We start from the raw sequence: 57,671 nt of genomic DNA, 5'->3' as shown, positions 1-57,671 counted from the left end.
GAAAAAGAGTTTACACTGTATGTCATTCTTTCTCCCGTAAGGGAGTTTGTCTTTAGTGAAGTTAGCTGAGTCAGGAGATCTGAATGTTAAAACGTGAAATGAATATTGCTGATTACGATCCAGAATTATGGAACGCAATGGAAGGTGAAGTTGTTCGTCAAGAAGAACATATCGAATTAATTGCTTCCGAAAACTATACTAGCCCCCGTGTTATGCAGGCGCAGGGATCTCAGCTGACAAATAAATATGCAGAAGGCTATCCGGGTAAACGTTACTACGGTGGTTGTGAATATGTTGATGTTGTAGAGCAACTGGCTATAGATCGTGCTAAAGAGTTATTCGGTGCTGATTATGCGAATGTTCAACCACATTCTGGCTCTCAAGCTAATGCGGCTGTTTATATGGCACTGTTACAACCGGGTGATACAGTATTAGGTATGAACTTGGCTCAAGGCGGCCACTTGACTCATGGTTCGCCAGTTAACTTCTCGGGCAAACTGTATAATATCGTACCTTATGGTATTGATGAAGCAGGTAAAATTGACTATGAAGATATCGCTATTCAAGCTAAAAAACATCAGCCAAAAATGATCATTGGTGGTTTCTCTGCTTATTCGGGTCTGGTTGATTGGGCTAAAATGCGTGAAATAGCAGACAGCATTGGCGCTTTCTTGTTTGTCGATATGGCTCACGTTGCAGGTATGATTGCGGCAGGTGTTTATCCTAACCCAGTTCCTCATGCTCACGTTGTGACAACAACAACCCATAAAACTTTAGCGGGTCCTCGTGGTGGTCTTATCCTCGCTAAAGGTGGTAGTGAAGAGTTTTATAAAAAACTTAATTCTGCAGTATTCCCTGGCTCACAAGGTGGCCCTTTAATGCACGTTATCGCAGGTAAAGCGGTAGCATTAAAAGAAGCAATGGAACCAGAATTTAAAGTTTATCAGCAACAAGTTGCTAAAAACGCTAAAGCAATGGTAGAAGTTTTCTTAGATCGCGGTTATAAAGTAGTGTCTGGCGGAACTGAAAACCATTTGTTCTTATTAGACTTGGTTGATAAAGACATTACAGGTAAAGATGCAGATGCAGCTTTAGGTCGTGCAAATATCACTGTTAACAAGAACAGCGTACCAAATGATCCTCGTAGTCCATTTGTTACTTCTGGTGTTCGTATCGGTTCTCCAGCGATTACACGTCGTGGTTTTAAAGAGGCGGAAGCTCGTGAATTAGCTGGTTGGATGTGTGATGTCCTCGATAACATCAATGATGAAGCGAACATTGAAAAAGTTAAGCAAAAAGTCTTGGATATCTGCGCTAAATTCCCTGTTTACGCATAAGTTTGTAACGATATAATTAAAACCCGTTGTACAAACCCGCTTCGAGAACATTTTCTTGGCGGGTTTTTTGCATTTTAAATATGGGGGATTGGATGGTCATTCCATCAACATTGTGGCTTGCCTTAGATTATTTTACGTATTTTTTTTCGTATGGCATTTTTTTACCTTTTTGGTCTATTTGGTTAAAAGGAGAAGGTGTCGATCCAGCAATGATAGGTTTATTGTTAGGGGTAGGTTTAACCGCGCGTTTTGTTGGTAGCCTGATCTTAACCCCTGCGGTAAAGGATCCGTCTAAGCTTATTACGGCACTGCGATTATTTGCATTTCTTTCATTATTATTTACCGTTGCATTTATGTTGGGTACTCATTGGGCATGGCTCTTTTTTGTTATGACAGGATTCAACGTATTCTTTTCACCAATGGTACCATTAGGCGATTCCTTAGCTGGTGCGTGGCAAAAACAGTTTCCATTTGATTATGGCAAAATCCGTGTTTGGGGCTCGGTAGCTTTTATTATTAGTTCATCATTGCTGGGAATATTAATTGATGCTTATGGGCATCCCATTATCCTTTATGGGCTAATTGCGAGTACATTAGCTCTATTTTTAACTTCAATGTTACGCCCTAAAATTATGCCTCAAGGTAAGGTGAAAAAAGCAGAACACAGCAATATCACCTTTATGCAGCTTGTTTCTGATGCTCCAGTTTGGCGTTTTTTATTATGCGTTTCTTTATTACAAGGGGCACATGCCGCTTATTACGGTTTTAGCGCTCTTTATTGGGAACAAGCGGGTTATGATACTGCAACGATAGGCTATTTGTGGTCATTAGGTGTTGTTGCTGAAGTGGTTGTCTTTATGTTGAGCCATCGATTATTTCGTCGTTGGAGTGCGAGAAATTTATTATTACTTTCTGCATGTTGTGGCCTTTTACGTTGGGGATTAATGGGTAGTTTTACCGCATTGCCAGCACTTATTATTGTTCAAATCTTACATAGTGGTACGTTCACCGTTTGTCATTTAGCGGCAATGCGCTTTATTAGTGCACGACAAGAGCATGAAATTATTCGCTTACAAGCGGTTTATTCTGCATTAGCTATGGGCGGAAGTATCGCTGTGATGACTATTATTTCCGGTTGGTTATATGAAAAATTACCGGGACAAGAAGGCGCTATTTTCTGGCTAATGGCAGCATTAACTATTCCAGCTATGTTTATTCGACCTCAAATTAGAGCACAGATACAAAAAAACTAGCATTGGCTCTAAATAATAAAGATCTGTCATATTGAATGATATGGCGGATTTTTTTATATCGTTATAAAAATAAATTTAAATAGTTCATAATTTCAATAGATTGTCTTTCTTTTTATTTTTTTATCAGTCGTTCTAGAATTCGTTCAAAATAAGAACCGCATTTTATGTTCATTCTTATGATTGACGGAGATTAATTTTAAGACTATGGTTAATTCATTCAAATGAATTAATCCTGCGAGAGATAATATAATGAAAGAGAAATTAATGATCCCAGCAAGTTTTTCTTTACAAGAAAGAGACAGACGTTGGCAGCTTGCTAGAGATATAATGAAAGATAATCAATTAGATACATTAATTGTTTATGGAGATAGAGAATCAGCTGCACCAGCACCATTTTGTATTGATCACTATTTTACTAATGACCGATTAGGTTCTGTGGTTATTTTTCACGAAAACCAAAAACCTCTTATTGTGACTTTTGCTCCAATGATGATTGCAGATCATATGCAAGCAAAATTACGAGGTGATTTACAGTGGATTGATGAAGATAATTTGGTTGTAGGAAAAACAGGGCGCAACATTGCTCAATTACTAAAAGAGATGGGTATACAACAAAATGCCCACATAGGTGTGATTGGTTTAGAGCCTTATCCTCCTTTTTATTTTGATGGAGCAATGCCATTTAATACACTTAATGGCATTAAAGAGGTTTTTCCACATGCTAGATTTAGTTGTGTTTATCGTGATTTTTTTAAACGAGCTTCAGTAAAAAGTGAAGAAGAGTTACAGCATGTAAGATATGCTGCAACGATTGGTGAAGCGATGAGCGAAGCTATGAGAGTAACCACTAAACCTGGTGCAACAGAAGCTGATTTAGCTGCGGCAATTACCGCAACATGCTTATCTCGAGGTGGATTTACCGCTGAAATACTATTGGGCTCAGGTTCTGAATATATTGGTTGGGGTCCTCCAGCTTGGCAATACCGTTCTCAAGCACCGCGTGAAATTCAAATGGGTGATATTGTTTTATCAGAGATTTTTGCGTTATATGGTATGTATGAAACACAGCACCAAGCAGCTGTTGCAGTAGGCAAAGTTCACGAAAATTTAGAAAAAGCAGCATTAGTGGCTCGTGAATGTTATGAAATAGGTGTGGATTACTTAAAAGAAGGGATTACTTTTGGTGAAGTGGTTGATTTAATGGAAAAACCGCTTTTAAAATCAGGTGGTTGGCATGTTCATCCTCTGATCCATAGCATTAATCCTTATGGGCCAATTGGTTTTGGTACGGCTCCGGGTATTGAGTCGCTTCCTTTGGCTAGTCGTTACAAACAAATTGAGCGATTACCTAATCCAGGTCGAGAATTAGTACTGCAAGAGGGAATGACATTTGCGTTTGAACCCAATTGTGGCTTTGGCTATCATCTTTGTAATTTAGGCGGCACGGTGGTTGTGGGTAAAAATAGAGGAATTGAATTAAATTCAAACTCAACACAATTAATGCGTGCTGATTTATAATCTGATCATAAGTAATTATAAATAATGGAAAACACCAGTAAAACCTCCGTAAGTGCAGAGCAGACACAACAGCGATTAGTGGAAGAAGGAATAAAACTTTTTGCACTCTATGGTATTAGTGGATTAAGAACAAGACAACTTGCGCAGGATGCTGGTGTTAACCAATCGGCGATACCTTATCATTTTGGCGGAAAGCTTGGTGTTTATACCGCAGTTATTCAGCATATTGCTATGGAATTGGCTGGTGAAATTCATTTTGAACAATTTGATATTCAGCTTCAGCCACTGTTAAAAGAGCAAAATCCGAATAAAGAGCATATTGCACAACTTATTACTTTATTAACGACAGGACTTTGTCGTGCATTATTAGCACCAGAGCGAAAATATTATAGCCAACTTATTTTGCGTGAGCAGTTAGAGCCAACAGATAATTATGAATTAATTTACAGCAATCTTATTGAGCCTTTTCATTGTCGTCTTGCAAAGATTATTACGTTAATAGATAAAAATATGCCGACAGCGACTACAGTAATTCGAGCACATGCAGTAATAGGACAAATTCTAGGATTTGTGATTGCACGAAAAGCATTTTTATTACGAATTGATAAACCTGAAATATCAAATAAATTATTAGCTAATATCGCTCAAGAGATAAGCCTGCTTTCGGTAAGTGCTTTATTAAATGAAGCTTAATCGATAGTTAAGTTTGATATAAATACAATTATTTGAGTGGAAAAAAAAGACCATAATGAAATTAACGTTATGGTCTTTTTAATTGATTCTTTAGTTGTTCGCTATTAACGTTTTAACGCGTCTGTTAACTCACTACGAATTTCTGCTAATAATGCTCTTACAACACGAGGATTACCTGCAACGATGTTACCTGTTTGAAGATAACCGTGGTTGCCAGTAAAGTCAGAAACAATTGCGCCTGCTTCACGAGCAATTAATTCACCAGCTAAGAAATCCCATGGTTTTAAGCCAATTTCAAAATAACCATCAACACGACCTGCTGCAACATAAGCTAAATCTAATGCAGCTGAGCCAGTGCGACGGAAATCGGCACAAGGAACAAATAATTTACTTAGCATATTAATATAAGCGGCTGAGTGCTGTTTACATTTGAAAGGAAAACCAGTTGCTAGTACAGCACCTTCTAAATCACGTGCATTTGAGCCACGCAGACGATAACCATTTAGTTGTGCGCCTTGACCACGGACGGATGAGAAAAGCTCATTACGCATAGGATCGTAGACAACAGCCACTTCAGTACGGCCTTTAATACGTACAGCAATAGAAACTGAGAAGTGTGGAAGACGTTTGATAAAGTTGGTAGTACCATCTAGCGGATCAATAACCCATTGTATGTCGTGATCTTCACCGAGTAACTCGCCACTTTCTTCTGTAACAATGGTGTGTTTTGGATAAGATTTACGAATAATTTCAATGATTGCTTGTTCTGCGTCACGGTCAACGTTAGTGACAAAATCATTGCTACCTTTCTGACTTGTTTCTACAGATTCAGGATTTTCGTAACTTTTGGCGATTAAATTACCAGCCTTACGCGCAGCGCGTATGGCAATATTCAGCATCGGATGCATGGTTATCTTCCACAAGATGTTAAAGAACGGGGATAAAAAACGTGCCAGAGTATAACAGGCATTCGTGTTTCTGGCTACATTTGTGATAAAATAGATGGATCATCAAGCAAATAATTAGATATCAATGTTAGAAAATATTCGCATTATCCTTGTAGAAACCTCTCATACAGGCAATATGGGTTCTACCGCTCGCGCTATGAAAACGATGGGATTGACTAATCTTTATTTTGTTAATCCAAAAGAAAAGCCTGATTCGCACTCTATTGCACTTTCCGCTGGTGCAAGTGATGTTATTGGCAATGCTCATATTGTTGATTCTATCGATGAAGCAATTGAAGGTTGTGGATTAGTGATAGGAACGAGTGCACGTAGCCGAACACTCTCTTGGCCAATGCTGGCACCCCGAGAATGCGGTGAGCGTTGTGTTGTGGAAGCTGCAAATAAGCCTGTTGCAGTTATTTTTGGTCGTGAACGTACGGGTTTAACAAACGAAGAATTACAAAAATGTGATTTCCATCTGTATGTTCCAACAAATCCAGAATATGGTTCTTTAAATTTAGCAATGGCTGTTCAGCTCGTTTGTTATGAAATTCGGATGGCCGCACTTGCTCAAGAAGAAAAACAAGAGGAAAATAGTCCATCAGAGACCGAGTATCCGCCCGCAGAAGATATTGAACGCTTTTATATTCACTTAGAGCAGGTACTGAATGAGTCAGGATTTATCCGACCTAAACATCCAGGACAAATTATGAGCCGTTTGCGCCGTCTATTTACGCGTGCTCGCCCAGAAACACAAGAGCTTCATATCTTACGTGGCATTCTGACTTCTGTAGAGAAATGGGCTAAGAAATAGAGGGCCAAGTTGACTAACAAAGTCGACAATTTTACTGAGCAGAATACTTGACTAAAACACTCAGATAAATAGTTGACTAAAATACTCAGGAATGACACAATTTGGTTATTGTTCACCACGGAGTATTTGTTATGAGACTGACATCAAAAGGGCGTTATGCCGTTACTGCAATGCTTGATGTTGCGTTGCATTCACAGCAAGGCCCTGTTCCCCTCGCTGATATTTCTGAGCGTCAAGGGATTTCCCTTTCTTATCTTGAGCAGCTTTTCTCACGTTTGCGTAAAAACGAGCTAGTCGCAAGTGTTCGTGGCCCTGGTGGCGGATACTTATTAGGTCGTGAAGCAGGGCAAATTTTTATTGCTCAAGTTATTTCTGCGGTTGATGAATCTGTCGATGCTACTCGTTGTCAGGGTAACAAAGAAGGTTGTCAAGGTGGCGACCGTTGCCTAACTCATACTTTGTGGCGTGACTTAAGTGATCGCATTACCAGTTTCCTTAGTAGTATCAGCCTTGAAGAGTTAGTAAATAACGAAGAGGTTATGGATGTTGCCGACCGTCAAGACAATGAAAAACGTCGGACGCTCAATGGCCGTGTACAAGAAACCATTATTAATATGCGTGTGTAACGGCGATTTTTGAGTAGGCAAAAAAACAAAATTATTAAAGAAGATTCGTCGTCTTTGGAGTTAGTGAGCAATGAAATTACCCATTTATTTAGATTATTCAGCAACCACTCCTGTTGATCCACGAGTTGCTGAAAAAATGATGCAATGTCTGACAATGGACGGTATTTTTGGTAACCCAGCCTCGCGTTCACATCGTTTTGGTTGGCAAGCTGAAGAAGCGGTAGATATTGCCCGTAATCAGATAGCTGATTTAATCGGTGCAGATCCTCGTGAAATCGTTTTCACATCAGGCGCAACTGAAGCTGATAACCTTGCCTTAAAAGGTGTTGCTAACTTTTATCAAAAGAAAGGTAAGCACATCATCACTTCTAAAACTGAACATAAAGCTATTTTAGATACTTGCCGTCAGTTAGAACGTGAAGGTTTTGAAGTGACTTATTTAGCACCAAAACGTGATGGTCTTATTGATCTGAAAGAGCTTGAAGAAGCTATGCGTGAAGATACTATTCTAGTTTCTATTATGCATGTAAATAACGAAATTGGTGTGGTTCAAGATATTGCTGCTATTGGTGAATTATGCCGTAGCAAAGGTGTTATTTACCATGTAGATGCGACACAAAGCGTCGGTAAATTACCTATCGATCTTTCTAAATTAAAAGTCGATTTACTCTCTCTTTCTGCACATAAGGTATACGGACCTATGGGTATTGGTGCGCTTTATGTTCGCCGTAAACCACGTATTCGCCTAGAAGCACAAATGCATGGTGGTGGACACGAGCGTGGTATGCGTTCAGGTACATTAGCCGTTCACCAAATTGTGGGTATGGGCGAAGCTTACCGTATTTTGAAAGAAGAAATGGCTGATGAAACTAAACGTTTAAACGAGCTACGTTTACGTTTATGGAATGGCATTAAAGATATTGAAGAAGTTTATATCAATGGTTCTTTGGAACATACAGCGCCAAACATTCTTAATGTAAGCTTCAACTATGTTGAAGGTGAGTCATTAATGATGGCACTGAAAGATCTTGCTGTTTCTTCAGGTTCTGCCTGTACTTCAGCAAGTTTAGAGCCTTCTTATGTACTGCGTGCTTTAGGTCTTACAGATGAATTGGCACACAGTTCTATTCGCTTCTCTTTAGGTCGTTTTACTACAGAAGAAGAAATAGATTATGCAATTGAACAAATTCATAGTGCGATAGGTCGTCTACGTGATCTTTCTCCACTTTGGGATATGCATAAACAAGGTGTTGATATCAACAGTATCGAATGGTCTCACCATTAATCAGACGTTTTCAGGAGTTAAATCATGGCTTATAGCGATAAAGTAATTGATCATTATGAAAATCCTCGTAACGTGGGATCATTCGATAATAACGATCCTACAGTAGGTAGTGGTATGGTTGGCGCACCCGCTTGTGGTGACGTAATGAAGTTACAAATCAAAGTTGATGATAACGGCGTAATTGAAGATGCGCGTTTTAAAACTTATGGTTGTGGTTCAGCAATTGCTTCAAGTTCATTAGTGACTGAATGGATGAAAGGCAAAACATTAGACGAAGCTGAATCTATTAAAAATACCGCTATTGCAGAAGAGCTAGAATTACCACCGGTGAAGATTCACTGTTCAATTCTTGCTGAAGATGCAATAAAAGCAGCGATTGCAGACTATAAAAGCAAACGCCAAGGCAAGTAATTGTCTTTTATAATAAAAAAATAAAATATTGGCGGATGCTGAAGATAATTTTTCAGTATCCGCTTTCGTTCTTTATGAGTGAGGTGTGCCATGTCAATTTCCCTTACAGAATCCGCAGCGGATCGTGTTCGCTCTTTTCTCTCTAATCGTGGAAAAGGTGAAGGTTTGCGTTTAGGTGTTAGAACATCTGGCTGTTCTGGAATGGCTTATGTTCTTGAATTTGCTGATGTTATCAATGACGAAGATACTGTTTTTGAAGACAAAGGTGTGAAGGTTATCGTTGATGGTAAAAGCATTGTTTATTTAGATGGAACAGAGCTTGATTTCGTCAAGGAAGGATTAAACGAAGGCTTTAAGTTTAACAACCCTAATGTTTCAAATGAGTGTGGTTGTGGTGAAAGCTTTACTGTGTAATTTGTGTTAAAACACGGTATTAACGTTAATTAATCCAAGAGTAGATGTATGGACTATTTCACACTGTTAGGCATTCCTAATTGTTTTGATATTGATAAACAGCAACTTGCGTCGCATTATCAGGATATGCAACGTCAATATCATCCTGATCGCTTTGCTGGAAAATCAGAAAAAGAACAGACTCAAGCTATTTCCCTTGCTTCAACAATCAATCAGGCTTATCAAACCTTAAAAAATCCTCTCTCTAGAGCAGAGTATATGCTTTCGTTGCAAGGCATTGATATTGCAAATGAGCAGCAAACGATGCATGACACCGCATTTCTAATGGAGCAACTCACGCTTCGTGAAGAGCTGGATAATATCGAAAACAGCACTGATGCTGAAAGCTTGCTGGCTGATTTTACCTCTCGTCTAGAAAAAATGTACACAGTACGTCATGACGAAATGGTGAAAACGCTGGATAACCAAAATTGGGATGTTGCTGCTGATAATGTTAGAAAACTACGTTTTCTGGCTAAATTGAAAGAGCAAGTTGCGCATTTAGAAGAACGCCTGTTTGATGGTTTTTAAGGGAAATTGTTATGTCATTATTACAAATTAGCGAACCAGGTCAAACACCTGCGCCACATCAGCGTAGACTTGCTGCGGGTATTGATTTAGGAACTACACACTCATTAGTTGCCACTGTACGTAGTGGGCAAGCCGAAGCGCTTTCTGATAACGAAGGTCGCTATTTATTGCCATCTGTTGTGCAGTATCAGGTTGATAATATCAATGTGGGTTGGAAGGCAAAAAAAGAAGCTGAAAAAGACCCTGCGAATACTATTAGCTCGATAAAACGAATGTTAGGTCGCTCATTAAGTGATGTGACGAGTCGTTATCCTAATTTACCTTATCATTTTCATGATAATGAAAATGGGTTACCACTGATTAAAACTTCAGTGGGTATTGTTGATCCTATTCAAGTGTCTTCTGAAATTCTTAAAGCGCTTGCTGAGCGCGCAGTTCAATCATTAGGTGGTGAACTGGATGGCGTTGTCGTTACTGTGCCGGCTTATTTTGATGATGCACAGCGTCAAGGTACTAAAGAGGCAGCGCGCCGCGCAGGATTACATGTTTTGCGTCTACTCAATGAGCCTACTGCTGCGGCAATAGCTTATGGTTTAGATTCCGGAAAAGAAGGTACCATCGTGGTTTATGACTTAGGTGGTGGTACTTTCGATATTTCGGTTTTACGTTTAACTAAAGGTGTTTTTGAAGTTTTAGCCACTGGTGGTGATACGGCTTTAGGTGGTGATGATTTTGATATGATGCTAGCGGATTGGATAAGAGATCGCGCAGGCTTTGGTCATCAAAAAGATGCTATATTACAGCGCCAATTGATTGATATTGCATCAGAAACGAAAATTGCATTGAGTGATAACGATGTCGTTGATATCAGTATTAATGGCTGGAAAGGAGAAATCACTCGCGCTGAATTTGAATCATTAATTCAACCTTTAGTTAAACGTACTCTATTATCTGTTCGTCGTGCATTGAAAGATGCTGATATCGAAATTGACGATGTTTTAGAAGTTGTTATGGTGGGGGGTTCAACTCGAGTCCCATTAGTTCGCCAAATGGTTGGTGACTATTTTAAACGTGAACCGTTAACTTCAATTGATCCCGATAAAGTGGTTGCAATTGGTGCTTCAATCCAAGCTGATATTTTAGTGGGAAATAAACCTGATAGCGACATGTTACTGCTTGATGTCATTCCTCTTTCACTTGGCTTAGAAACTATGGGGGGATTAGTCGAGAAAGTTATTCCTCGTAATACCACTATTCCTGTTGCAAGAGCACAAGAATTTACCACTTTTAAAGATGGTCAAACGGCCATGAGCGTTCATGTGGTTCAGGGTGAGCGCGAAATGGTGAGTGATTGCCGTTCATTGGCTCGCTTCACATTACGAGGGATCCCTCCAATGGCTGCGGGTGGTGCGCATATTCGAGTGACTTTCCAAGTTGATGCTGATGGCTTGTTGAGTGTCAGTGCAATGGAAAAATCGACGGGTGTTGAAGCCTCAGTACAAGTTAAACCGTCTTATGGTCTTAGTGATACAGAAATCGCTAAGATGATCCAATCTTCGATGGAAAATGCCCAAGAAGATTTACAAGCTCGTCGCCTTGCTGAGCAAAAAGTTGAAGCAGCTCGCGTGTTAGAAAGCTTAACCGCAGCATTAGAAGAAGATGCTCATCTCTTAAGTGAAGATGAGAAAACTGCTATCGACAAAATTGTAGATACCTTAATAGAAAGCGTTGAAGGGACAGATCCTGTCGCGATAGAAAACGCAATTAAACAACTGGATAAGCAAACTCAGGATTTTGCGGCGCGCCGTATGGATAGCTCCATTCGTCAAGCGTTGGCAGGTCATTCTGTGGATGAGATATAACTATGCCTAAAATTGTATTTTTACCCCATAGCACACTTTGCCCTGAAGGTGCCGTTGTTGAAGCCACTGAAGGTGAATCTATTCTTGATGTCGCATTACGAAACGGCATTGAGATTGAACATGCTTGTGAAATGTCATGTGCATGTACTACATGCCACTGTGTTGTTCGCGAAGGTTTTGATTCTCTTGAAGAAAGTACAGAACTTGAAGATGACATGTTAGATAAAGCATGGGGATTAGAGGCGGAAAGTCGCCTAAGTTGCCAAGCAAAAGTGACTGATGAAGATTTAGTCGTTGAGATACCTAAATATTCTATTAACCATGCTAGAGAGCACTGATTTTAGGAGATAAACATGAAATGGAGTGATACCAGAGAAATAGGCGAAGCCTTATTTGATCTCTATCCTGATACGGATCCTAAAACAGTTCGTTTTACTGATATGCACCAATGGATTTGTGAACTAGAAGGTTTTGATGATGATCCACAAAAATCAAATGAAAAAGTTCTCGAAGCGATCCTTTTAGTGTGGTTGGACGAATTTGAATAATTGATGCAAATAACACTGCGTTTTAAAGACTGGCTAATGCCAGTCTTTTTGTTTATGAGCATGACGATAAATAGCTATTTTCATAGAATAAATAACTAGAACTAGGGAAATAATTGTATGTCGCAATGCGATATTGTTCGTAGAACATAGTGTAAGTATACGAGACGACCTTATAGATATGGTGACCTCTCTATTTTTGCCGTAAATTAATAACTCTGAAAGGTAAATATCTGTTAGTCTGAATAGGTTAACTGCCACCAGTAATAATAAGTGAGACAATAAATGAATAAACAAATTATGCCTATCATGCTGTCTAATGAACCTGCATCAGCATGTTGGGGTGAAAAAGCACTAATTAGCACTAACGAAACTGGCATGACGATCCATTTAACGGAAGAAAATCGATTGGGCGCAATTCAGCGTGGTGGACGTAAAATCGATAGTCAAGGTATTCGTAATGTTGCTCTTGTTGGTGATGGTTGGGATTTAGAGCGCAGCTGGGCATTTTGGTTAGGATTCAGAGCACCTAAAGGTGCACGCTCTATCGAATGGCCACAATTAAATGACGCGGATAAACACGAATTAGAAGCACGCATCCGCATTGTCGATTGGGTTCGCGATACAATTAATACACCCGCCGAAGAATTGGGGCCTGAACAGCTAGCACAGCGCACCGTTGATCTATTCTGTGGCCTTGATAAAGACGATATCAATTATAAAATCACGAAAGGCGCAGATCTACGAGATCAAAACTATGCGGGTATCTACACGGTAGGCCGCGGTTCTTCTCGTGATCCGGTTTATTTATCACTCGACTTTAATCCAACAGAAGATCCTTCTGCTCCTGTATTTGCTTGCCTTGTCGGTAAAGGTATCACTTTTGATTCAGGTGGTTATAGCATTAAACCTTCATCATCTATGAACTCAATGAAAGCTGATATGGGGGGGGCAGCAACTTTAGCCGGAGCATTAGCATTAGCGATAACTCGTGGCTTAAATAAACGCGTAAAACTGCTTCTTTGTATTGCTGATAATATGGTCAGCGGTAATGCGTTTAAATTGGGCGATATTATTCGTTACCGTAATGGTAAATCTGTTGAAATTATGAATACAGATGCTGAAGGCCGCTTAGTGTTGGCTGACGGACTTATCGATGCAAGCAATATGGCACCAGAATTAATTATTGATGCAGCAACTTTAACGGGTGCCGCGAAGGTTGCTGTAGGTAATGACTATCACTCTGTTTTAAGCTTTGATGACCAGCTTGCAGCTGAATTATTAAACAGTGCTGATCAAGAAAATGAGCTGTTCTGGCGTTTACCATTAGCGGATTTCCATCGTAGTCAACTGCCTTCAAGTTTTGCCGATCTGAATAATATTGCAGCGCCATCTCATACTGCTGGTGCTAGTACTGCGGCAGCATTTTTATCGCACTTTGTAACCGATTATAAAAAAGGTTGGGTGCATATCGATTGCTCAGCGACTTACAGAAAATCCTCTGTAGAACAATGGGCGGCCGGTGCAACAGGCTATGGTGTTCGCTCTATTGCGAACCTGCTATTAGCAAAAGCAAAAGCAAAATAAAAATAAACGTTATTTGATTTGGAGTTTGTTATGGCTGTATCTGAGCAATTTGAGACACAAGAAATTGTTGCTGTTGAAGGTTCTTCTTTAAAATTAAGTGTTCTAGAGCCACAACCTGAAAAACTGACTAATGCATTAAGTGAATTTTTTATTCAGCATAAACCTATTCGTAGAGCTTTTATTGTTAATGCGCAGGAAGTTGGAGACGATGAAACATTTTATCTCATTGGGCTAGAGATCACCGGAGAAGAAGAGGCTATTGCTGAGTTACTCCCACAAGCTGCGGAATCTGTTTTTGAGCACTTAGATGAAGGACAATCTATCGATTTTTGCTTTGTAAACAAAGATGAAAAGGGTGTGAGTCACTTTATGATCCACCATGTATCACCTTTCTATCAACGTAAACTCGGTGGTTTTCTACGTAAAGGTATTCCAATAGTGAATCTATAACGATTAATACAGTAAATTTAGGCGATATCTCATCAGATATCGCTTTTTTTTACCCTATAATAATAAAATGATTAAATTGACGAATTATGTGCATTTTTATGTAACACTTTGTTTTTATAGCGTCTTGGTTAAAAAATGGAGATAACTCCATATTGAATTCTTAGCCTACGTGCATCATTCGATAAAATATAATAGATATTGTCACTTTTTATCTTATTAGAATCGTCATTTTTATATATTATCTCAGCCTGCATAAACATCGCATTATTCAGGGTTTGAATTAAAGGAAAAGGGTATGAATCAAAGTCAATTTAGACAATACACGGAAAAAAGAGGCTATCGTTGGTGCTCTCTTGCCGTTGTATTGGCGTCTGCACTCGCTTTGGCAGGATGTGACGACAAAGAAGCTGAATCATCTACATCAGATAAAGTAGCAAACTCGCAAGCTTCAGAACAAAAAAACACTGAACAGCAGATGGCAAATAGTGCAACTCAAAATGGTGAAGATGCGTCAGTAACAACCAAAACTAAGAATGAAACTGCGCTAACAAGCCAAGAAGTACGTAATGAATTAGCAACACGTTTTGCGGGTAAGGATGTCACGGTATTAGATGCATCTGAACTCCAACGTGATGGTGCAAGTACTATGGTGGTCACTTTCTCAGTACCACTCGACCCTGATCAGAAATTTGATGATGTTGTGCATCTTGTTGATACCAAGAAAGGTAAGCTCGAAGGCGCGTGGGAGTTATCAGATAACTTAATGGAGTTACGTTTCCGTCATTTACCTCCATCAACTGAATTGAATTTAACCATTGATGATAAAATCAAAGGTATAAATGAACGTGCTTTAACTGCCGCATTTAGCCAAAAATTTACTACAGAAGAAATTTTTCCTTCCGTTGGTTTTACAAGTAAAGGCTCATTATTACCGTTAGAGGCAGCTGAAGGTTTGCCTATTATTGCATTAAATGTGGGGCAAGTTGATGTTAACTTTTTCCGTGTTAAGGACGACAAATTAGCACAATTTCTAACACAGTGGGAAAGCCGTTCTAATATTAACTATTGGGAATCAGATGAGTTTCTAGCTCAGGCCGATTTAGTTTATACCGGGCGTTTCGAGTTAAATACAGAAACAAATACGCGTGAAAATGTCTTGTTACCATTGAGATCTATCGATGCATTGAAAAAAGAGGGTGCCTATATTGCTGTGATGCAGCAAGCAGGGAAATACTCTTATACCGTGCCTGCAACAGTATTCACTTTTAGTGATATTGGTCTGTCTATGCACAGTTATCTCAATAGTATCGATATTTTTACTCAATCACTAAAAAATGGCTCAGCATTAAGTAAAGTTGAAATCCGTTTATTAGATGAAAAAGGGAATTTAATCTCTAAAGCCCAAACGGATAGCCAAGGACATGCAACACTAGAAAAAAGTGATGAAGCCCGTTTATTAATGGCTGTTCGTGATGGGCAAACCAGTATGATTGATTTGCGCAAACCCGCGCTTGATCTATCAGAATTTGATATTGGTGGGCCTCAAGGTTATAACAAACAGTTTTTTGCATTTGGCCCCCGTGATTTATATCGCCCTGGTGAAACCTTAATCGTTAATGCATTATTGCGCGATGGTGATGGTAATCCGATTAAAGAACAACCCGTTAAAGTTGATTTACTCAAAACAGATGGTCAAATTTCACGTAGCTTTGTTTGGCAACCTGAAAATGGTTTATATCAATTAAAACTGGTTATTCCTGAAGATGAAAGTACCGGTACACGCACACTTCGTTTTGATGTGGGTGATGGTACACCACGTTTTTATGAGTTTCAGGTCGAAGATTTTATGCCAGAGCGTATGGCATTAGAAATAACCGGTAAAAAAGGTATCTTGTTAAGCGGTAATGATGCTTATTTTGATTTTAAAGGCCGCTATCTTTATGGCGCTCCAGCTGCGGATAATCGACTACAAGGCCAAGTGTTCTTAAAATCATCGCGTGAAGCCGTAAGCAAATTACCAGGCTATGAATTTGGTGCGGTAAAAGATGAAAACTTTAGTCGCCTTTTAGATGAATTTGAGCTTAATCTTGATAGTGACGGTGTAAGCGAATTAAGCGTTGATAGTGAACGTTACGCAGAACTGAAATCACCAATTAACATTATATTACAAGCAAGTTTACTTGAGGCGGGTGGACGACCAGTTACGCGTCGTTATCAACAAGCGGTATGGCCAGCTACACATCTAGCGGGTATTCGACCTGTATTCCCTAAAAAAGAAGTCTACGACTATCGCACAGATAAATATAAAGCTGGCTATAGCGTTGATGAAAACTCGATGGCCGAGTTTGAAATTGTGTATACCGACCAAGACGGTAAAAAATTAGCCGCTAATGACCTTAAGGTAAGATTTATTTATGAGCGCCATGATTATTACTGGCGTTGGTCTAGTTCAAATGGTTGGGAATCAGGTTATAACGAAAAAGATCTGCAAATGGATGAGCAGACCATTAAAATCGCAAAAGATGGCACAGCGAAAGTCTCATTCCCAGTAGAATGGGGTTCTTACCGTATTGAAGTGATCGACCCTAAAACTGAATTAGTCAGTAGCTTGCGTTTTTGGGCAGGTTATTCTTGGATGGATAACACTGGCGGCACCGGTGCGGTAAGACCTGATCAAGTAAAACTGTCTCTCAATAAAGAAAGTTATTTACCCGGTGAAAAAGTTAAATTAAATATTGTTGCGCCTCATTCGGGTAAAGGTTATGTGTTGCTTGAATCAAGTGATGGGCCTTTATGGTGGCAAGAAATTGATGTGCCAGAAAAAGGACTTACTGTTGATGTTCCTATCAATAAAGAGTGGGCACGACACGATCTTTATTTAACTTCTGTTGTCGTTCGTCCTGGTGATACCTCAAAACAAGCGACAGTAAAACGCGCTGTAGGTATTTTGCATTTACCTTTGCAAGATAAGAATCGCCAAATCGATATTTCCCTTGATGCTCCAGAGAAAATTCGCCCAAATCAGGATTTAAAAATCCGTATTAAAGCGAATCCTATTGCAGGGCAGCCGTTACCAGAAAATATCAATGTGTTGGTTTCTGCCGTTGATACTGGTGTGCTAAATATTACTGAATATAAAACACCAAATCCTTATGATGCCTTCTTCGGTCGTAAACGTTATAGCGTTGACCAATATGATGTTTATGGTCAATTAATTGAAGGTGAAGGGCGCTTAGCTAACTTGCGTTTTGGTGGTGATGGTGGTGAGGAATCAACATTATCTCGAGGTGGTAAAAAACCATTAACGGATGTGCAAATCATTGCTCAGCAAAGTGCTCCAGTAAAATTAAATGAAAAAGGCGAAGGGGAAGTCTCTTTACCTATTCCTGAATTTAATGGTGAAGTTCGTTTAATGGCACAGGCTTGGACTGCCGATAAATTTGGTAGCCAAGAAGGCAAAGTGGTTATTGCTGCGCCATTAGTTACACAATTATCGTTACCACGTTTTATGGCTGGCGGTGATAATGCGTTGCTTTCTTTAGATTTAACCAATTTAACCGATGATGCACAGGCAATTACCTTAAATTATACCGCTTCTGGGTTAGTAGGTTTGGCTGGCTCTGAGAGCAAAACCGTTTCGCTGACAAAAGGTGAACGAACTCAAATTCAAATTCCAGTAAAAGCAAAACATGGCTTTGGACAAGGTGAATTTTCACTGTCTATCTATGGCGTTAAAGTGCCTGGTGAAGAGATAAAACCTTATCAAAACACATGGAAAATAGGTGTGCGTCCGGCTTACCCAGCAGAAACGCTACATTATGCCAGTACATTGCAAGATGGTGAGACTTGGAGTTTACCAACAGAGATATTAAATCGTTTTAATACTTCAACATTAGAGGGTGAGCTTTTACTTACTAGTCGTCCACCGTTACAGATTGCACGTTATGTCAGAGAGCTATTTGCTTATCCTTATGGTTGTTTAGAGCAAACGGTGAGTGGTCTTTATCCTTCACTTTACTCAACAGAAAAAGAGTTAAAGCAACTAGGCATAAAAACACAAACCGATGCTGATAGAAAATTAGCCATTGAAACGGGTATAGCGCATTTGTTAACAATGCAAAAAGCCGATGGTGGATTCTCTTTATGGAGCCAAGGTGGTCGTGAAGAGTATTGGTTATCTGCTTATGCTACTGATTTCTTGTTCCGTGCATCTCAGCAAGGTTATTCAGTCCCTACTGACGCACTAAAACGTGCTAACGACCGTTTATTACGCTATTTACAAGATAAGAGCTTAATTAACTACGAATATGCCGTAAACCAAGATGCTGCGCGTTTCTCTGCAAGAGCTTACGCTGCATTAGTGTTAGCAAGTCAGCAAAAAGCCCCATTGGGAGACTTGCGCCGCTTATACCTTGAGCGTAACCAAGCAGGAAGTGGTTTAGCATTAGTTCAATTAGGTATTGCATTAAAACAGATGGGCGACAATAGTCGCGCTGAAAGCCTAATTGCTGAAGGTGTGACAACAGAGCGTAAATATAATTACGGTTTAGGTGATTACGGTAGTGTTATTCGAGATCAAGCGCTGATTATCGCATTATTAAGTGAAAACAATCTTGAAACTCAATCTCGCGATATCAGTGTTGTGACGTTATCCGATAATTTAACAGGGCGTGAGTGGTTCTCAACTCAAGAAAGTAATTCTCTCTATCTTGCTGGCCGTTTCTTTATCAATATGGCTGAGCAACCTTGGGAAGTTGTAGTAAATCGTCAAACTCCATCGATAAGCAGTGATCGTGCAGTGAATGAAACGCTAACAGCAACTCAATTACAAGAAGGGTTAGAGCTAAACAACCGTGGTGGCGCAACGATTTATTCACGAATGAATGTTGTAGGATATCCGAAGGTTGCACCTGCACCTTATTCTAATGTGTTGAATATTTACCGTAGCTACTATGACCTGAAAGGTAATCGAGTTCATCCAAATCGTTTACAAAGTGGTGAGATGCTGGTAGTGAAACTTGAAGTATCAGCAGATAGAGATGTGCCAGATGCGCTGGTGGTTGATATGTTGCCGGCAGGTCTTGAAATTGAAAATCAAAACTTGGCATCAAGTAGTGCAAGCTTAAGTGATAGTGCTGCTGACCTACAGGAATTGATTGATGATATGGGACAAGCAAATATCAAACATCTTGAATATAGAGATGACCGATTTGTTGCTGTAGTTTCTGTTGATAAGTATCGTCCTGTAACCTTGTTGTATTTAGCCAGAGCGGTTACTCCGGGCAGTTATCAAGTTCCACCACCACAAGTAGAATCAATGTATGTGCCTTATTGGCGTGCATTAGGAAAAACTGAAACTAAAATTGATGTTGTTCCTTAATATTCTTAGCCCTTTCTTTGGAAAGGGCTTTTTCTTTGAGTTATTGAATGAAAATAGGATATAAACGGTTTATTGCCGTCGTTATTATTTTTGTATTAGCTACCCCTGTTTTAGTGTGGGTAGCTGATAAAATCTGGCCTCTTCCTGATCCTGAACCACAAATTGCAACCATTGTTACTGCTCAAGATGGAACACCGTTATGGCGATTTGCCGATAAAGACGGTATATGGCGTTATCATGTTAAGCTTGCTGATGTTTCTCCGGAATACTTACAAGCTTTAATTACTTATGAGGATCGTTGGTTTTATCAACATCCCGGTGTTAATCCTATGGCGATATTACGTGCGGCTTGGCAAGATTTGAGCTCAGGACGAATAGTGTCAGGAGGAAGTACATTATCAATGCAAGTTGCTCGCTTAATTGACCCACATTCTCGTACCTTAGGCGGAAAATTAAAGCAATTATGGCGAACAGCACAATTAGAGTGGTATTACTCGAAAGACGAAATCCTTGAAATCTATCTTAACCGGGCTCCTTTTGGTGGCACACTTGAAGGCATTGGTGCTGCAAGTTGGGCATATTTAGGCAAGTCACCGGCTGATTTATCTGCGGGTGAAGCAACACTAATGGCGGTGTTGCCTCAAGCACCGAGCCGTTTACGACCAGATCGCTATCCTGAGCGCGCTCAGATGGCAAGAGATAAAGTATTAGATAGACTGGCTGAATACAAAGTTTGGTCACAAGAAAAAGTTGATGAAATTAAAGAAGAACAGGTGCTTTTGGCACCAAGGCAAACCCCTCAGCTAGCGCCTTTACTTGCTCGTAGAATGTATAACGAAAAGAAAGCGCCAGTTATCACAACAACGATTGATATTAATATTCAAAGGCAACTTGAAGATATTACTAATCAATGGAAATACCAGCTGGCAGATAAGACATCCTTAGCAATACTCGTGGTTGATCATACAGATATGAGTGTGAAAGGGTATGTTGGTTCTGCGGATTTTAATGATAATAAACGCTTTGGTCATGTGGATATGATTAGCGCATGGCGTTCGCCAGGTTCAACATTAAAACCTTTTATCTATGGCTTAGCATTAGATGAAGGATTAATTCATGCTGAATCACTATTGCAGGATGTTCCACGGCGATTTGATAATTATCGACCTGGTAATTTTGATTCTGGATTTAATGGTGCAGTAAGTGCGAGTGAGGCGTTAAGTCGTTCTTTAAATTTACCCGCAGTACAATTAATTGAAGTCTATGGTGCAAAAAAGTTTGCAGCTAAATTACGACATAATCATTTAGAAATGCGTTTTCCTTATGGTTCAGAGCCTAATTTAGCGCTTATTTTAGGCGGGACTGCAACACGAATGGATGAGCTGGTTGCTGCATTTAGTGCATTGGCGCGACAAGGAAAAACTGCTGGTTTGCGTTTTAAGCCGGAACAAATTATCGAAGATAGAGTGTTAATGTCGCCGGGTTCTGCGTGGATAATACGTCGTATTCTTGCTGGAGAAGCACGGCCTCGTCCTGATAGTGCTATTTCAGCTATTGCTCCATTAGCATGGAAAACAGGAACAAGTTATGGCTATCGTGACGCATGGTCAATTGGGGTAAATGCGCGCTATACCATCGGCGTATGGGTTGGTAGACCGGATGGCACCCCTGTTGTTGGGCAATTTGGTTTTGCAACAGCGGTACCCATAATGAATCAAGTAAATAATCTATTAACTGGATATATTTATCAAAACAAACAGCGTCCACCAACTGACTTAAAACCTAAAAGTGTCACCGCAGCAACAATTTGTTGGCCAACGGGTAAAATATTAGCGAAAGAAGATAGCAATTGCCGAGTTAGTCGCCGTAGCTGGATCCTTGATAACACTATTCCACCTACATTACTTAATGAAAACCAAGAAGGTATTTTGGGGATCAACGAAAAAATATGGGTAGACCAAGAAGGTAAACGTACAGGGCCAAATTGTCCAAATGCAGAGCTAAAAGATATTGCATTATGGCCGATAGCCTTAGAAGCATGGCTACCTGAAAAAGAGCGAAGGGCAAGGCGCTTGCCTCCTATTTCTGATACTTGCCCGCCAATTAAAGAAGACAATACTCCACTATTTATTTCAGGAATTCGTGCAGGAGATCTATTACGTCCATTACCGGGTGAAACGAATTTAGAGCTCACTGTATCCACACAAGGTGGAAATGGAACTCAGTGGTGGTTTTTAAATGGCGAACAGATAGGTAGTACTGAAAATGGTGAGGTATTCTCTTATCTACTAGAAAAGCGTGGTAAGTATCAGCTTTCTGTTCTTGACCTAAGTGGACAAACGGATATGGTTAATTTTACTTTCCGTTAAACTAATGGTGCTTATAAAAGTAGAGCATCGTAATTTTTATCATTGAATATAATTTGTTATTTATAGAATTAATGAGCTCTATTTTATTTGGGCTCCTGATTAAAAGGGCTCAAATAAAGGTAAAAATGTGATTGGAACGATAATTTATAACTTTTTTGCCACATTTTTTTAAAAAAAGAGGGGGATTAATATGGGAAATTTGTTTTTATCCTCCTATAATCGTGCCCTTATTTTTGCAGGGAATGCGGTATTTTATTCGCTCTTCCATGATCTGCGATAAAAAGAGACAACAAAAGTTGTAATTAATAAAATAATCAGAGGTAAGACATGGCTATTCAGCGTACATTTTCTATCATTAAACCTAATGCAGTAAAGAAAAACGTAATTGGTGCTATCTATCACCGTTTTGAAAGCGCGGGCTTCAGCATTGTTGCAGCTAAAATGTTACATTTAACTCGCGAACAAGCAGAAGGTTTTTATGAAGAGCACAAAGGCCGTCCTTTCTTTGACGGACTCGTTGAGTTTATGACTTCAGGTCCAATTATGGTTCAAGTATTAGAAGGCGAAAATGCCGTTCAACGCCACCGTGATCTGATGGGCGCAACTAACCCAGATAACGCATTAGCTGGCACATTACGTGCAGATTATGCAGATAGCTTTACTGAGAACGCTGTACACGGTTCTGACTCAGAAGCATCAGCTGCGCGTGAAATTGCTTATTTCTTCGCTGAAGACGAAGTTTGCGCTCGCTAATTTATTAGCATCTATATACGAAAAACTGTACAATGCGGCGCCCTGTTAGCAAATTAACGGGGCGTCTTTTTTTATAAAGTATCCAGTTAACCAATTGGTTAACACAGGCCGCATAGTGTAACAACGAGGCAATGTCATGTCCCAATCTATAACTCCAGCGCCAAGCGCTTCTGTCGCTGTTTCTAAAGAAAATACTGTGAATCAAAAAGCAAAAATTAATCTGTTAGATTTAAATCGTAAACAGATGCGAGAGTTTTTTGCCTCTATGGGGGAAAAACCTTTTCGTGCTGATCAAATTATGAAGTGGATGTACCACTATTGTTATGATGATTTTGATCAGATGACAGATATTAACAAAGTGCTGCGAGCTAAATTAAAAGAAGTTGCAGAAATTAAAGCACCGGAAGTATCTGAAGAACAACGATCAACCGATGGCACCATAAAATGGGCAATTACTGTTGGTGATCAACAAGTAGAGACGGTATATATCCCAGAAGATGATCGTGCAACGTTATGTGTCTCTTCGCAAGTGGGTTGTGCGCTAGAATGTAAATTTTGCTCAACGGCACAACAAGGTTTTAACCGTAATCTAAAAGTCTCTGAAATTATTGGTCAGGTTTGGCGAGCGGCTAAAATTATTGGTTCTTTAAAAGAGACCGGTCGTCGTCCTATTACGAACGTTGTTATGATGGGAATGGGCGAGCCGTTGCTTAATCTGAATAACGTTATTCCTGCACTTGAAATAATGATGGATGATTTTGGTTTTGGTCTATCTAAACGCCGAGTCACTGTATCAACATCAGGTGTTGTGCCTGCATTAGATAAATTAGGTGATGCTGTTGATGTCGCATTAGCGATTTCATTACACGCACCAACTGATGATATTCGTGATGAAATTGTGCCAATCAATAAGAAATATAATATTGAAATGTTTCTTGATGGTGTTCGTCGTTATATTGCAAAATCAAATGCAAATCAAGGCCGAGTAACTGTCGAATATGTCATGCTTGATCATATTAACGACAGTACTGAACAGGCTCACCAATTAGCGGATTTGTTAAAAGATACACCTTGTAAAATCAATTTAATTCCTTGGAATCCGTTCCCAGGGGCACCTTATGGGCGTAGTTCTAATAGTCGTATTGACCGTTTCTCTAAAGTACTTATGGAATATGGTTTTACAACAATAGTGAGAAAGACACGAGGTGATGATATTGATGCTGCATGTGGTCAATTAGCGGGCGATGTTATCGACCGTACTAAGCGTACACTGAAAAAGCGTCAACAAGGTGAACCAATCTCGATTAAAGCAGTCTGATACAGGTGGATGTCTCTTTGTGTTGTGCGTAATGTAGAATTATCATAATACAAAGAGTTACAAGGATGAAAACACTTAAGGAATATGGCGATGATAAGGATATCATCATTAGTAGCAACTATTGGCTTGATGCTGTTGGTATTAGGTTGTCAACCATCAGCCAATCAAAAGCGTGTGGCTGTTTCGACTCGCTTACAATTAGGTGAAGCTTATTTAGCTGAACAGCAATACCAAATAGCGCAATACCATTTCCAAAAAGTGCTTTCAGTGATGCCAACACATCCTCAAGCAAATACAGGAATGGCTTTAACATTTCAATTATTAGGCGATAAGATCCAAGCGCAACATTATTACAAATTAGCGATGAAGTCGAAGCCAGTAAATGTTAATGTATTAAGACTTTATGGCAATTTCCTTTGTGAACAAAATCTATTAAATAACAATAGAGTAGTAATTGAGGATATATCGCCAGAATATTTGGTTTGCCAACAAGGTGATCCTGATATATCACAAAATTCGCGGTGATAGCGTTAAGGTACTGGGTGCTTTACGTGTTCATCAATGTTAAACATCCAATAGCCACAGTGCCTAGATTGCTAATGAATACTGAAAACAAAACCGAAGAAGTGAAATTAACAGCAGGTCAACTTTTACGTCAGGCTCGTGAAAGAGTGGGGTTAACACAACAAACTGTTGCTGATCGACTTTGTTTGAAGTTATCGACAGTTCGTGAAATCGAAACGGATGATGTTTCTTCGGATATTGCACCAACATTTTTACGCGGATATATGCGTTCTTATGCTAAGTTAGTTGGTGTTCCTGAAAGTGAAATTCTTGGTTTTATCAATCAACAAGCACCGGCTAAACAAATTCGAGTGACCACTACTCAAAATTATTCATTAGGCAAAAGACACAAAAAACGTGAAGGCTGGTTGATGAAAATTACATGGGTTATTCTCATTGTGATGGTGGCATTCGTGGGTGTTTGGTGGTGGCAAGGGCATCAAGCCGATCAACAAGAATTGGTCTCTATGGCATCTCAAAACATAGAGAAAAACAACTCGCAAGAAAGTTCGAATACAATAAATTCTCCTTTAGCATCCTTAGATAATACGCCTGTATCAGAGGGTGAAAATTTGCAAGAATCTGATTCTGCGATAGTAAATAATCTGCCGAATAAGGTTGTTGAGCCTACTCCTGCAGAAGCAACATCAACAGCTGAAGTAAAAACGGTTCCATTACCAGTGTCACCTCTAACTACATCAACCACTTCTCGTGCACATGCAACTGATGAAACAGCAAGCGCAGCTGTCGCTGATCAGCTTGTTATCATGTTTGATGGTGAATGTTGGTTAGAAATTCGTAATGCTCAAAATAAAGTCTTATTTAATGGTATTAAGAAAGCGGGCGAACGTCTGGAATTTAATGGTGAGCAACCTTATAAACTAAAAATAGGTGCGCCTTCAGTAACTCGCTTACAGTTTAATGGCGAATCTATCGATCTAAGTCGTTTTACTGGCAAAATAGCAAAAATAACCGTACCTGGCGCCTAATCTGACTACATATTTGAGTAAGCATGGAAGCATGGGAGAATTAATAATGCATAAAGAATCACCTATTATTCGTCGTAAATCGACCCGAATTTATGTTGGTAATGTACCTATTGGCGATGGTGCGCCTATCGCGGTGCAGTCGATGACGAATACACGAACGACAGACGTAGAAGCGACTGTTCGCCAGATTAAAGCTCTGGAACGTGTAGGGGTGGATATAGTTCGTGTTTCTGTACCAACAATGGATGCTGCTGAAGCATTTAAATTAATCAAACAACAAGTTAATGTACCTTTAGTTGCTGATATTCATTTTGATTATCGTATTGCACTAAAAGTCGCTGAATATGGTGTTGATTGTTTACGTATCAATCCAGGTAATATTGGTAACGAAGAACGTATTAGACAAGTTGTTGACTGTGCTCGTGATTATGATATTCCAATTCGTATTGGCGTGAATGGTGGCTCTCTTGAAAAAGATATTCAAGAAAAGTATGGGGAACCAACACCAGAAGCATTATTAGAATCAGCAATGCGCCATGTTGATATCCTTGATAGACTCAATTTTGATAAATTTAAAGTCAGTGTTAAGGCATCAGATGTTTTTCTTGCCGTTGATTCTTATCGTTTATTAGCGAAGAAAATCGATCAACCTTTGCATCTTGGGATCACTGAAGCGGGTGGGGCAAGAGCTGGATCAGTAAAATCTGCAATAGGTCTTGGGCTTTTATTATCTGAAGGGATAGGCGATACATTAAGAATTTCATTGGCAGCAGATCCTGTCGAAGAAGTGAAAGTCGGTTTTGATATTTTAAAATCGTTGCGTATTCGTTCTCGTGGAATTAACTTTATTGCTTGCCCGACTTGTTCTCGCCAAGAGTTTGATGTTATTGGTACCGTTAATGAATTAGAGCAGCGTCTTGAAGATATTATTACCCCAATGGATGTTTCTATTATTGGTTGCGTGGTTAATGGTCCTGGTGAAGCTGAAGTATCAACATTGGGTGTAACAGGTGCAAAAACACGCAGTGGTTTTTATGAAGATGGTATCAGACAAAAAGAGCGTCTTGATAATGGTAATATGATTGATTTATTAGAAGCCAAAATTCGCGCTAAAGCATCAATGCTTGATAGTAATATGCGTATAAATATAAATCAATTGGACAATTAATATTCAATTTACGGGCTCATTGTACAATGAGCCCGTATTACTATTGATTTCAGATTGAATGCTGATTGATTTCGCTTCTATAATCAGTCTATTGAACAATGAATAACTATTAGAGAAAAAAAGTGGCCCAAAAAATCCAAGCCATTCGTGGTATGAACGACTATCTTCCTGCTGATACACGTGTATGGCAGAAAATTGAAAACACGTTAAAGCAAATTTTAGCGGGTTATGGTTTTAGCGAAATCAGAACACCTATCGTAGAGCATACCCCTCTATTTCAGCGAGCAATTGGTGAAGTAACCGATGTTGTTGAAAAAGAAATGTATACTTTTGTTGATCGTGGTGAAGATGCTCAAAGCTTAACATTACGCCCTGAAAATACAGCTGGTTGTGTTCGTGCAGGTATTGAACATGGTTTACTGTATAACCAAGAACAACGCTTATGGTATTTAGGGCCGATGTTCCGTTATGAACGCCCACAAAAAGGTCGTTACCGCCAGTTTCATCAATTAGGTGCTGAAGTTTTTGGCCTTCAAGGCCCAGATATTGATGCTGAGCTTATCATGCTAACAGCACGCTGGTGGCGCGCTTTAGGTATTTCTGAGCATGTTACTTTAGAATTGAATTCTATCGGTTCTTTAGACGCGCGTGCTAAATACCGTCAGGCTTTAGTCGCTTTCCTAGAATTACACGTTGATAAATTAGATGAAGACTGTAAACGTCGTATGTATTCTAATCCATTGCGTGTTTTAGACTCTAAAAATCCTGAAATTCAGACTTTATTGAATGATGCGCCTGAACTTTTCGATTATCTTGATGACGAATCTAGGGCGCACTTTGAAGGCCTTTGTGCATTACTTGATTCTGTTGGTATTACTTATCGAGTAAATCAGCGTTTAGTTCGTGGTTTAGATTATTATAACCGTACTGTTTTTGAGTGGGTAACTAGCGCATTAGGTTCACAAGGCACGGTTTGTGCTGGTGGACGTTATGATGGTTTAGTGAAGCAATTAGGTGGACATCCAACGCCAGCTGTAGGTTTTGCGATGGGTATGGAACGCATGATCTTATTAGTTCAAGCGGTTAATCCTGATTTTGTTGCTGATACTAATGTGGCTGATGTTTACCTCGCATCTTTTGGCGATAAGAGCCAAAGTGCAGCATTGATCTTGGCTGAAGAGATCCGTGACCAATTACCGCAATTACGTCTCATGACGAATCACGGTAATGGAAACTTTAAAAAACAGTTGAGCCGCGCTGATAAACAAGGTGCTAAAATTGCACTAATTTTGGGTGAAGACGAAATTAATGCAGGTACAGTTGCAGTGAAAGATTTACGTTCAGGTGAACAAAAAATCGTTGCTCGTAATGAACTGGCCCAGCAACTGTCACTGTTATTAGGTTAAGGAGAGACTTGTGGAAGTTTATAGCTCTGAGAATGAACAAGTTGATGCAATTAAGCAATTCTTCAAAAATTATGGCTTAACTATTGTGTTATCAGTAGTTATTGGTTTTGGTGGTGTATTTGGCTGGAAATATTGGCAGTCACACCAAATCAATCGCCTGCAAGAAAGCGCAGATGCGTTTGCTACAGTCAATGATGGCCTAAGTAAAGTAACCCCAGAAAGTATTGCCGCCGCTGAAAAATTTGTTACTGAAACTAACGATATTTATGGTGCATTAGCGGCTTTAGAGCTTGCTCAAATTGCTATTGAAGCAAATGACCTAGTGAACGGTGAACGTCACTTAACTGCAGCTTTATCAAAAGTGAAAAATGATGCTTTTGCAGACATGCTTAATCTTCGCTTAGCTCGCGTACAATTGGCATTAGATAAAACAGATGCCGCATTAATTTCGCTTGAGCAAGTGAAAAGTAAAGCATGGAATGGAATGAAAAATTATATCCGTGGTGATGTGTTAGCGAAAAAAGGTGATAGTGCAGGTGCAACAGCCGCGTATCGAGCCGCATTAACTGATGAAAATGCAGGTGCTATTCGCTCACTGGTTGAACTTAAACTCAATAATTTATCCAATTAAAGGGATCTTCAGACATGCAACTGCGTAAAACTCTCCTGGTTGGTCTACTAGCATCTGCTTTATTGGCAGGTTGTTCTAGTGAACAGGATAATGTGACTATGTCTCCATTACCTGAGGTGCAGAGTCAATTTACACCAACGGTTGTTTGGGACAAGTCAGTTGGAAATGGTATTGGAAAATACTATTCCCATTTGTCACCAGCATGGGATGGCTCAGTTGTTTATGTCGCTGATCGCCATGGTTTAGTTAAAGCATTAGAACTCGATACAGGTAAAGAGCTCTGGTCACAAGATCTCTCAACTAAGACAGGCTTCTTCTCTTCTAATGAATCAGCGCTGCTTTCCGGTGGTTTAACTGTTTCTGGTTCTCGCATTTTTGTGGGAACAGAAAAAGCGAAAGTTTACGCACTTAATACTGATGATGGTTCTATTGATTGGGAATCTGATGTTGCAGGAGAGGCAATTTCTCGTCCTGTCGTTAGTGATGGATTAGTTCTTATTCATACTAGCAATGGTATGTTGCAAGGGCTTGACTTGCTTAGTGGTGAGATTTCATGGACAGTTAACTTAGATACACCATCATTGTCAGTTCGTGGTGAATCTGCTCCAGCAGTTGCTTATGGTGCTGCTATTATTGGTGCAGATAATGGTCGTGTTAGTGCGGTTGTGTTATCTCAGGGCCAGCTGATTTGGCAACAGAATATCTCGCAAGTGAAAGGCTCAACAGAAATTAGCCGATTAAATGACGTTGATATCACACCTGTTATTGATGAAAATACTGTTTATGCAATGGCATACAATGGTAATTTAGTTAGCTTAGATATGCGTTCGGGTCAGATTTTATGGAAACGTGATTTAGGCTCCGTTAATGATATGGTTCTTCTTGGTGATAATATCTACCTTGTTGACCAAAATGACCGAGTTTTATCTGTTCGTAAATCTGATGGTGTGACATTATGGACACAAGAAGATTTATTGCATCGCAATTTAACCGCTCCTGCTATTTTTGATGGCTATTTAGTTGTTGGTGATGCAGAAGGTTATCTTCACTGGATTGATACCAGCACAGGAAAATTTATTGCGCAAAATTCAGTAAATAGCTCTGGTTTACTTAGTCGTCCTCAAGTTGCAAAAGATAAACTGATGATCCAAGCTCGTGATGGTAAGCTTTATCTTTATAGTCGGTAATTTATTGCAGACTAACCTATTTATTTTACGGCTCCTTTAAAGGAGCCGTTTCGTCTTTTTAGTATTTACATGTAAAATACAATCATAGATTTATAATTGTATTTTTATGAGGCATCAAAGAATGATACCCGTTATTGCCTTAGTAGGGCGCCCTAATGTGGGAAAATCCACATTATTTAATCGACTAACACGCACAAGAGACGCATTAGTTGCTGACTTTCCTGGATTAACTCGTGACCGTAAATATGGTCGTGCAGAGTTAGATGGGGAAGAATTTATTATTATTGATACCGGTGGTATTGATGGTGCTGAAGAGGGTGTTGAAACCCACATGGCATCACAATCATTACAGGCTATTCAAGAAGCTGATATTGTTCTATTTTTAGTTGATGCACGCGCAGGTTTAATGCCAGCAGATCAGGGCATTGCTAAACATCTTCGTGGTGTTGAGAAAAAAACGTATTTAGTTGCGAATAAAACAGATGGTATTGATACCGATACTGCGCTTGCTGATTTCTATTCATTAGGTTTAGGTGAAATTTTCCCTATCGCTGCTTCTCATGGTCGTGGTGTTGCTCAACTTATTGAACAAGCACTATTACCTATCACAGGTAAAGTGATTGAAGAAGAAAAAGAGCTGACTGAAGAAGAAGAAAATGCTGCCTATTGGGCTGCGTTAGAAGCTGAACAAAAAGAGCAAGAATTAGAAGATGAAGAAGATGATTTCGATCCTTCAACATTACCCGTAAAACTGGCGATAGTTGGCCGCCCTAATGTAGGTAAATCCACATTAACTAACCGTATGTTAGGTGAAGAGCGTGTGGTTGTTTACGATATGCCAGGTACAACTCGCGACAGTATCTATATTCCGATGGAGCGAGATGAGAAAGAATATATTCTCATTGATACTGCGGGCGTGCGTAAGCGCGGTAAAGTAAAAGAGACGGTCGAGAAATTCTCTGTTATCAAAACACTACAAGCTATTGAAGATTGTAATGTTGCATTATTAGTTATTGATGCAAGAGAAGGTATTTCAGACCAAGATCTCTCTTTATTAGGTTATATTCTTAACGCTGGACGCTCATTAGTTATTGCTGTGAATAAATGGGATGGCATGACACAAGAAGACCGTGATCAAGTAAAAGATATGCTTGATCTTAAATTAGGTTTTGTTGATTTTGCTCGTGTTCACTTTATTTCAGCGCTACATGGTAGTGGTGTTGGTAATTTATTCGAGTCTATTCAAGAAGCTTATATTTGTGCTACACGCCGCGTAGGTACTTCTATGCTTACACGTATCATGAAAATGGCTGAAGATGACCACCAACCACCGATGCTTCGTGGACGTCGTGTAAAAATGAAATATGCGCATGCAGGGGGTTATAACCCACCAGTTGTCGTTATTCATGGTAATCAGGTGTCAGATTTGCCTGATAGCTATAAGCGCTATTTGATGAACTATTTCCGTCGTACATTACAAGTCATGGGGACGCCAATCCGTATTCAATTTAAAGAGGGTGAAAACCCATATGCGGACAAGAAAAATAAATTAACTGTTTCTCAAATGCGCAAGCGTAAGCGTTTATTATCCCATTTGAAAAAATCTAAATAAGTTAATTCAACTTAAACAAATAAAAACTGAGTTCAGCTAATAATGAACTCAGTTTTTTATATTTAAAGCTTATTGATTCACTAACATTTTCTCTATCATTAATTGAGCAATAATTGCTTGCTCACCACTAGTCATCGGTTCTGTATCATTTATAACAGAGTGAATAAAGTGCTCAACAGCACCAATAAAACCACGTTGTAATAAAATAGGATCCCAATTTTCAGGGTGCTTTTCAGCGATAATATTTTTGTTTTCACTACGCCATAAATTCATATTTGTAATTTGATAAAGATTATCCTCATCAACTGCAATAAGTTGTTCTTGCTGGCTTCCTGCTTTTCTATGCATCGATGTTGTTATCCAGCAATCATTTATTTTTAAATGGTGCTCAGCATAAAATAATTCATCTTTTTCTGTTTGAATAATATTGCCACTAATAAGTTTTGCTTTTGAACCTGCAAACCAAAGAGCTGTGTCTACAACATGTAAATAGTCATCGAATAAAGTAAAACGAGTATCTTTGGGGCCTATACTATCGCATCGATGTTTATCAATTCGTAAAGAAGAAAGGTGTGTAATATTCTGTTTTAATGACTGATAAAAAGGGGCAAATCGACGATTAAAGCCCACCATTAATTTTTTATTTTTTTTAGCTGCTAGCTCAATTAGGGCTTCAGACTGATCAATATTTTCTGTTAATGGTTTATCGACATAAATATGTACACCGGCATGTAATAAATATTTTATGACTTCAAAATGGCTAGATGTAGCACTATGCACAAAGATAGCATCACATTGTTTAGCAAGGGTATCTAGATTATCAAAAAAAGGAATACGATAAGCAGAACAAATTCTATTTCCTTTTTCGTTATTAGGCGAAAATGCACCGACAAGTTCCCATTTAGCGGTATTAGTTAAAATAGGTAGATAAACTTTTTGTGCAATTGATCCTAAACCTACTATACCGATGCGTAATTTTCTCATTATTCGCCTTCTTATTTTTCAATGTATTATTAGTTTAACAGAGTAAAAAAAGTGTATATCACTAATAATAATCTGATAGAAATAGTAATAGTCGTCATCATATAAAACGGGAGAGTACGTAATGAATTTTTTATCTCAATAACTTAATTTATCATGATCTTTTTAAGAAATATTAATTCAGCAATGCGTAAATGCCCTTTATAATTTAAATGTAGGTGATCACCAGAATCATATTGTAAATTGAGCTGATGAACATTTTGAGGATCACGTATCAATACATCACTATCAATAATCGCATGAAATTCGCCACTTTCTCGCATCCACTGATTTACTTTTTGACGAATAAGTTCTTTTTCAGGTTGATAGAAATTTTCTAAACCATATTCATCAGCACTTCGTAATGGAACGATAGTAACACCGACGATATCAATATCTTTTTTACGTGCCATGCTAATTAATTGGCGATAACCCTCAATTAGCATATCGAATGTTGGTATTTGGCCACTAGGGTCTAAGGTTGTACCTGCAAGCCCCAAATCATTTAATCCTATTTGTACAATACAAGTGGTGATCCCCGGTTGATTTAGTACATCATGCTCAAAACGAGTTAGTGTACTAATACCAATACCGTCTTTTAATAAACGTGAGCCAGATTGCCCCGCATTAACGATAGCAATATTTTGGGACACTACACGCTCGGCTAAAAAATCTGTCCAACGATGATAAGACTCCATTTCTACGCCATTACCATCAACCATAGAATCCCCAATCACGACTATGCTTTTACTTCTAGTTTCGGGTAAAACATGCACACTTTCTAACAATAAACGAGAACTGATTTTTTGGTCATATCCTGATTTTTCTTTGGTTTTATTACCGTTTTCCAAGAAAGAAAACTGGCGAGCATCCCAATGAAATGTATCTACAAAAACTAATTCTGGTAAATAAACTTGGAGTTTTATAATTGATAATGATGAAATATGTAGAGAAATTTCATCGCTATATAATATTTCACCAGCAGGAATGGTTGCGCTAGTATCTCCATTAAATGTGATATTAATCGGTTCAGATAGATCAGATTGTTTTTCCACAGAAATACAGCTATCTGCTAATTTCAATGGTTGTTTACCATAGCGATTAGAAAAGATTAAACGCAGTTTCTTTCCACCCAAACTGATACGGAATGTTTGTTTTAGCGTCTGATTATTTAATGTAGTCGGTATTTCTAGTGGAAAAGGAAATGCGTCGCCTGATGTTGGTTGTGAGGTTGAAAGCCATGTACACACCCACTCACTTTGTGAAGAATCAAAAGGTATTGAAGATGACATTATGTCTTTCTCCTACTATCGTTAAATAAATTATCAGTGTGAAGATGATGAGGTGATAAAAACATCGAAGGTACTCATTGCAACTTCTACCATATGCAGTAAACGTTCTCGGCTGACGCCGTCTCTTGCTTGAATCGATATTCCGTGTAAAAGCGTTGCAAAGTAGTCACCTATAGCTTGTATATCGGTTTTTATCGTTATATCGCCAGATTGAATACCTTGATTTATGCGCTCTATAATTGCGGCGGTACGAGCTTGGCGATAATGAGTAAGCCAAGTCATAATATTTTCATTATCACGAGTGTAATTTGTTAACGACAACACCACCATACAGCCATGAGGCTGGTTTTCTTTGGTGTAGGTTTCAACTGCATTGATAAGAAGTTGTTCAATAGCTAAACGTGTATTGGGTTCAAGCATGGCTTTATCAGCAAAGGCGCCTTCTTCAGCAAGATACAGTGCGATAGTTTCTCGAAAAAGATCCTCTTTTGAGCCGAATGCAGCATAAATTCGAGCAGAGGCGATACCTAATGTTTCGACTAAATCTGAAATAGAAGTCCCCTCATAACCACGTTGCCAAAACACTAATTTTGCTTTTCGTAATGCCGCTTCACGATCAAATTCTCTAGGTCTTCCTGCCATGAAAAATTCTCCACATAGTTAATCATCATTAAATACTACCAATTATTTGCTAAATGACAAAGAATTATTTTTTAGTGATTGACAAATAATTAAAGATCATCTTAATCTATTGTTTGTCGTTCGATAAACAATTAAGTGTAATGGTATGACAATGGTGATTAATTATTAATAAATTCATTTGGTTAATTGATATTGAATACTTGTTAAACACTTCAAAAAACGTTAATAAACTACTTTATGGAATATAAATGAACACATTATTTAAGAAGGTGATATTTGCTTCAGCAATGTTTTTTGCATTGCCTTGTACGATTTCTTTAGCAGCAGAAACGATAAAAAAACCAATAGAAGTGTTGAATTCAGCATCTATTCAAGCCAATGAAGCTGATTTTCAGCATCACTATGTGAAAGTGGATGGTCAGCGAATTCATTATGTTACTATCGGTAGTGGTGAACCTATTTTACTGATACCAGGATGGCCACAAACTTGGTATACATGGCGTTATGTTATGACTGAACTTGCCGCAAATGGTTATATGGCGATAGCCGTTGATCCACCAGGAACGGGTTATTCCGATAGACCCAATAGCGGTTATGACACCGGAACTGTAGCGACAACCATGTATAATATGATGAAACAATTGGGATATACTCAGTATGCCGTTGTAGGGCATGATATTGGCATGTGGATTGGTTATGCAATGGCGAGTGACTATCCTTCAACGATTAATAAAATTGCATTAGTTGAAGCTGTTATTCCAGGATTAGCCCCTGCACCTAGTATATTTGTGAAACCGGAAGAAAATATTTTTCTTTGGCATTTCATGTTTAATCAAGTGCAAGACTTACCCGAAATGCTAACGGCAGGCAAAGAGCGTGAATATCTCAATTTTATCTTTGATAATTGGTCATATCGACGCGATAGAGTCGCTGCTCAAACTTATATAGATTCTTATTCTTCACCAGGTGGGTTACGAGCAGGATTCGCATATTATCGAGCAATTCCGCAAACTATACTCCAAAACCAACAGCGTGCAGAGAAACAACTTACTATGCCTGTTCTGGCTATTGGTGCTGATCATGCTACTCGCGATGCGCCTCAATTAACTTTGCAAGGTAGAGCTATAAATTTGAAAGGCGTTATTCTCAATGAGTGCGGACATTTTGTAACTGAAGAATGCCCAGAACAATTAATGGTGGAATTATTACCTTTTTTGAATAAATAATTTTGAATCACAAAGCCACTTATTTTAGTGGCTTTTAAATGAGTTAATTCTTGATTTGCTAATATATTTCGGTAGTGTACATTCGTAGAAATCGCAATAATTATTTAGTTAAATACCCTCTATTCCTCTCTTCTTTTTAGGAAGTTTAATATGCTTAGAGTACTCATTCTTTTTGTTCTTTTTGGCCATCAAAGCATTGCATTTAGTAGCAATGGTTTCAGTGATGCCTCTATTGGGCTTATTGCTAATAAAAATGACGGGCTATTTTTATACACGGACAAGGCAATGTTAGCAGACCAATCTATTTATACTTGTTTTAATGACCCGATAGATAAAAATAACAATCGTTGTTTGTCATTAAAAGGTGAAGATTTTGATATTACAGATAAAGACAATGTGGTTTATGATTCTGTAGATGATAAAATTACTTACACATTTCTTTATAATAAAAAATTGACACAACTTGAACACTTTATGGATGAGTTATCAACTTCTGTTATTTATAGTAATAATCCTAATAATAACAATACGATTAAGATTACAGGTGCACTAAATCAATCTGAAATCATTTTTAATAATGATAAAGTGAATATTACAAATTGCTATAGCTCTGAAGGAATTCATATATTTAATAAAGATGATATAAATAAATACCATTTATATTATTATTTAGGATTTGATGTTATTTCCGACTGCCCAGATGAGCTATTTGAAGAATAACATATTTTAAATATCGATAATATTAATTAAATAGAATCGATTAGCACTATTTGAACAGAGAGTAACCTATCTTATAGTATTGATAGGTTCTTTACTTAAAGACATTATCTTCATAAAAAATTAATTATTTTTTTCAAAAAAAGTTTAAACTAAAATACATCTTTATTTGATGAGTTATTGTATCTTGAAAAAATGTATCATTATTGCATCGCTATTTGTTCTTTCTTCATGTGCTACGCCTGAAAAATGGATAGCAAATACATCGGAGCCATCGCCTTTAGGATCAGCTAGAAATATGTGTATGCAGCGTGTTACAGAAAGATATCCTGTTAGTTATTCAATAAATTCAGCTAATACTTCTTTTTCTCCGATGAGGGTAAATGGTAAAGAAATACCCAATACAGCAGCAGGGAGTACCTTCTCTTCTGATAGAAATGAGTGGGAGCGAAAAGATTATTTTAATACCTGTATGAGAGCAGAAGGGTGGGAAAATAAAAATAAAGTCACCGGGTTGTTAGCCTTTTTGTTTAATTAACCGCAACTGTCATTGCCGCAAAGCATAAATTTCAAATATTGTTAAGATAAAACTTACTTTAAATAAAGCCACATTATTTAAGTGGCTTTATCTTTCATTATCTAACCAGTTTTACACCCACTCTTTTTGAATTAAGAAGTCAGTATATAATTTTGCTTCTGGTGAATTAGGCTCAGGGGTTTGATTATATTCCCAGCGAACAAGTGGTGGCATCGACATTAAAATAGATTCTGTGCGTCCTCCACTTTGTAAGCCGAATAATGTGCCTCTATCCCAAACTAAATTAAATTCCACATAGCGGCCACGGCGATATAGTTGGAATTGACGCTCACGTTCACCCCAGGGCATTGTTTTGCGTTTTTCTACAATAGGTAAATAGGCATCGAGGTAACCTAAGCCAACTTGCTTAACAAATTCAAAACAGTGGTCAAAATTTGGCGTGTTGAGATCGTCAAAAAAGAGTCCACCAATACCACGTGGCTCATTGCGGTGCTTGAGATAAAAATAGTCGTCACACCATTTTTTATAACGAGAGTAATAATCCTCGCCAAAAGGAGAGCAAACTGACTTAGCAATTTTATGCCAATGAATTACATCTTCTTCAAATCCATAATAAGGTGTTAAATCAAAGCCACCACCAAACCACCAGACAGGCTCTTCTCCTTCTTTTTCAGCGATAAAAAAGCGTACATTAGCATGAGATGTTGGAATATAAGGATTTATTGGATGAATTACCAATGAAACGCCCATTGCTTGAAAACTACGACCACTTAACTCAGGGCGATGTGCTGTTGCTGACTTAGGTAAACTGTCACCATAGACATGAGAAAAGTTAACACCCGCTTGCTCAAAAATAGCCCCCTCAGTGAGTACTCTAGTACGCCCGCCACCACCTTCTTTTCTTTCCCAATTGTCTTGTTGAAAAGTGGCTTTTTTATCCACGGATTCAATAGAATGACAAATGGTATTTTGCAGAGACAAAAAAAATTCTTTAACACGATGAATATCAGGTAAGCTCATAATAACCTACAATTTTTATCATATTTATTAAAAATAAAGTTTTATATTCTCTATGTTCTCATTTTCAAGTTGATTCATAAACTAAACAAGCGATAATAAATTAAGATTTATATGACCGATAACAGGCAAAACCATGGAAATACGACTATTTCGCCAAGATGACTTTGAGGCAATTATTACACTTTGGGAGCGTTGTGATTTAATTTCACCTGATAACGATCCTGAAATTGATATTGAAAGAAAAATTAATCACTCACCTGATCTCTTTTTAATTGCTGAAGTTGCAGGGGAAATAGTAGGAAGTGTGATGGGGGGCTACGATGGCCACCGGGGATCTTTATATTATTTAGGTGTACATCCTGATTTTCGTGGCAGAGGTATTGCGAATGCGTTAATTTCTCGCCTTGAAAAAAAGCTTATTGCTAAAGGTTGTCCGCAAATCACCTTGGTGATCCCAGAAGAAAATGATGCCACTATTTTTATGTTTGAAAAATTGCTATATGAAGATCAAAACCAAGAAAGCACAACCTACACTAAGCGTTTAATTGTTGATCAAGATTTTGATCTTTAATATTTACAGCTAAAGCCCCTTATTAATTAGGGGCTTTATGTTCTCTCTTCTCATCTTTTTAAACCCCCATCTTATTGTATTATCTTGTTTATCTTATTCATCCGATGAGGATGGTTGCTTGTTTATTAACCTTACTTTATTCATTACTTGGCAGATATCGAACAATATGGAACAAAAAGATATATAGGTGGTCGTAATTAGGCTTTCTTTTTCATGTCATTATCGCAGATTAAGTTTGCTTATATTTTGTTATGCTTATTTATTACTTGGGTATCCATTATTACCGAGGTGGTATTAGTGTTATTTTTAATGTGTTATGAAAAAGTTTAACGGAGAGCGTTATGATGCCTAAATTTTGGTTACCCTTGTGTTTAAGTACAAGTGTTCTATTACTCAGTGGCTGTTCATCCATGGGGGGGATGTCTTTTTCTGCACTAAATCCAATCAATTGGTTTTCTAGCGATAATTTGATGGTTTCTGCTGATGGTTTAGGAAATATTACTGGCTCAACAAAAATCACTGAAAGTGAAATAAAAAAAGAATTAGGAAGCCGTTACCATTATCGACAAGGTATGGAAATGCAAAATGGCGATATTATGGTGATTTTGCAAGGACTTGAAGAGAATAAGGTTCGAGTGGCGTTTTATGGTAAAGAAAATGGTACCGTTGATAAAATAGAAATTTCTGACCCTAAAGTAGAGACAACATGGGGTACAGCAATGGGTACGCCATTTAAAGATATTTATAAAAAAGCATTTGGCGCTTGTAGTAAAGGACCTGTAATTGACGAACAAAAAACTATTTTGTGTCAGTCAGAACAAGCTAAATCAGTTAGCTATGTATTTAGTGGAAAGTGGGATGGCCCAGATGGGTTAATGCCACCTGATACTGCATTAACTGATTGGAAAGTAATACAAATTATCTGGCAGAAAAAATGACACCAAGATATTCTTTATAAAATACATCTGATTTAGCACAACAGAGCAACTGAAGTTTGTTAAAAGGCAAATCTTAGAAAATAAATATTAGATATAATCAGACATTATTCTGAGCGTTTTGATTATCGATTAGGGAAGCAATATGTCTCATGCACAAAGTGGCATTTTAGTCGCACATAGTAAATTTGGTCTGTTTATTGAAGCAATGGTTGTGGGTGAATTAGATCTTCTGCGTCAAGGATGTCAGAAATTTATGCAATCACTTTCTGATTTACAAAAGCAATTTCCTGATGCTTCGTTGGGTGCTGTAGTTGCATTTGGTTCAGATCTTTGGAAAAAACTATCAGATGAAAATAGTGCTCCAGAGTTAAAACCTTTTCGCCCATTAGGTAAAGGTTTGGCTCCTGCAACACAGCGTGATTTCTTTATTCATATTCAATCGATGCGCCATGATGTGAACTTTACATTAGCTCAAGCTGCACTTGCTGCGTTTGGCAATGTAATTAGCGTTGAAGAAGAGATTCATGGCTTCCGCTGGACTGAAGAGCGTGATCTTAGTGGTTTCATTGATGGTACAGAAAACCCACAAGATGACGAGCGTTATGGTGTTGCACTTATTAATGATGGTGTGGATGCTGGTGGTAGTTATGTGTTAGTACAGCGTTACGAACATAACCTGAAAAAATGGGCACGTTTTAGTGAGTCTGAACAAGAGAAAATGATTGGACGTACTAAAAAAGATAGCGTCGAATTAGATGCGTCAGAACGCAATGTTACTTCTCATGTTTCTCGTGTCGTCATTGAAGAAGAGGGCGAGGAATTAGCTATTTTGCGTCATAGTCTGCCTTATGGTACAGCAAGTGGAAAGCACGGGCTGTATTTCTTAGCATATTGTGGCCGCCTACATAATATAGAACAGCAGCTATTAAGCATGTTTGGTGAATTAGATGGTAAACACGATGATTTACTGCGAATGAGTAAACCAGTCAGTGGTAGTTACTATTTTGCACCGTCTTATGAAGTATTAAAGGCGCTATAAGTATTAGGTTTTATTAAAAATACCTTATTTAAACAAAACGCCAGCTTTGAGAATAAGCTGGCGTTTTGTTTCTACTTAGTAAGTTCTCTTTTTGTCGCTTTCTTCGCTGAATTTTTTTCAAGTTAACTCAAAGTGATTTATTTTTGGCTAATTAGCACAACTTTTATTCATTTTTAATAACTGCTAGTTATATCAAATAACAAAAGCTAACTACACTGTTATAAATAAAGCCGATACAGTAACCCTTAGAACAACACATTCAATGACGGGTAACTTTTAATGAAGAAAAACACAATAAGAACCTTTGCATTACAGGCAACCGCAGCATTGTCGTTAGTTGTGAGTAGTTATGCAGGGGCGGCACAATTACTTAATAGCTCTTACGATATCGCAAGAGAGCTATTTACAGCACTTAATAGCGACTTTAAAACACAATGGGATGCTCAACATCCTGATGATAAAATTACCATTAAACAATCTCATGCAGGTTCATCTAAACAAGCACTTGCCATATTGCAAGGGTTACCCGCTGATGTCGTGACTTATAATCAAGTGACTGATGTGCAAATTTTGCATGATAAAGGCAATTTAATTCCTACTAATTGGCAACAACGTTTACCAAATAATAGCTCACCTTATTACTCGACTATGGCTTACCTCGTTCGTAAAGGAAATCCTAAAAATATTACTTCATGGGAAGATTTAACCCGTGACGATGTCAAAATTGTTTTCCCTAATCCTAAGACATCAGGCAACGGGCGTTACACTTACTTAGCCGCTTGGGGTGCTTTTGAAAAAGCTTATGGTACTGATGAAAAAACCCGTGAAGCGATGACTAAGTTACTGAAAAATGTTGAAGTGTTTGATACTGGCGGCCGTGGCGCAACCACCTCTTTTATAGAGCGTGATTTAGGGGATGTATTAATCAGTTTTGAATCAGAAGTGAATAATATTCGTAAGCAATATGGTGAGGATGATTACCAGGTTATTGTGCCGCCTGTCGATATTTTAGCTGAGTTCCCCGTTGCTTGGGTAGATAAGAACGTTCAGCGTAATGACTCAGAAAATGTTGCAAAAGCCTATCTTAATTATCTTTATAGCCCTAAGGCCCAAGAAATTATTACGCAATTTAATTATCGCGTAAATGATAAAGCAGTTATGGCACAGAAAGCAGCTCAGTTTCCTGCAACCTCTCTATTTACTCTCGAAGAGGTGTTTGGTGATTGGAATAATGTAATGAAAACGCATTTTTCTACAGATGGCACCTTGGATAAATTGTTAGCACAAGGACGCAGATAATGTTTGCCACAACCAGCAAGCGAGTTTTACCAGGATTTGGATTAAGTCTAGGGGGAACACTGTTTTATACTTGCCTGATCCTTTTATTACCTATGAGTGCGCTGGTTGTGCAGTTATCTGATATGAGTTGGGCGCAATATTGGGCCGTGATTACCCATCCTCAAATTATCGCCGCTTATAAAGTAACATTACTAGCAGCAGGTATTGCAAGCTTGTTTAATGCGTTATTTGGCATGTTGTTAGCGTGGATAATTACACGTTATCGATTTCCTGGCAGACAATTACTTGATGGTTTAATGGATTTACCTTTTGCCTTACCCACTGCTGTTGCGGGATTAACACTGGCAACGCTTTTTTCAACACAAGGTTGGTATGGTTTTGTATTAGATAAGTTTGATATCAAAGTGATAAATACATGGATTGGTATTGCTGTTGCCATGTCATTTACCAGTTTACCTTTTGTGGTAAGAACCGTTCAGCCTGTTTTAGAAGAGTTAGGACCAGAATACGAAGAAGCAGCAGAAACACTGGGTGCTAGCCGCTGGCAAACATTTCGTAAAGTAGTATTACCTGAATTATCCCCCGCATTATTAGCAGGAACAGCGCTTTCTTTTACGCGTAGTTTAGGTGAGTTCGGTGCAGTGATTTTTATTGCAGGCAATATTGCATGGCAAACAGAAGTTGTTTCTTTGATGATTTTTATTCGTTTACAAGAGTTTGATTATCCTGCGGCAAGTGCTGTTGCCTCTGTGATTTTATTGGTTTCTTTAGTCTTACTGTTTGCAATTAATGGGTTACAAAGTCGCTTTGGACAACGCTTAAGGGGGCATTAATGTCAGGTTTATCAGACTCAATGCCACAACATTCAGTGTATCGGAGTCCAATTAACTGGGTTAAATGGGGACTGATTATTACTGGCGTTGTGTTATCGATTTTATTTTTGGTAGTACCGATAGCATGGATCTTTATGACCGCGTTTTCAAAAGGTATTGAAGTTTTTAATCAAAATTTACTCAATAGCGATATGTTACATGCTGTTTGGTTAACAGTATTAATTGCATTGATAACTGTGCCAGTAAATATGCTTTTTGGTGTGAGTATGGCATGGCTAGTGACCCGGTTTCAATTTCCGGGACGTCAGTTATTAATGACTTTAATTGATATTCCTTTTGCAGTATCGCCAGTCGTTGCAGGTCTGTTATATCTTCTTTTCTACGGTAGTAATGGCTGGGCAGGCCAATGGTTAGCCGGTTTTGATATTCAGCTAATGTTTTCATGGCCGGGAATGGTGTTGGTGACTGTTTTTGTGACTTGCCCTTTTGTGGTTAGAGAATTGGTTCCTGTGATGATGAGCCAAGGAAGTCAGGAAGACGAAGCGGCTGTATTATTAGGCGCGAGTGGCTGGAAAATGTTTTGGCGGGTCACATTACCTAATATTCGCTGGGCGCTGTTATATGGCGTTGTATTAACTAATGCGAGAGCTATTGGTGAGTTTGGTGCAGTTTCTGTGGTTTCAGGTGCAATTCGTGGTGAAACCTATTCATTGCCATTACAAGTTGAATTATTGCATCAAGATTACAACACTGTGGGGGCATTTACTGCTGCGGCATTATTAGCATTGATGGCTATTTTAACCTTAATGATTAAAAGTGTATTGCAATGGCATCTGGCTCGCCAGCAGCAACACGATCATCATTAAAAATAATTACTATTAACACTATCACCACTGACACATAGGTAGAGGCAAAATATGAGTATTAAAATTAATAACGTCACAAAATATTTTGATCGCACTGAAGTGTTGCATGATATTAATTTAAATATTGATTCAGGTGAAATGGTGGCATTGTTAGGCCCTTCGGGTTCAGGTAAAACAACCTTATTGCGCATTATTGCTGGGTTAGAGCATCAAACTCAAGGCAATCTCTCTTTTCAAGAAAAAGATGTCAGTCGTTTACATGCAAGAGAGCGTAAAGTGGGTTTTGTGTTCCAACATTACGCCCTGTTTCGCCATATGACAGTATTTGACAACATTGCATTTGGTTTAACCGTTTTACCTCGTCGTGAAAGACCAAATAATGAGGCTATCCGTAAAAAGGTTGAGCAATTATTAGAGATGATACAGTTACCGCATTTAGCACAACGCTATCCTGCTCAATTGTCTGGTGGTCAAAAACAACGAGTAGCATTAGCAAGAGCATTAGCTGTAGAGCCGCAAATATTATTGCTTGATGAGCCTTTTGGGGCTCTTGATGCAAAAGTAAGAACTGAGTTACGTCGTTGGTTACGTGAATTGCATGAAGAGCTTAAATTTACCAGTGTATTTGTCACTCATGATCAGCAAGAAGCGATGGAAGTAGCTGATCGTATTGTCATTATGGGTAACGGCAAAATAGAGCAGGTCGGTACGCCACAAGAAGTATGGCAATCACCAACAAGTCGCTTTGTGCTGGAATTTTTAGGTGATGTAAATCACTTTCAAGGCGAGATTAATGGTGCTCAGTTGCAAATTGGTGGTTATCATCTTCCATTATCGGTAACACCACTTTATCAGGGACAGGTCGATGTGTTTTTACGTTCTTGGGAAGTGACGTTAAATGCTCATGAAAATAGCGTTTGTCGATTACCTGTTAAAGTAATAGAAGCCTCTCCTAAAGGGCATTATTGGCAGCTTATTTTACAACCTATAGGTTGGAGTAATACGCTAATAACAGCAATTTGGAACGATATCGCTACTGCACCGATTAAAGGGGAAACTTACTATATGGGGGGCGCCCAAGCACGTTTATATGCGGGTGATACCCCCTTAAATACAGTTTCATTAGCTTATACTGCATAATTTTATCTATTATCAATAAGTTATTTAATTTATGAATACCCGTACTAAAGATAGTGTGGGTATTTTTCATTGTGTTGATATTTATCTAATTTCGTTAATGTTATTGCGTTAATAAAGCAAATGTGATTTCTTCATAGATATAGACTAACAAATGATCAGGGACTTACTGTGGCTGGGTTAGAACAATTTATTGGTAATACACCGTTAGTAAAACTACAACGGCTGACACAAGGTGTAGATGCTGAAATCTGGGTTAAGTTAGAAGGTAATAATCCGGCAGGTTCAGTGAAAGATAGAGCTGCTTTATCAATGATTGAACAAGCAGAATTACGAGGTGAAATTCAGCCGGGTGATACGCTGATTGAGGCGACCAGTGGTAATACAGGTATTGCACTTGCAATGATTGCCGCTGTAAAAGGTTACCACTTAAAGCTTTTAATGCCTGAAAATATGAGTAAAGAACGTCAGGCTTCTATGCAAGCTTATGGCGCGGAGCTTATTTTAGTTAGCCGTGAAATAGGTATGGAAGGGGCGCGAGATTTAGCACAACAAATGGAAAAAAAGGGTGAAGGGAAAGTGCTCGATCAGTTTAATAACCCGGATAATCCTCGAGCGCATTTTATCTCTACAGGGCCTGAAATCTGGCAGCAAACCCAAGGCCGTATTACTCATTTTGTTTCAAGTATGGGAACAACGGGCACTATCACTGGTGTGGCGAGTTATTTAAAAACACAATCTGATAATGTTCAAATTGTTGGGCTTCAGCCTGAAGAGAAAAGCCAAATTCCAGGGATCCGTCGTTGGTCACCAGCATATTTACCAGGTATCTTTAAAAAAGAGCTGGTGGATAAAGTCATAGATATGTCTCAAAATGAAGCAGAAGAGACTATGCGCCGTTTAGCAAGTCAAGAGGGCATCTTCTGTGGCGTAAGTTCTGGCGGTGCTGTAGCGGGCGCTCTGCGCGTTGCAAAAGAAAATCCTGGGGCGGTAATTGTGGCGATTATTTGTGATAGGGGTGATCGTTATTTATCAACGGGCGTTTACTCGTCATAATTCAAACTGCAGCGTTGTTGACTACGTTTACTCGCACTAGCCACATACTTATGTATGCTCCTAGTGACTCATTCACTTGTCGCCTAGCGGCATCTTGAATTTTTTAGAGTAAAAAATATTGTCATATTTTAAGTTGCAGCGTTGTTGACTAGGTTTACTCGCACAAGTCACATACTAATGTATGCTCCTAGTGACTCATTCACTTGTCGCCTAGCGGCATCTTGAATTTTTTAGAGTAAAAAATATTGTCATATTTTAAGTTGCAGCGTTGTTGACTAGGTTTACTCGCACTAGCCACATACTTATGTATGCTCCTAGTGACTCATTCACTTGTCGCCTAGCGGCATCTTGAATTTTTTAGAGTAAAAAATATTGTCATACTTCAAGTTGTAGCGTTGTTGACTGCATCTAGTATTTCTTAGTTTTTGAATATAAAAAAACCGCCACAACAACATATGGTTAGTGGCGGTTTTAATATCATTAATCTGTTAGATTATTTTTTAATCTGAATAATAACGGTTTCACCAACGGTAACAGGGCCTGTCATTTTGGTTAAACTTTGAATTTCATCCATATTAGAAATAACAACTGGAGTAAGTACAGATTTTGCTTTTTCTTCTAGCACAGCCAGATCAAATTCTAAAATAGTATCGCCAACTTTTACTTGTTGACCTTCTTCAGCGATACGTTTGAATCCTTCACCTTTCAGTTCAACAGTATCAATACCGAAGTGGACAAATAACTCGATACCATTGTCTGATTCAATAGAGAAAGCATGGTTAGTCTCGAAAATTTTACCGATAGTACCATCAACTGGTGCAACAATTTTATTACCAGCAGGTTTGATAGCAATACCGTCACCTACGATTTTTTCAGCGAAAACAACATCAGGAACATCTTCGATATTGACGATTTCACCAGAAAGTGGTGCAACAATATCAATCGTGCCACTGCCTTTCTTTTCCTCTGAAACCAGTGATTTTAATTTATCAAACAGACCCATGAATCTTCTCCTAATTATTTTAGTTGGGACCGGGCTCTGGCTAATGCGATTAGCACAGTGTTTTTTCTTTAGTAAAAGTTTCTACTAAGTCCATTAATTCCTTCGCCGTTGGTTGAGCAAGTGCTTGCTCAGCTAATGCTTTCGCATCATCGAAATTCGCATTGCGAATAATTTTCTTGATGCGAGGAATTGAAATAGCACTCATACTAAACTCATCTAATCCCATGCCTAAAAGCAACAGGGTTGCTCTTTCATCCCCGGCAAGTTCACCACACATTCCAGTCCATTTACCTTCTGCATGTGATGCATCAATAACCTGTTTTATCAGGTTAAGTACTGCTGGTGACATTGGATTATACAGATGAGATATCAGCTCATTTCCACGGTCTACAGCCAGAGTATATTGTGTTAGATCGTTAGTCCCAATACTGAAAAAGTCAACTTCTTTTGCCATGAGACGTGCCATTACGGCCGCCGCAGGGGTTTCAACCATGACACCGACTTCGATAGACTCATCGAAAGTTTTGTTTTCTGCACGAAGCTGGCTTTTCAGTATTTCAAGTTCTGCTTTCAATGCGCGAATCTCTTCAATAGAGATAATCATTGGAAACATAATGCGTAGTTTACCAAAAGCAGATGCTCTTAAGATAGCACGTAATTGCGAATGAAGGATCTCTTTACGGTCAAGACAAATACGAATTGCTCTCCAACCTAAGAATGGGTTCTCTTCTTTTGGTAGGTTCATGTAAGGTAAGTCCTTATCGCCACCAATATCCATAGTACGGATAATAACGGCTGGGCTTCCTACTGCTTGTGCCACAGCTTTATAAGCTTGGAATTGTTCTTCTTCTGTTGGGAATGAATCTCTATCCATAAATAAAAATTCAGTACGATACAGACCAACGCCTTCAGCACCATTACGTTCAGCACCCGCAACATCACGTACGGTACCGATATTTGCACAAACTTCAACCTGATGACCATCAAGTGTTATCGCAGGTAAATCTTTTAACTTTGCGAGCTCATCTTTCTCATGTAGGTACTCAGCTTTGATAGCTTTAAGTTTATCAAGTTCCTCTTCAGATGGATTAATAATGATTTTATTATTAATTGCATCAAGGACAAGATAATCGTCTTTTTTTATGGTTTGAGTCGCATTAGATGTTCCAACAATGGCAGGAATTTCTAAAGAACGCGCCATGATCGATGTATGAGACGTTCTACCACCCAGATCGGTAATAAAACCTAAGACGTTTTCTAAATTAAGTTGTGCGGTTTCAGAAGGGGTGAGATCAGGAGCAACTAAAATAACTTTTTCTGCAATAGCGCTTAAATCGATGATTGGCATATCTAAGATATTGCGCATTAAACGTTTGCCAATATCTCGCACATCAGCGGCACGCTCTTTTAAATACTCATCATCTAAGGCTTCTAATGCCATTGCTTGGTCTTCAATAACCGATTGAACAGCGGCTTCTGCAGTTTTCTTTTCACCTTTGATAAGGGTCACAATTTCTTGTTCAAGTTCCTCATCTTCGAGCAACATAATATGGCCTTCAAAAATTTCGGCTTTATCTGCTCCCAGATTTTTTTCAGCACGCTCTTTAATAATTTCTAGTTGTTGCGCTGATTTATTACGGCCATCTTTAAAACGTTCAATTTGATTGTCTATTTCATCACTTTGAATTTTACGTTGGCTGATGATAAGAGGCTCTTCTTTAAGAAGTAGAGCTTGACCGAAAGCGATACCTGGTGATGCTAAAATTCCTGAAATCATAATTTATCCTACGACTTGCTGGTGATAATTTTAAAAGAATAGGATCTTGCGACACTGCTGTTTTAAAATCATCTTTGGGTGATCCCCCTGAAGGTTATTCAGGGGTGTGTACAATGTTAATGGTCTATCAGAGTTATTACTCTAATTCAGCCATTAATTTAACTAAGTGTTCAACAGCCTGTTTTTCATCTTCGCCTTCAGCAGAGATAGTGACGACAGTGCCTTGAGTTAAACCTAAAGTTTGTAATTTAAATAGGCTTTTAGCGCTGGCAGATTTACCACCAGAGATAAGGCTGATATCAGAAGAAAATGTTTTGGCATCTTTTACTAACTGCGCAGCTGGACGAGTATGTAAACCGTTTGGTGCTGTAATAGTAACTTCTTGCTGGTACATAGGATATTTTCCTTTTATAACTCAAGTTTTCACATTAAGTCAGGACTTAGTAAGTGTAGATGAAATTGTCCTGCTTTGCGTAGCAATATCAGATAAGATAAAACGAATGTATCATCTGATAAAAATTTATCGTAGAAATATAAATGAGAGTTGTTTTATTTTCTCGTTTATTTTCTGATTAATTTCGACCTTCGAAATAATTAATTGATTAAATACTAAACTCGAAGGAATAAATCACCTGTCTACGTAGCAAAGTTTGATCTCCACCACAAAAAAAGCACCATATAGGTGCTTTTTTAATAAGTTGTTTACAATTAAATGTGCTGGGGTTAGTTATCTGCGATGTCTGCAAAAAGTGGTGTACTGAGGTAACGTTCACCAGAAGAAGGTAAAATAACCACAATTTGCTTATCTGCAAATTCAGGTTCTTTTGTCAATTTAACAGCCGCAGCAATCGCAGCTCCAGAGGAAATACCTGCCAAAATACCTTCTTTAGTCATTAATTCACGAGCGGTATCAAAAGCTTCCTCGTTAGTAATTTGCTCAACACGGTCTAGTAATGTTAAATCAAGGTTTGCAGGAATAAATCCGGCACCAATACCTTGAATTTTATGTGGTCCTGGCTGAATTTCTTCTCCTGCTAATGCTTGTGTAATAACAGGCGAACCGGTTGGTTCAACCGCTACCATCGTAACTGCCTTACCTTGAGTTTTCTTTAAATAGCGACCAATACCTGTAATCGTGCCGCCAGTACCTACACCTGCAATCACGACATCAACTTTACCATCGGTGTCATTCCAAATTTCAGGCCCTGTAGTTTTTTCATGGATCTCAGGGTTTGCTGGGTTACTAAATTGCTGTAATAGCAGATAGCGAGTAGGGTCGCTATCACGAATTTCATTTGCCTTATCAATAGCGCCTTTCATACCTTTAGCGCCTTCTGTTAGCACTAAATTTGCGCCTAATGCTTTAAGCAATTTACGCCGCTCAACGCTCATGGTATCAGGCATTGTTAGAGTTAATTTATAACCGCGCGCAGCTGCAACATAAGCAAGTGCAATCCCTGTGTTACCACTTGTTGGCTCAACCAGTTCAACGCCTTGCTTTAAAATCCCTTTTTTTTCTGCATCCCAAATCATGTTTGCACCGATGCGGCATTTAACGCTAAAGCTTGGGTTACGAGATTCTACTTTAGCCAAAATATTGCCATTTCCGAAATGTTTTAAACGGATAAGTGGGGTATGGCCAATGGTTTGCGAGTTATCTTCGAAAATTTTGCTCATTTTAATCCTCGGTACATCATTTTTATAAGGTCAGATGAATTTACCATACGCCATCAAACAAAAGATGGAAATAAGCTTTATGAATATCCTTATAACTATTTCTACTTTTTATTCCAAAAAAATCTAATCAATACAAAGTGAGAAATTCCACATATTAATTATAGTGATGAATGTTATGATGATAATCAGGATAAATTATGAGTCTGTTTATTATAAACACTGAGGTAGACATGGAAACGATAGATGAGTTAATCGAGGTATTAGAACAAGCAATTCCCGAATTAGACGCTCAAGCATTACGTGAAAACACACCGGAATCAGATGCTCAGGAAGATGTCCTAAATTGGTTATATGAGTCGCTTTCTGCTCAAGGATTAATGGATTACGTTGAATGGACAGAATATTTCGGTGAAATACCAGAATTAAAATCTTTAGAGCAAGTTACTTTTTCACAATCACCTAGCGCACTCATTTTATCGCAAGTTGAAAATATAGAGTGGGATGAAGTGAGTGTTGACCCCTATATGTTGCCTTATGAGCTGCCTTATTTGGAATATATCAACCATTTTTTAACGGAAAAAGGATTACGATTAGTGGATCTTACTCCATTTGAAAATGGCTATATTCTCTGTGTTCATGATGATGAAGAGATTTTAGAAAAATTAGATTCTGTCTTGAATATTTTTGAAATGGGAATTAATGAACGCGAACCTATGGATGAATCACAAACATTAGAATATATCCATTCGCTTATTAATTCGGGCGAATAAGAAAAATAAGGCTCCAACTAAGGAGCCTTATTTAAAAGTGATTTACCATTGGCCTTTTTCAATATGCTGGTTGCGATAACGATCAACCCACATTGCCGTTGCGCCACAAATTGCCACTGGCATGATGACTAAATTTAAAATAGGTATCATGGTAAAAATATTAATCACAAAGCCAAATTGTAGGTTATTCCATTTATCCTGTTTTAAAGAGGATTTCATTGCTGCAAATGATATTTTGTGATTATCAAATGGAAAGTCATTATATTGAATTGCCATCATCCATGCACCAAAGACAAGCCATAAAATAGGTGCGACAGTTTGGCCTACTACTGGAATAAAATAGAGTAATAACAAAACAATAGCTCTTGGAAGATAATAAGCTATTTTGGTTAATTCTCGTTTTAAAATACGAGGAACATCTTTCATAATTCCCATAACACCCGTATCTGGTGGCGCAATACCGGTAATTTGGCTTTCAAGTTTCTCAGCGAGTAAGCCATTAAAAGGGGATGCAATAATATTTGCTATGGTGCTAAAGAAGTAGGTAAATACCAATAAAATAAAAATGACAGAGAGTGGCCAAATTAAATAACTTAACCACTGTAGCCAATCTGGTACTTTTTCCATCATCCAATTGACCATGTCACCAATTTGGCCATATAACCACCAAAACGCGCTACCGAGAATAATAATGTTGGCAAGTAAAGGTAAGATAACAAAACGCTTTAACCCTGAGCGTGTGATTAAACGCCAGCCAAGAGCAAAATAATGAAATCCATTTAAATTTTTAGTCGTTTCAGTCAAATTTGTCATACTTCCTATTCTCTCCTATGAGTGCAAGCTAGTATCATATAGAGAGATAATCAGCCTTACTAGTCACTAATTGTCTAAAAAATGCGCATAAGAGATTGAAGAGTGTATCTTTGTGACAAGAAAATTAAGTATTGGCTTGCACTTATAAGCATTGGCAAATACTCTTAGTAAAAGAATATTCGCCAACGTGGCTATTAAACCTCAAGACAACAGAGATAGAAATGATGCAGCAAAATTTGCGTCTGATATTAATCGTTGTTGGTGCGATTTTAATCATAGCTTTGTTATTACACGGCTTATGGATTGGTCGAAAAGAGCGCTCCAAGCTTTTCCGTAATCGCCCAGTAAAACGTCAGAAACAGAATTATCAGTCAGATGAGAACGATGACGAGCCACCATATGAGGCTAGCCATCAGACATCATCTTTATCCACTTCTGAAAAAGAAGAGAATGTACCGCCAATAAAAGTGGAGAGTACATTTGAACCTGAAATATCAGAGGTTGGTAAAGATCCATTATTGTCTGGATCCCCGACACATGGGCATTCTAACGATACATCATCACAACAAGAACCTAGTCTTGGTGTTTTTGATGCTATTGAAAAAGAAAATGCCACTGTTGTTAAGGGTGAGCCAAGAGAAGCAACAACGATTTATGTTGAAGAGAAAGCTATTTTTTCTCATGCGACTCACTCAGATCATATTGCTGAACCTGATAACCCGTTATCAGATAATGCATTGAGTGCTGATATTACTCATTCAGAGGCTAAACCTCATCTTGATACTCACCCTGAAATGGAAGACGCTGAAGATACATCAGCACATCCTCCGGCTGAAAAAGAGCTAGTCTTAGTATTGAATGTGAGTGCGCATCATGGGCAAGTGTTAGATGGCGAAATTCTTATGCAGAGCATCCTTCAAACAGGGTTCCAGTTTGGTGCTATGAATATTTTCCATCGTCATTTAAATCCATCAGGTAATGGGCCTGTTTTATTCAGTTTAGCGAATATGGTAAAACCGGGTACATTCAACATAGAGACAATGGCAGAATTAACCACGCCGGGTGTTTCAATGTTTATGATGGTGCCATCTTATGGCGATGCTAATCAAAACTTCAAATTGATGTTGCAAGCCGCTCAGCGGATTGCTTCTGATGTGGGTGGTGTTGTGCTGGATGACGAGCGCAAACTACTTACACCACAAAAAATCGAGCTTTATAAATCTAGAATACGTAGGACGCTAGATTTAAATCAATAACTTTTATTTGTAAAAAAGCCCCCGCTTGCGGGGGTTTTTCTTCTTTGGTGATATAACTCATGAATAAAAATATCCAACAACGTATTGATGAACTTCGCGCTACCTTACGTCACCATGAATATCTCTACCATGTCATGGATGCACCCGAAATTCCTGATGCTGAATATGATCGCTTAATGAATGAGCTAAAAGCATTAGAAACTGAACACCCGTCATTTATTACACCTGATTCTCCAACTCAACGAGTTGGTGCTCTGCCTTTAACGGCATTTGAGCAAGTTAGACATGAAATACCTATGCTTTCTCTAGATAATGCTTTCGATGAAGCGACTTATGAGGCATTTGATAAACGAGTACGTGACCGCTTAAAAAATAATCAAGAAATCACCTTTTGCTGTGAATTAAAACTCGATGGTTTAGCGGTCAGCTTACTGTATGAAAATGGTGTGTTAGTACAAGCTGCAACTCGAGGCGATGGTACTACAGGGGAAAATATCACTGAAAATGTGAGAACCATTAAGGCTATCCCTCTGCGTTTATATGGTGATGATATCCCCGCTCGTATTGAAATTCGTGGTGAAGTCTTTATGACTGAAAAAGGCTTTGAACATTTAAACGAAGAAGCAAGACGTACTGGCGGTAAAGTATTTGCTAACCCACGTAATGCGGCAGCTGGATCATTACGCCAATTAGATCCTCGAATTACGGCCAAACGTCCACTCACTTTCTTTTGCTATGGCGTGGGCGTGCTTGAAGGTGGTGAATTACCTGCAAGCCATTATGAGCGCTTGCAGCAGTTTAAAAAATGGGGATTACCCGTTAGTGATGCAGTAAAACTCTGCACTGGCAGTAGAGCTGTTTTAGCTTTTTATCAGCACATTGAAGAAATTCGCCCTAATTTAGGTTTTGATATCGATGGCGTAGTTATCAAAGTCGATGATATTGCACTACAAGAAGAATTAGGTTTTGTATCAAGAGCACCACGCTGGGCAATTGCTTACAAATTCCAAGCTCAAGAACAAATAACCGTCATCAAAGATGTCGAGTTCCAAGTCGGTCGTACAGGGGCAATAACACCTGTTGCACGCCTAGAACCTGTACAGGTTGCGGGTGTGATTGTGAGTAATGCGACACTCCATAATGCAGATGAAATTGAACGCTTAGGGCTTCGTATTGGCGATACGGTTGTTATTCGTCGTGCAGGCGATGTTATTCCACAAGTTGTTAGTGTGATTGAAGAAAAACGCCCTGAAAATGCTCAGGAAATCGTTTTTCCTACCCAGTGCCCTATTTGTCAATCAGACGTTGAACGTATTGAAGGAGAAGCTGTTGCGCGTTGTACGGGGGGCTTAATTTGTGGTGCTCAACGTAAAGAAGCGTTAAAACACTTTGTTTCACGCCGTGCAATGGATGTTGATGGCATGGGTGATAAAATTATCGACCAGCTTGTTGAAAAAGAATACGTAAAAACGCCGGCTGATCTTTTCCGTTTAGATGCGAAAATATTAGCGGGTCTAGAACGAATGGGTGAAAAATCAGCAGTAAAATTAATTAATGCTTTAGAAAAAGCCAAATCTACGACTTTTGCACGTTTTATTTACGCGCTTGGAATACGAGAAGTAGGGGAAGCAACAGCAAATGGTTTAACAACACATTTTGCGACACTCGACGCACTTCGTCATGCAGATATTGATGCTTTAAAAGCAGTACCTGATGTAGGCGATATTGTGGCTAAACATGTTGTGAATTTTTTCCAAGAAGAGCACAACAAAATAGTTATTGATCAACTAATTCATGATGCAGGAATAACTTGGGCAGCCCCAGTTATCGTGACTCATAAAGCAGGTGATAATGCTTTTGCTGGTAAAACAGTGGTATTGACAGGATCACTTTCACAACTAACACGTGATGAAGCAAAAGATAGGCTTGTTGCGCTAGGTGCAAAGGTGAGTGGTAGTGTTTCTAAAAAGACAGATATGGTGATTGCAGGAGAAGCGGCAGGCTCTAAGTTGGTGAAAGCTAATGAGTTAGGTGTTACCGTCATTGATGAAGATGAAATGATAAGATTACTTGATCTCTCGGAATAACCACTCTAGTATCTACTCTGTGTTACTGAGAAAGCCTCTCAGTAACACTTTTTACTTAAGCTAAATTTACAATTTGCACTTCTTCAAATACCCACAAAGTGTGATCAACCTATCTTATTTAATAAATAGTGTGTATATAGTTTCATGATATTGTGATGAAAATCACATCCTAATGTTACGCGTTACATAAAATGCTCCTCAAGATTTATTTTTATTTTTGGAGCATGCATGTCCTCTATCATTCACTTCGTTTTGGCACTTGCCGTTATCGGCGCATTAGCATTCATTGCGAGTAATAATCGCAAAGGGATCCGCTTGCGTTATATCGTGCAGTTATTAGTAATTGAATTAGCATTAGCATGGTTCTTCCTCAACTCTGATGTTGGTGAAGGCTTTGTTCGTGGATTCGCTGGATTATTTGATCACTTATTAGGTTATGCAGCACAGGGTACAGAATTCGTATTCGGTGGCATGATGAAAGGTGGTTTAGCGTTCTTCTTCTTGAATGTTTTATGTCCAATTATCTTTATTTCTGCATTGATTGGTATTCTTCAACATATAAAAGTATTACCTTTCGTGATCCGTATTATCGGTACTGTACTGTCTAAAGTGAACGGTATGGGAAAATTGGAATCTTTCAACGCCGTAAGTTCATTAGTTCTTGGTCAATCAGAGAACTTTATTGCCTATAAAGATGTATTAGGCAAAATGTCTCAACGTCGTATGTACACTATGGCTGCAACAGCAATGTCGACGGTATCAATGTCGATAGTTGGTGCATACATGACAATGTTAGATCCAAAATATGTTGTTGCTGCACTGGTTCTGAATATGTTCAGTACATTTATCGTCCTTTCTGTTATTAATCCATATTCAGTTGAGAATGAAGAAGACATTCAAATGGGTAATCTACATGAAGGCCAAAGCTTCTTTGAAATGTTAGGTGAATATATCTTAGCTGGTTTTAAAGTAGCATTAATCGTTGCTGCTATGCTGATTGGTTTTATCGCCTTAATTGCTGCGGTTAACGCCATCTTCAGTATGATTTTCGGTATTAGCTTCCAAGATTGTTTAGGTTATGTTTTTTATCCATTAGCATGGGTTATTGGTGTGCCTGAACAAGATGCATTACGTGTTGGTAGTATCATGGCAACTAAATTGGTTTCTAACGAATTCGTTGCAATGGGTAGCCTACAAGATGTAGCCGCAGAACTTACTCCACGCTCTGTAGGTATTCTGTCTGTATTCTTAGTTTCATTTGCTAACTTCTCTTCTATCGGGATTGTTGCAGGTGCGATTAAAGGTTTGAACGAAATGCAAGGTAACGTAGTTTCTCGTTTTGGCCTGAAATTATTGTTCGGTTCAACATTAGTTAGCTTCTTATCAGCAGCTATCGCAGGTCTATTTGTCTAATAAAATCTAAATTAGATAAATAGCATGTGAATTAAATAACAATGTAAATCGCGCAACTGGTAAAACAAGTAACAGAAAAATAAAAGCAGCTCCCTTAGGGCTGCTTTTTTTATCGTAAAATTCCCTTATAATCGAATTAATATTTATGGGAAAAAGTGAAAATAAAACAATGCTAGAAAAACAGCACTTAATTGATATTGCTAATACACAGATGCCATTTGGTAAATATAAAGGGCGTATGTTGGTGGATCTGCCTGAAGAGTATTTACTGTGGTTTGCTAAAAAAAGCGCCTTTCCAGAAGGTAAATTAGGGCAATTAATGGAAATGACTCTAGCTATTAAAATAGATGGCTTAGAAGAGCTTCTAAAGCCGTTAAAGCAGAATCGCGGGTAGGCTGTAACTAAATGAGATCAGTGCGTTATTTTTCGCTCGCTAGCGCTGCAATAATTTTATGACTTAACTCAATAAAAATGGCTTGCTCTCCTTGTGTTAAGCTTTCACTGACTTTTAGCGCATTTTGTTTGCGGCCTAATGCCGCTTTTTCTAAAAATGTTTTTCCTGCCTCAGTTAAATGAGTAATAAACTCGCGTTTATCTTGTTCAGACTGATATTGGGCAATAAATCCTAACCTTTTTAATCCTCTCATAAACTTAGACAGATTTTGGCGTGAAATGGCCAATTCATCACTAAGTTGTGAAGGCGTTAAATCACCACGTAAACGTAATAATTCTAAAATATCATATTGCCCCCAAGTGACTAGCTCTGGGCTATAACGTGTACGCTGCGCAACAAGTGTGCACTGTAATAGTGATAGTGCATTTTCTAGTTCTATTTCTTGGTTCATCAATAATCACTCTATGTATTCATTTTAACTAAAGTTAATAGTAACAGTTCAACTATGGCATATAAACTTTATATTGATTAACTAAGGTTAATCAAATACCCTGTTTGTATATAGTTAACTTTGGTTAATTATTTAAGGCTTTAAATC

The 57,671-nt window shown here is 38.5% G+C and carries 53 protein-coding genes; 42 read left to right on the top strand and 11 right to left on the bottom strand.

Translation table 11 applies throughout. The features are described 5' to 3' along the window. Positions 1–83 precede the first annotated feature (83 nt). From glyA to M997_RS13275, 4 genes are all read left to right on the top strand, one after another. Positions 84–1,337, top strand: a complete 1,254-nt coding sequence (glyA, locus tag M997_RS13290) for a serine hydroxymethyltransferase (RefSeq protein ID WP_064720583.1) — start codon at positions 84–86, stop codon at positions 1,335–1,337. A gap of 92 nt (positions 1,338–1,429) precedes the next feature. Further along, complete coding sequence (locus tag M997_RS13285; protein WP_064720582.1) at positions 1,430–2,590, top strand: 3-phenylpropionate MFS transporter; 1,161 nt, start codon at positions 1,430–1,432, stop codon at positions 2,588–2,590. A 249-nt stretch (positions 2,591–2,839) separates the two neighbouring features. Beyond that, positions 2,840–4,108, top strand: a complete 1,269-nt coding sequence (locus tag M997_RS13280; RefSeq protein ID WP_064720581.1) for a M24 family metallopeptidase — start codon at positions 2,840–2,842, stop codon at positions 4,106–4,108. Between the two features lie 24 nt (positions 4,109–4,132). Next, positions 4,133–4,801 carry a CerR family C-terminal domain-containing protein gene (locus M997_RS13275; protein WP_064720580.1) on the top strand — a complete coding sequence of 223 codons (669 nt, stop codon included), beginning with the start codon at positions 4,133–4,135 and terminating at the stop codon, positions 4,799–4,801. Positions 4,802–4,905: 104 nt separating this feature from the next. On the opposite strand, the gene suhB is transcribed toward M997_RS13275, so the two are convergent. Further along, positions 4,906–5,709, bottom strand: coding sequence for an inositol-1-monophosphatase (gene suhB / locus M997_RS13270; RefSeq protein ID WP_064720579.1), 804 nt, complete (start codon positions 5,707–5,709; stop codon positions 4,906–4,908). 124 nt (positions 5,710–5,833) lie between these two features. Between suhB and trmJ the strand changes: the two genes are divergently transcribed. The 22 genes from trmJ to der all read left to right on the top strand — a co-directional run bounded on the left by trmJ (position 5,834) and on the right by der (position 31,689). Further along, positions 5,834–6,562, top strand: a complete 729-nt coding sequence (gene trmJ, locus M997_RS13265; RefSeq protein ID WP_064720578.1) for a tRNA (cytosine(32)/uridine(32)-2'-O)-methyltransferase TrmJ — start codon at positions 5,834–5,836, stop codon at positions 6,560–6,562. A gap of 131 nt (positions 6,563–6,693) precedes the next feature. Then, on the top strand, positions 6,694–7,188 hold the full coding sequence (iscR, locus tag M997_RS13260; protein ID WP_064720577.1) for a Fe-S cluster assembly transcriptional regulator IscR: 495 nt from the start codon (positions 6,694–6,696) through the stop codon (positions 7,186–7,188). 70 nt (positions 7,189–7,258) lie between these two features. Beyond that, positions 7,259–8,473, top strand: a complete 1,215-nt coding sequence (locus M997_RS13255) for an IscS subfamily cysteine desulfurase (protein WP_064720576.1) — start codon at positions 7,259–7,261, stop codon at positions 8,471–8,473. 24 nt (positions 8,474–8,497) lie between these two features. After that, positions 8,498–8,884: a Fe-S cluster assembly scaffold IscU gene (gene iscU / locus M997_RS13250; RefSeq protein ID WP_023581622.1), complete on the top strand. Its 387-nt coding sequence runs from the start codon at positions 8,498–8,500 to the stop codon at positions 8,882–8,884. A gap of 90 nt (positions 8,885–8,974) precedes the next feature. Continuing rightward, positions 8,975–9,298 carry an iron-sulfur cluster assembly protein IscA gene (gene iscA, locus M997_RS13245; RefSeq protein WP_064720575.1) on the top strand — a complete coding sequence of 108 codons (324 nt, stop codon included), beginning with the start codon at positions 8,975–8,977 and terminating at the stop codon, positions 9,296–9,298. A gap of 48 nt (positions 9,299–9,346) precedes the next feature. Further along, positions 9,347–9,868, top strand: coding sequence for a co-chaperone HscB (gene hscB / locus M997_RS13240; RefSeq protein WP_064720574.1), 522 nt, complete (start codon positions 9,347–9,349; stop codon positions 9,866–9,868). An 11-nt stretch (positions 9,869–9,879) separates the two neighbouring features. Continuing rightward, positions 9,880–11,730, top strand: coding sequence for a Fe-S protein assembly chaperone HscA (gene hscA / locus M997_RS13235; protein ID WP_064720573.1), 1,851 nt, complete (start codon positions 9,880–9,882; stop codon positions 11,728–11,730). A gap of 2 nt (positions 11,731–11,732) precedes the next feature. Then, positions 11,733–12,068: an ISC system 2Fe-2S type ferredoxin gene (fdx, locus tag M997_RS13230; RefSeq protein ID WP_064720572.1), complete on the top strand. Its 336-nt coding sequence runs from the start codon at positions 11,733–11,735 to the stop codon at positions 12,066–12,068. Positions 12,069–12,083: 15 nt separating this feature from the next. Then, positions 12,084–12,278, top strand: coding sequence for a Fe-S cluster assembly protein IscX (gene iscX / locus M997_RS13225; RefSeq protein ID WP_420874843.1), 195 nt, complete (start codon positions 12,084–12,086; stop codon positions 12,276–12,278). A 282-nt stretch (positions 12,279–12,560) separates the two neighbouring features. Beyond that, positions 12,561–13,862 (top strand): aminopeptidase PepB, encoded by a 1,302-nt coding sequence (pepB, locus tag M997_RS13220; RefSeq protein WP_064720570.1) that lies wholly within the window; start codon positions 12,561–12,563, stop codon positions 13,860–13,862. Positions 13,863–13,892: 30 nt separating this feature from the next. After that, entirely contained in the window at positions 13,893–14,312 is a 420-nt protein-coding gene (locus M997_RS13215; protein WP_064720569.1) for an enhanced serine sensitivity protein SseB C-terminal domain-containing protein, read from the top strand. Between the two features lie 295 nt (positions 14,313–14,607). Next, entirely contained in the window at positions 14,608–19,692 is a 5,085-nt protein-coding gene (locus M997_RS13210; protein WP_064720568.1) for an alpha-2-macroglobulin family protein, read from the top strand. A gap of 47 nt (positions 19,693–19,739) precedes the next feature. Beyond that, a complete protein-coding gene (gene pbpC, locus M997_RS13205) occupies positions 19,740–22,061 on the top strand; it encodes a peptidoglycan glycosyltransferase PbpC (protein ID WP_064720567.1) in 2,322 nt (773 codons plus the stop codon). A gap of 327 nt (positions 22,062–22,388) precedes the next feature. After that, complete coding sequence (gene ndk / locus M997_RS13200) at positions 22,389–22,814, top strand: nucleoside-diphosphate kinase (RefSeq protein WP_064720566.1); 426 nt, start codon at positions 22,389–22,391, stop codon at positions 22,812–22,814. 136 nt (positions 22,815–22,950) lie between these two features. Beyond that, entirely contained in the window at positions 22,951–24,132 is a 1,182-nt protein-coding gene (rlmN, locus tag M997_RS13195; RefSeq protein WP_064720565.1) for a dual-specificity RNA methyltransferase RlmN, read from the top strand. Positions 24,133–24,222: 90 nt separating this feature from the next. Further along, entirely contained in the window at positions 24,223–24,657 is a 435-nt protein-coding gene (locus M997_RS13190) for a hypothetical protein (RefSeq protein WP_064720564.1), read from the top strand. Positions 24,658–24,731: 74 nt separating this feature from the next. Beyond that, positions 24,732–25,685, top strand: coding sequence for a cytoskeleton protein RodZ (rodZ, locus tag M997_RS13185; RefSeq protein ID WP_064720563.1), 954 nt, complete (start codon positions 24,732–24,734; stop codon positions 25,683–25,685). Between the two features lie 46 nt (positions 25,686–25,731). Next, positions 25,732–26,853, top strand: a complete 1,122-nt coding sequence (gene ispG, locus M997_RS13180) for a flavodoxin-dependent (E)-4-hydroxy-3-methylbut-2-enyl-diphosphate synthase (RefSeq protein WP_064720562.1) — start codon at positions 25,732–25,734, stop codon at positions 26,851–26,853. Positions 26,854–26,975: 122 nt separating this feature from the next. Continuing rightward, a complete protein-coding gene (gene hisS / locus M997_RS13175; protein WP_064720561.1) occupies positions 26,976–28,259 on the top strand; it encodes a histidine--tRNA ligase in 1,284 nt (427 codons plus the stop codon). A gap of 10 nt (positions 28,260–28,269) precedes the next feature. Beyond that, the gene (locus tag M997_RS13170; RefSeq protein ID WP_064720560.1) at positions 28,270–28,890 is read left to right on the top strand and encodes a YfgM family protein; all 621 of its coding nucleotides are present in this window, start codon (positions 28,270–28,272) and stop codon (positions 28,888–28,890) included. A gap of 14 nt (positions 28,891–28,904) precedes the next feature. Next, positions 28,905–30,077, top strand: a complete 1,173-nt coding sequence (gene bamB, locus M997_RS13165; protein WP_064720559.1) for an outer membrane protein assembly factor BamB — start codon at positions 28,905–28,907, stop codon at positions 30,075–30,077. Positions 30,078–30,198: 121 nt separating this feature from the next. Next, a complete protein-coding gene (gene der, locus M997_RS13160) occupies positions 30,199–31,689 on the top strand; it encodes a ribosome biogenesis GTPase Der (protein WP_064720558.1) in 1,491 nt (496 codons plus the stop codon). A 69-nt stretch (positions 31,690–31,758) separates the two neighbouring features. Here der and M997_RS13155 read toward each other — a convergent pair whose 3' ends face one another. From M997_RS13155 to M997_RS13145, 3 genes are all read right to left on the bottom strand, one after another. Further along, positions 31,759–32,673: a Gfo/Idh/MocA family protein gene (locus tag M997_RS13155; protein WP_064720557.1), complete on the bottom strand. Its 915-nt coding sequence runs from the start codon at positions 32,671–32,673 to the stop codon at positions 31,759–31,761. A gap of 143 nt (positions 32,674–32,816) precedes the next feature. Then, positions 32,817–34,001 carry an SGNH/GDSL hydrolase family protein gene (locus M997_RS13150; protein WP_064720556.1) on the bottom strand — a complete coding sequence of 395 codons (1,185 nt, stop codon included), beginning with the start codon at positions 33,999–34,001 and terminating at the stop codon, positions 32,817–32,819. 33 nt (positions 34,002–34,034) lie between these two features. Continuing rightward, the gene (locus tag M997_RS13145; protein WP_064720555.1) at positions 34,035–34,643 is read right to left on the bottom strand and encodes a TetR/AcrR family transcriptional regulator; all 609 of its coding nucleotides are present in this window, start codon (positions 34,641–34,643) and stop codon (positions 34,035–34,037) included. 248 nt (positions 34,644–34,891) lie between these two features. Between M997_RS13145 and M997_RS13140 the strand changes: the two genes are divergently transcribed. The 3 genes from M997_RS13140 (at position 34,892) to M997_RS13130 (ending at position 37,124) form a co-directional block, all read left to right on the top strand. Continuing rightward, positions 34,892–35,869 carry an alpha/beta fold hydrolase gene (locus M997_RS13140; RefSeq protein WP_064720554.1) on the top strand — a complete coding sequence of 326 codons (978 nt, stop codon included), beginning with the start codon at positions 34,892–34,894 and terminating at the stop codon, positions 35,867–35,869. 150 nt (positions 35,870–36,019) lie between these two features. Further along, positions 36,020–36,589, top strand: coding sequence for a hypothetical protein (locus tag M997_RS13135; protein WP_064720553.1), 570 nt, complete (start codon positions 36,020–36,022; stop codon positions 36,587–36,589). 184 nt (positions 36,590–36,773) lie between these two features. Beyond that, on the top strand, positions 36,774–37,124 hold the full coding sequence (locus M997_RS13130) for a hypothetical protein (RefSeq protein WP_239994687.1): 351 nt from the start codon (positions 36,774–36,776) through the stop codon (positions 37,122–37,124). Positions 37,125–37,235: 111 nt separating this feature from the next. Here M997_RS13130 and hemF read toward each other — a convergent pair whose 3' ends face one another. Beyond that, positions 37,236–38,144 carry an oxygen-dependent coproporphyrinogen oxidase gene (hemF, locus tag M997_RS13125; protein WP_064720551.1) on the bottom strand — a complete coding sequence of 303 codons (909 nt, stop codon included), beginning with the start codon at positions 38,142–38,144 and terminating at the stop codon, positions 37,236–37,238. Positions 38,145–38,277: 133 nt separating this feature from the next. Here hemF and M997_RS13120 point away from each other — a divergent pair, with 133 nt between their 5' ends. The 8 genes from M997_RS13120 to cysM all read left to right on the top strand — a co-directional run bounded on the left by M997_RS13120 (position 38,278) and on the right by cysM (position 45,883). Next, positions 38,278–38,715: a GNAT family acetyltransferase gene (locus tag M997_RS13120; protein ID WP_064720550.1), complete on the top strand. Its 438-nt coding sequence runs from the start codon at positions 38,278–38,280 to the stop codon at positions 38,713–38,715. 341 nt (positions 38,716–39,056) lie between these two features. Further along, on the top strand, positions 39,057–39,653 hold the full coding sequence (locus tag M997_RS13115) for an RpoE-regulated lipoprotein (RefSeq protein ID WP_239994686.1): 597 nt from the start codon (positions 39,057–39,059) through the stop codon (positions 39,651–39,653). Between the two features lie 142 nt (positions 39,654–39,795). Beyond that, positions 39,796–40,692, top strand: coding sequence for a Dyp-type peroxidase (locus M997_RS13110; RefSeq protein ID WP_064720549.1), 897 nt, complete (start codon positions 39,796–39,798; stop codon positions 40,690–40,692). Positions 40,693–40,971: 279 nt separating this feature from the next. Then, complete coding sequence (cysP, locus tag M997_RS13105) at positions 40,972–41,991, top strand: thiosulfate ABC transporter substrate-binding protein CysP (RefSeq protein ID WP_064720548.1); 1,020 nt, start codon at positions 40,972–40,974, stop codon at positions 41,989–41,991. After that, a complete protein-coding gene (gene cysT, locus M997_RS13100) occupies positions 41,991–42,824 on the top strand; it encodes a sulfate/thiosulfate ABC transporter permease CysT (protein ID WP_064720547.1) in 834 nt (277 codons plus the stop codon). The genes cysP and cysT overlap by 1 nt, the downstream gene beginning before the upstream one ends. Then, positions 42,824–43,690, top strand: coding sequence for a sulfate/thiosulfate ABC transporter permease CysW (gene cysW / locus M997_RS13095; protein WP_064720546.1), 867 nt, complete (start codon positions 42,824–42,826; stop codon positions 43,688–43,690). The genes cysT and cysW overlap by 1 nt, the downstream gene beginning before the upstream one ends. A gap of 51 nt (positions 43,691–43,741) precedes the next feature. Then, positions 43,742–44,830: a sulfate/thiosulfate ABC transporter ATP-binding protein CysA gene (gene cysA / locus M997_RS13090; RefSeq protein ID WP_064720545.1), complete on the top strand. Its 1,089-nt coding sequence runs from the start codon at positions 43,742–43,744 to the stop codon at positions 44,828–44,830. A 168-nt stretch (positions 44,831–44,998) separates the two neighbouring features. Then, positions 44,999–45,883: a cysteine synthase CysM gene (gene cysM / locus M997_RS13085; RefSeq protein WP_064720544.1), complete on the top strand. Its 885-nt coding sequence runs from the start codon at positions 44,999–45,001 to the stop codon at positions 45,881–45,883. Positions 45,884–46,376: 493 nt separating this feature from the next. Here the strand turns inward: cysM and crr are convergent, their stop codons facing one another. The 4 genes from crr to cysK all read right to left on the bottom strand — a co-directional run bounded on the left by crr (position 46,377) and on the right by cysK (position 50,340). Next, positions 46,377–46,886, bottom strand: coding sequence for a PTS glucose transporter subunit IIA (gene crr, locus M997_RS13080; RefSeq protein WP_023581647.1), 510 nt, complete (start codon positions 46,884–46,886; stop codon positions 46,377–46,379). A 49-nt stretch (positions 46,887–46,935) separates the two neighbouring features. Further along, on the bottom strand, positions 46,936–48,663 hold the full coding sequence (ptsI, locus tag M997_RS13075; protein WP_064720543.1) for a phosphoenolpyruvate-protein phosphotransferase PtsI: 1,728 nt from the start codon (positions 48,661–48,663) through the stop codon (positions 46,936–46,938). A gap of 136 nt (positions 48,664–48,799) precedes the next feature. Next, on the bottom strand, positions 48,800–49,057 hold the full coding sequence (gene ptsH, locus M997_RS13070; protein WP_064720542.1) for a phosphocarrier protein Hpr: 258 nt from the start codon (positions 49,055–49,057) through the stop codon (positions 48,800–48,802). Between the two features lie 329 nt (positions 49,058–49,386). Continuing rightward, the gene (gene cysK / locus M997_RS13065; protein WP_064720541.1) at positions 49,387–50,340 is read right to left on the bottom strand and encodes a cysteine synthase A; all 954 of its coding nucleotides are present in this window, start codon (positions 50,338–50,340) and stop codon (positions 49,387–49,389) included. Positions 50,341–50,537: 197 nt separating this feature from the next. Here cysK and M997_RS13060 point away from each other — a divergent pair, with 197 nt between their 5' ends. Then, the gene (locus tag M997_RS13060) at positions 50,538–51,110 is read left to right on the top strand and encodes a hypothetical protein (protein WP_248846340.1); all 573 of its coding nucleotides are present in this window, start codon (positions 50,538–50,540) and stop codon (positions 51,108–51,110) included. 42 nt (positions 51,111–51,152) lie between these two features. On the opposite strand, the gene cysZ is transcribed toward M997_RS13060, so the two are convergent. Next, positions 51,153–51,923, bottom strand: a complete 771-nt coding sequence (gene cysZ / locus M997_RS13055; RefSeq protein WP_064720540.1) for a sulfate transporter CysZ — start codon at positions 51,921–51,923, stop codon at positions 51,153–51,155. Between the two features lie 221 nt (positions 51,924–52,144). Between cysZ and zipA the strand changes: the two genes are divergently transcribed. The 4 genes from zipA (at position 52,145) to M997_RS13035 (ending at position 57,073) form a co-directional block, all read left to right on the top strand. Next, entirely contained in the window at positions 52,145–53,179 is a 1,035-nt protein-coding gene (gene zipA / locus M997_RS13050; protein WP_064720539.1) for a cell division protein ZipA, read from the top strand. A 59-nt stretch (positions 53,180–53,238) separates the two neighbouring features. Continuing rightward, positions 53,239–55,266: an NAD-dependent DNA ligase LigA gene (ligA, locus tag M997_RS13045; RefSeq protein WP_064720538.1), complete on the top strand. Its 2,028-nt coding sequence runs from the start codon at positions 53,239–53,241 to the stop codon at positions 55,264–55,266. 228 nt (positions 55,267–55,494) lie between these two features. Further along, the gene (locus M997_RS13040) at positions 55,495–56,679 is read left to right on the top strand and encodes a NupC/NupG family nucleoside CNT transporter (RefSeq protein ID WP_064720537.1); all 1,185 of its coding nucleotides are present in this window, start codon (positions 55,495–55,497) and stop codon (positions 56,677–56,679) included. Between the two features lie 169 nt (positions 56,680–56,848). Then, complete coding sequence (locus M997_RS13035; RefSeq protein WP_064720599.1) at positions 56,849–57,073, top strand: DUF3820 family protein; 225 nt, start codon at positions 56,849–56,851, stop codon at positions 57,071–57,073. A gap of 25 nt (positions 57,074–57,098) precedes the next feature. On the opposite strand, the gene M997_RS13030 is transcribed toward M997_RS13035, so the two are convergent. Continuing rightward, entirely contained in the window at positions 57,099–57,524 is a 426-nt protein-coding gene (locus M997_RS13030; RefSeq protein ID WP_082918445.1) for a MarR family winged helix-turn-helix transcriptional regulator, read from the bottom strand. Positions 57,525–57,671 lie beyond the last annotated feature (147 nt).

It is taken from the genome of Proteus hauseri ATCC 700826 (assembly GCF_001654965.1).
Classification (GTDB): Bacteria; Pseudomonadota; Gammaproteobacteria; order Enterobacterales; family Enterobacteriaceae; genus Proteus; species Proteus hauseri.
Note: the sequence above shows the minus strand (reverse complement) of the source record. Positions and strands in the feature narration are given on the sequence as shown.

Bases quoted from the DNA above. Each gene is read 5' to 3' on its own strand.
- glyA (WP_064720583.1), top strand. From the start codon at position 84: ATGTTAAAACGTGAAATGAATATTGCTGATTACGATCCAGAATTATGG.
- M997_RS13285 (WP_064720582.1), top strand. From the start codon at position 1,430: ATGGTCATTCCATCAACATTGTGGCTTGCCTTAGATTATTTTACGTAT.
- M997_RS13280 (WP_064720581.1), top strand. From the start codon at position 2,840: ATGAAAGAGAAATTAATGATCCCAGCAAGTTTTTCTTTACAAGAAAGA.
- M997_RS13275 (WP_064720580.1), top strand. From the start codon at position 4,133: ATGGAAAACACCAGTAAAACCTCCGTAAGTGCAGAGCAGACACAACAG.
- suhB (WP_064720579.1), bottom strand. From the start codon at position 5,709: ATGCATCCGATGCTGAATATTGCCATACGCGCTGCGCGTAAGGCTGGT.
- trmJ (WP_064720578.1), top strand. From the start codon at position 5,834: ATGTTAGAAAATATTCGCATTATCCTTGTAGAAACCTCTCATACAGGC.
- iscR (WP_064720577.1), top strand. From the start codon at position 6,694: ATGAGACTGACATCAAAAGGGCGTTATGCCGTTACTGCAATGCTTGAT.
- M997_RS13255 (WP_064720576.1), top strand. From the start codon at position 7,259: ATGAAATTACCCATTTATTTAGATTATTCAGCAACCACTCCTGTTGAT.
- iscU (WP_023581622.1), top strand. From the start codon at position 8,498: ATGGCTTATAGCGATAAAGTAATTGATCATTATGAAAATCCTCGTAAC.
- iscA (WP_064720575.1), top strand. From the start codon at position 8,975: ATGTCAATTTCCCTTACAGAATCCGCAGCGGATCGTGTTCGCTCTTTT.
- hscB (WP_064720574.1), top strand. From the start codon at position 9,347: ATGGACTATTTCACACTGTTAGGCATTCCTAATTGTTTTGATATTGAT.
- hscA (WP_064720573.1), top strand. From the start codon at position 9,880: ATGTCATTATTACAAATTAGCGAACCAGGTCAAACACCTGCGCCACAT.
- fdx (WP_064720572.1), top strand. From the start codon at position 11,733: ATGCCTAAAATTGTATTTTTACCCCATAGCACACTTTGCCCTGAAGGT.
- iscX (WP_420874843.1), top strand. From the start codon at position 12,084: ATGAAATGGAGTGATACCAGAGAAATAGGCGAAGCCTTATTTGATCTC.
- pepB (WP_064720570.1), top strand. From the start codon at position 12,561: ATGAATAAACAAATTATGCCTATCATGCTGTCTAATGAACCTGCATCA.
- M997_RS13215 (WP_064720569.1), top strand. From the start codon at position 13,893: ATGGCTGTATCTGAGCAATTTGAGACACAAGAAATTGTTGCTGTTGAA.
- M997_RS13210 (WP_064720568.1), top strand. From the start codon at position 14,608: ATGAATCAAAGTCAATTTAGACAATACACGGAAAAAAGAGGCTATCGT.
- pbpC (WP_064720567.1), top strand. From the start codon at position 19,740: ATGAAAATAGGATATAAACGGTTTATTGCCGTCGTTATTATTTTTGTA.
- ndk (WP_064720566.1), top strand. From the start codon at position 22,389: ATGGCTATTCAGCGTACATTTTCTATCATTAAACCTAATGCAGTAAAG.
- rlmN (WP_064720565.1), top strand. From the start codon at position 22,951: ATGTCCCAATCTATAACTCCAGCGCCAAGCGCTTCTGTCGCTGTTTCT.
- M997_RS13190 (WP_064720564.1), top strand. From the start codon at position 24,223: ATGATAAGGATATCATCATTAGTAGCAACTATTGGCTTGATGCTGTTG.
- rodZ (WP_064720563.1), top strand. From the start codon at position 24,732: ATGAATACTGAAAACAAAACCGAAGAAGTGAAATTAACAGCAGGTCAA.
- ispG (WP_064720562.1), top strand. From the start codon at position 25,732: ATGCATAAAGAATCACCTATTATTCGTCGTAAATCGACCCGAATTTAT.
- bamB (WP_064720559.1), top strand. From the start codon at position 28,905: ATGCAACTGCGTAAAACTCTCCTGGTTGGTCTACTAGCATCTGCTTTA.
- der (WP_064720558.1), top strand. From the start codon at position 30,199: ATGATACCCGTTATTGCCTTAGTAGGGCGCCCTAATGTGGGAAAATCC.
- M997_RS13155 (WP_064720557.1), bottom strand. From the start codon at position 32,673: ATGAGAAAATTACGCATCGGTATAGTAGGTTTAGGATCAATTGCACAA.
- M997_RS13150 (WP_064720556.1), bottom strand. From the start codon at position 34,001: ATGTCATCTTCAATACCTTTTGATTCTTCACAAAGTGAGTGGGTGTGT.
- M997_RS13145 (WP_064720555.1), bottom strand. From the start codon at position 34,643: ATGGCAGGAAGACCTAGAGAATTTGATCGTGAAGCGGCATTACGAAAA.
- M997_RS13140 (WP_064720554.1), top strand. From the start codon at position 34,892: ATGAACACATTATTTAAGAAGGTGATATTTGCTTCAGCAATGTTTTTT.
- M997_RS13135 (WP_064720553.1), top strand. From the start codon at position 36,020: ATGCTTAGAGTACTCATTCTTTTTGTTCTTTTTGGCCATCAAAGCATT.
- hemF (WP_064720551.1), bottom strand. From the start codon at position 38,144: ATGAGCTTACCTGATATTCATCGTGTTAAAGAATTTTTTTTGTCTCTG.
- M997_RS13120 (WP_064720550.1), top strand. From the start codon at position 38,278: ATGGAAATACGACTATTTCGCCAAGATGACTTTGAGGCAATTATTACA.
- M997_RS13115 (WP_239994686.1), top strand. From the start codon at position 39,057: ATGATGCCTAAATTTTGGTTACCCTTGTGTTTAAGTACAAGTGTTCTA.
- M997_RS13110 (WP_064720549.1), top strand. From the start codon at position 39,796: ATGTCTCATGCACAAAGTGGCATTTTAGTCGCACATAGTAAATTTGGT.
- cysP (WP_064720548.1), top strand. From the start codon at position 40,972: ATGAAGAAAAACACAATAAGAACCTTTGCATTACAGGCAACCGCAGCA.
- cysT (WP_064720547.1), top strand. From the start codon at position 41,991: ATGTTTGCCACAACCAGCAAGCGAGTTTTACCAGGATTTGGATTAAGT.
- cysW (WP_064720546.1), top strand. From the start codon at position 42,824: ATGTCAGGTTTATCAGACTCAATGCCACAACATTCAGTGTATCGGAGT.
- cysA (WP_064720545.1), top strand. From the start codon at position 43,742: ATGAGTATTAAAATTAATAACGTCACAAAATATTTTGATCGCACTGAA.
- crr (WP_023581647.1), bottom strand. From the start codon at position 46,886: ATGGGTCTGTTTGATAAATTAAAATCACTGGTTTCAGAGGAAAAGAAA.
- ptsI (WP_064720543.1), bottom strand. From the start codon at position 48,663: ATGATTTCAGGAATTTTAGCATCACCAGGTATCGCTTTCGGTCAAGCT.
- ptsH (WP_064720542.1), bottom strand. From the start codon at position 49,057: ATGTACCAGCAAGAAGTTACTATTACAGCACCAAACGGTTTACATACT.
- cysK (WP_064720541.1), bottom strand. From the start codon at position 50,340: ATGAGCAAAATTTTCGAAGATAACTCGCAAACCATTGGCCATACCCCA.
- M997_RS13060 (WP_248846340.1), top strand. From the start codon at position 50,538: ATGAGTCTGTTTATTATAAACACTGAGGTAGACATGGAAACGATAGAT.
- cysZ (WP_064720540.1), bottom strand. From the start codon at position 51,923: ATGACAAATTTGACTGAAACGACTAAAAATTTAAATGGATTTCATTAT.
- zipA (WP_064720539.1), top strand. From the start codon at position 52,145: ATGATGCAGCAAAATTTGCGTCTGATATTAATCGTTGTTGGTGCGATT.
- ligA (WP_064720538.1), top strand. From the start codon at position 53,239: ATGAATAAAAATATCCAACAACGTATTGATGAACTTCGCGCTACCTTA.
- M997_RS13040 (WP_064720537.1), top strand. From the start codon at position 55,495: ATGTCCTCTATCATTCACTTCGTTTTGGCACTTGCCGTTATCGGCGCA.
- M997_RS13035 (WP_064720599.1), top strand. From the start codon at position 56,849: ATGCTAGAAAAACAGCACTTAATTGATATTGCTAATACACAGATGCCA.
- M997_RS13030 (WP_082918445.1), bottom strand. From the start codon at position 57,524: ATGAACCAAGAAATAGAACTAGAAAATGCACTATCACTATTACAGTGC.